Origin of the sequence: Loigolactobacillus iwatensis (assembly GCF_003950295.1) — a bacterium.
GTDB lineage: Bacteria > Bacillota > Bacilli > Lactobacillales > Lactobacillaceae > Loigolactobacillus > Loigolactobacillus iwatensis.
Genome location: NZ_RHNP01000016.1, coordinates 1 through 57,671, shown reverse-complemented (window position 1 = coordinate 57,671; position 57,671 = coordinate 1). Strand labels below are relative to the sequence as shown.

General features: G+C 40.3%; 53 protein-coding genes and 1 pseudogene (1 of these 54 running past the window's edge). 47 read left to right on the top strand and 7 right to left on the bottom strand.

Annotated elements, in window-relative coordinates:
- From EKM98_RS05720 to EKM98_RS05695, 6 genes are all read left to right on the top strand, one after another.
- On the top strand, positions 1–60 hold the final stretch of the coding sequence (locus EKM98_RS05720; protein ID WP_125981204.1) for a hypothetical protein. Its footprint begins 285 nt before the window's first position; only the last 60 of its 345 coding nucleotides appear in the window; its start codon lies beyond the left edge, outside the window; the stop codon is at positions 58–60.
- A 103-nt stretch (positions 61–163) separates the two neighbouring features.
- On the top strand, positions 164–2,401 hold the full coding sequence (locus EKM98_RS05715) for a RelA/SpoT family protein (protein ID WP_125981202.1): 2,238 nt from the start codon (positions 164–166) through the stop codon (positions 2,399–2,401).
- Positions 2,402–2,638: 237 nt separating this feature from the next.
- Entirely contained in the window at positions 2,639–3,082 is a 444-nt protein-coding gene (gene dtd, locus EKM98_RS05710; protein ID WP_125981200.1) for a D-aminoacyl-tRNA deacylase, read from the top strand.
- Between the two features lie 211 nt (positions 3,083–3,293).
- Entirely contained in the window at positions 3,294–3,917 is a 624-nt protein-coding gene (locus tag EKM98_RS05705; RefSeq protein ID WP_125981198.1) for an HAD-IA family hydrolase, read from the top strand.
- A gap of 81 nt (positions 3,918–3,998) precedes the next feature.
- Positions 3,999–4,790, top strand: coding sequence for an AzlC family ABC transporter permease (locus EKM98_RS05700; protein WP_125981196.1), 792 nt, complete (start codon positions 3,999–4,001; stop codon positions 4,788–4,790).
- Entirely contained in the window at positions 4,780–5,106 is a 327-nt protein-coding gene (locus tag EKM98_RS05695) for an AzlD domain-containing protein (RefSeq protein WP_125981194.1), read from the top strand. Before EKM98_RS05700 ends, EKM98_RS05695 begins: the two co-directional genes overlap by 11 nt.
- 88 nt (positions 5,107–5,194) lie before the next feature.
- Here EKM98_RS05695 and EKM98_RS05690 read toward each other — a convergent pair whose 3' ends face one another.
- Positions 5,195–6,460, bottom strand: a complete 1,266-nt coding sequence (locus EKM98_RS05690) for an N-acetylmuramoyl-L-alanine amidase (RefSeq protein ID WP_125981193.1) — start codon at positions 6,458–6,460, stop codon at positions 5,195–5,197.
- 628 nt (positions 6,461–7,088) lie between these two features.
- On the opposite strand from EKM98_RS05690, the gene hisS reads away from it, so the two are divergent.
- The 5 genes from hisS (at position 7,089) to EKM98_RS05665 (ending at position 12,493) form a co-directional block, all read left to right on the top strand.
- Positions 7,089–8,378 (top strand): histidine--tRNA ligase, encoded by a 1,290-nt coding sequence (hisS, locus tag EKM98_RS05685; RefSeq protein ID WP_125981191.1) that lies wholly within the window; start codon positions 7,089–7,091, stop codon positions 8,376–8,378.
- A 16-nt stretch (positions 8,379–8,394) separates the two neighbouring features.
- Positions 8,395–10,173, top strand: coding sequence for an aspartate--tRNA ligase (gene aspS / locus EKM98_RS05680; RefSeq protein WP_125981189.1), 1,779 nt, complete (start codon positions 8,395–8,397; stop codon positions 10,171–10,173).
- A 221-nt stretch (positions 10,174–10,394) separates the two neighbouring features.
- On the top strand, positions 10,395–10,847 hold the full coding sequence (msrB, locus tag EKM98_RS05675; RefSeq protein ID WP_125981187.1) for a peptide-methionine (R)-S-oxide reductase MsrB: 453 nt from the start codon (positions 10,395–10,397) through the stop codon (positions 10,845–10,847).
- Positions 10,848–11,363 carry a peptide-methionine (S)-S-oxide reductase MsrA gene (msrA, locus tag EKM98_RS05670; protein ID WP_125981185.1) on the top strand — a complete coding sequence of 172 codons (516 nt, stop codon included), beginning with the start codon at positions 10,848–10,850 and terminating at the stop codon, positions 11,361–11,363.
- A 254-nt stretch (positions 11,364–11,617) separates the two neighbouring features.
- A complete protein-coding gene (locus tag EKM98_RS05665) occupies positions 11,618–12,493 on the top strand; it encodes a YitT family protein (protein ID WP_068224510.1) in 876 nt (291 codons plus the stop codon).
- Positions 12,494–12,621: 128 nt separating this feature from the next.
- On the opposite strand, the gene brnQ is transcribed toward EKM98_RS05665, so the two are convergent.
- Positions 12,622–13,974 carry a branched-chain amino acid transport system II carrier protein gene (gene brnQ, locus EKM98_RS05660; RefSeq protein ID WP_125981183.1) on the bottom strand — a complete coding sequence of 451 codons (1,353 nt, stop codon included), beginning with the start codon at positions 13,972–13,974 and terminating at the stop codon, positions 12,622–12,624.
- Positions 13,974–14,744 (bottom strand): nitroreductase family protein, encoded by a 771-nt coding sequence (locus EKM98_RS05655; protein ID WP_125981181.1) that lies wholly within the window; start codon positions 14,742–14,744, stop codon positions 13,974–13,976. The genes brnQ and EKM98_RS05655 overlap by 1 nt, the downstream gene beginning before the upstream one ends.
- 90 nt (positions 14,745–14,834) lie before the next feature.
- On the opposite strand from EKM98_RS05655, the gene EKM98_RS05650 reads away from it, so the two are divergent.
- Positions 14,835–15,737 (top strand): deoxyribonuclease IV, encoded by a 903-nt coding sequence (locus EKM98_RS05650; protein ID WP_125981179.1) that lies wholly within the window; start codon positions 14,835–14,837, stop codon positions 15,735–15,737.
- Positions 15,738–15,740: 3 nt separating this feature from the next.
- On the opposite strand, the gene EKM98_RS05645 is transcribed toward EKM98_RS05650, so the two are convergent.
- Positions 15,741–16,574 (bottom strand): pyruvate, water dikinase regulatory protein, encoded by an 834-nt coding sequence (locus EKM98_RS05645; protein ID WP_125981178.1) that lies wholly within the window; start codon positions 16,572–16,574, stop codon positions 15,741–15,743.
- A 250-nt stretch (positions 16,575–16,824) separates the two neighbouring features.
- Here EKM98_RS05645 and rpsU point away from each other — a divergent pair, with 250 nt between their 5' ends.
- The 15 genes from rpsU (at position 16,825) to clpB (ending at position 34,201) form a co-directional block, all read left to right on the top strand.
- Positions 16,825–17,001, top strand: coding sequence for a 30S ribosomal protein S21 (gene rpsU / locus EKM98_RS05640; RefSeq protein WP_068224497.1), 177 nt, complete (start codon positions 16,825–16,827; stop codon positions 16,999–17,001).
- Positions 17,002–17,037: 36 nt separating this feature from the next.
- Positions 17,038–17,484, top strand: a complete 447-nt coding sequence (locus EKM98_RS05635) for a GatB/YqeY domain-containing protein (RefSeq protein ID WP_125981176.1) — start codon at positions 17,038–17,040, stop codon at positions 17,482–17,484.
- A 121-nt stretch (positions 17,485–17,605) separates the two neighbouring features.
- Entirely contained in the window at positions 17,606–18,580 is a 975-nt protein-coding gene (locus EKM98_RS05630; RefSeq protein ID WP_125981174.1) for a PhoH family protein, read from the top strand.
- A 36-nt stretch (positions 18,581–18,616) separates the two neighbouring features.
- The gene (ybeY, locus tag EKM98_RS05625) at positions 18,617–19,093 is read left to right on the top strand and encodes an rRNA maturation RNase YbeY (protein WP_125981172.1); all 477 of its coding nucleotides are present in this window, start codon (positions 18,617–18,619) and stop codon (positions 19,091–19,093) included.
- Positions 19,071–19,472, top strand: coding sequence for a diacylglycerol kinase family protein (locus EKM98_RS05620; RefSeq protein ID WP_191983369.1), 402 nt, complete (start codon positions 19,071–19,073; stop codon positions 19,470–19,472). The genes ybeY and EKM98_RS05620 overlap by 23 nt, the downstream gene beginning before the upstream one ends.
- A 33-nt stretch (positions 19,473–19,505) precedes the next feature.
- Positions 19,506–20,414, top strand: coding sequence for a GTPase Era (gene era / locus EKM98_RS05615; protein ID WP_125981169.1), 909 nt, complete (start codon positions 19,506–19,508; stop codon positions 20,412–20,414).
- A gap of 63 nt (positions 20,415–20,477) precedes the next feature.
- The gene (gene recO, locus EKM98_RS05610; protein ID WP_125981167.1) at positions 20,478–21,251 is read left to right on the top strand and encodes a DNA repair protein RecO; all 774 of its coding nucleotides are present in this window, start codon (positions 20,478–20,480) and stop codon (positions 21,249–21,251) included.
- A 350-nt stretch (positions 21,252–21,601) separates the two neighbouring features.
- Positions 21,602–22,507: a glycine--tRNA ligase subunit alpha gene (glyQ, locus tag EKM98_RS05605; protein WP_125981165.1), complete on the top strand. Its 906-nt coding sequence runs from the start codon at positions 21,602–21,604 to the stop codon at positions 22,505–22,507.
- A gap of 1 nt (position 22,508) precedes the next feature.
- Positions 22,509–24,590, top strand: coding sequence for a glycine--tRNA ligase subunit beta (glyS, locus tag EKM98_RS05600; protein WP_125981163.1), 2,082 nt, complete (start codon positions 22,509–22,511; stop codon positions 24,588–24,590).
- Positions 24,591–24,827: 237 nt separating this feature from the next.
- The gene (dnaG, locus tag EKM98_RS05595) at positions 24,828–26,681 is read left to right on the top strand and encodes a DNA primase (RefSeq protein WP_125981162.1); all 1,854 of its coding nucleotides are present in this window, start codon (positions 24,828–24,830) and stop codon (positions 26,679–26,681) included.
- A 12-nt stretch (positions 26,682–26,693) separates the two neighbouring features.
- Entirely contained in the window at positions 26,694–27,809 is a 1,116-nt protein-coding gene (gene rpoD, locus EKM98_RS05590) for an RNA polymerase sigma factor RpoD (RefSeq protein WP_068280748.1), read from the top strand.
- Positions 27,810–28,204: 395 nt separating this feature from the next.
- Complete coding sequence (locus tag EKM98_RS05585) at positions 28,205–28,903, top strand: tRNA (adenine(22)-N(1))-methyltransferase (RefSeq protein ID WP_125981160.1); 699 nt, start codon at positions 28,205–28,207, stop codon at positions 28,901–28,903.
- A complete protein-coding gene (locus EKM98_RS05580) occupies positions 28,900–30,027 on the top strand; it encodes a Nif3-like dinuclear metal center hexameric protein (protein ID WP_125981158.1) in 1,128 nt (375 codons plus the stop codon). The genes EKM98_RS05585 and EKM98_RS05580 overlap by 4 nt, the downstream gene beginning before the upstream one ends.
- Before the next feature lie 166 nt (positions 30,028–30,193).
- Entirely contained in the window at positions 30,194–31,429 is a 1,236-nt protein-coding gene (gene pepT, locus EKM98_RS05575) for a peptidase T (protein ID WP_125981156.1), read from the top strand.
- 159 nt (positions 31,430–31,588) lie between these two features.
- Positions 31,589–34,201 (top strand): ATP-dependent chaperone ClpB, encoded by a 2,613-nt coding sequence (gene clpB, locus EKM98_RS05570; protein ID WP_125981154.1) that lies wholly within the window; start codon positions 31,589–31,591, stop codon positions 34,199–34,201.
- Between the two features lie 77 nt (positions 34,202–34,278).
- Here clpB and EKM98_RS05565 read toward each other — a convergent pair whose 3' ends face one another.
- Positions 34,279–34,467: a YjzD family protein gene (locus EKM98_RS05565; protein ID WP_125981153.1), complete on the bottom strand. Its 189-nt coding sequence runs from the start codon at positions 34,465–34,467 to the stop codon at positions 34,279–34,281.
- Positions 34,468–34,577: 110 nt separating this feature from the next.
- Here EKM98_RS05565 and dnaE point away from each other — a divergent pair, with 110 nt between their 5' ends.
- From dnaE to EKM98_RS05510, 11 genes are all read left to right on the top strand, one after another.
- Positions 34,578–37,925 carry a DNA polymerase III subunit alpha gene (gene dnaE / locus EKM98_RS05560; protein WP_125981151.1) on the top strand — a complete coding sequence of 1,116 codons (3,348 nt, stop codon included), beginning with the start codon at positions 34,578–34,580 and terminating at the stop codon, positions 37,923–37,925.
- Between the two features lie 129 nt (positions 37,926–38,054).
- Positions 38,055–39,014 carry a 6-phosphofructokinase gene (gene pfkA, locus EKM98_RS05555; RefSeq protein ID WP_068280734.1) on the top strand — a complete coding sequence of 320 codons (960 nt, stop codon included), beginning with the start codon at positions 38,055–38,057 and terminating at the stop codon, positions 39,012–39,014.
- A 201-nt stretch (positions 39,015–39,215) separates the two neighbouring features.
- Positions 39,216–40,976 (top strand): pyruvate kinase, encoded by a 1,761-nt coding sequence (gene pyk, locus EKM98_RS05550; protein WP_125981149.1) that lies wholly within the window; start codon positions 39,216–39,218, stop codon positions 40,974–40,976.
- Between the two features lie 291 nt (positions 40,977–41,267).
- A complete protein-coding gene (locus EKM98_RS05545; RefSeq protein ID WP_068224441.1) occupies positions 41,268–41,732 on the top strand; it encodes a DUF441 domain-containing protein in 465 nt (154 codons plus the stop codon).
- Positions 41,733–41,743: 11 nt separating this feature from the next.
- Positions 41,744–42,634, top strand: a complete 891-nt coding sequence (locus EKM98_RS05540; protein ID WP_125981148.1) for a CvfB family protein — start codon at positions 41,744–41,746, stop codon at positions 42,632–42,634.
- Between the two features lie 567 nt (positions 42,635–43,201).
- Positions 43,202–43,675, top strand: a complete 474-nt coding sequence (gene fur / locus EKM98_RS05535; protein WP_125981146.1) for a ferric iron uptake transcriptional regulator — start codon at positions 43,202–43,204, stop codon at positions 43,673–43,675.
- A gap of 84 nt (positions 43,676–43,759) precedes the next feature.
- Positions 43,760–44,647 (top strand): site-specific tyrosine recombinase XerD, encoded by an 888-nt coding sequence (xerD, locus tag EKM98_RS05530; RefSeq protein ID WP_125981145.1) that lies wholly within the window; start codon positions 43,760–43,762, stop codon positions 44,645–44,647.
- A gap of 81 nt (positions 44,648–44,728) precedes the next feature.
- Positions 44,729–45,082, top strand: coding sequence for an N-acetyltransferase (locus EKM98_RS05525; protein WP_125981143.1), 354 nt, complete (start codon positions 44,729–44,731; stop codon positions 45,080–45,082).
- Between the two features lie 12 nt (positions 45,083–45,094).
- Positions 45,095–45,835 carry a segregation and condensation protein A gene (locus EKM98_RS05520; protein ID WP_125981141.1) on the top strand — a complete coding sequence of 247 codons (741 nt, stop codon included), beginning with the start codon at positions 45,095–45,097 and terminating at the stop codon, positions 45,833–45,835.
- Positions 45,832–46,428 (top strand): SMC-Scp complex subunit ScpB, encoded by a 597-nt coding sequence (scpB, locus tag EKM98_RS05515; RefSeq protein ID WP_125981139.1) that lies wholly within the window; start codon positions 45,832–45,834, stop codon positions 46,426–46,428. The genes EKM98_RS05520 and scpB overlap by 4 nt, the downstream gene beginning before the upstream one ends.
- Positions 46,428–47,159: a pseudouridine synthase gene (locus EKM98_RS05510; protein WP_125981138.1), complete on the top strand. Its 732-nt coding sequence runs from the start codon at positions 46,428–46,430 to the stop codon at positions 47,157–47,159. Before scpB ends, EKM98_RS05510 begins: the two co-directional genes overlap by 1 nt.
- A gap of 196 nt (positions 47,160–47,355) precedes the next feature.
- On the opposite strand, the gene EKM98_RS05505 is transcribed toward EKM98_RS05510, so the two are convergent.
- The gene (locus EKM98_RS05505; protein WP_125981136.1) at positions 47,356–47,589 is read right to left on the bottom strand and encodes a ferredoxin; all 234 of its coding nucleotides are present in this window, start codon (positions 47,587–47,589) and stop codon (positions 47,356–47,358) included.
- A gap of 27 nt (positions 47,590–47,616) precedes the next feature.
- On the opposite strand from EKM98_RS05505, the gene EKM98_RS05500 reads away from it, so the two are divergent.
- The 8 genes from EKM98_RS05500 (at position 47,617) to EKM98_RS05465 (ending at position 56,232) form a co-directional block, all read left to right on the top strand.
- Positions 47,617–48,678, top strand: a complete 1,062-nt coding sequence (locus EKM98_RS05500; RefSeq protein WP_125981134.1) for a helix-turn-helix domain-containing protein — start codon at positions 47,617–47,619, stop codon at positions 48,676–48,678.
- The gene (locus tag EKM98_RS05495) at positions 48,644–50,095 is read left to right on the top strand and encodes a RecQ family ATP-dependent DNA helicase (RefSeq protein WP_125981133.1); all 1,452 of its coding nucleotides are present in this window, start codon (positions 48,644–48,646) and stop codon (positions 50,093–50,095) included. The genes EKM98_RS05500 and EKM98_RS05495 overlap by 35 nt, the downstream gene beginning before the upstream one ends.
- Before the next feature lie 118 nt (positions 50,096–50,213).
- On the top strand, positions 50,214–50,855 hold the full coding sequence (locus EKM98_RS05490) for a LysM peptidoglycan-binding domain-containing protein (RefSeq protein ID WP_125981131.1): 642 nt from the start codon (positions 50,214–50,216) through the stop codon (positions 50,853–50,855).
- A 67-nt stretch (positions 50,856–50,922) separates the two neighbouring features.
- Entirely contained in the window at positions 50,923–51,612 is a 690-nt protein-coding gene (gene cmk, locus EKM98_RS05485) for a (d)CMP kinase (protein ID WP_404802939.1), read from the top strand.
- 79 nt (positions 51,613–51,691) lie between these two features.
- A complete protein-coding gene (gene rpsA / locus EKM98_RS05480; RefSeq protein ID WP_068224406.1) occupies positions 51,692–52,933 on the top strand; it encodes a 30S ribosomal protein S1 in 1,242 nt (413 codons plus the stop codon).
- Positions 52,934–53,022: 89 nt separating this feature from the next.
- Positions 53,023–54,333, top strand: a complete 1,311-nt coding sequence (der, locus tag EKM98_RS05475; protein ID WP_125981127.1) for a ribosome biogenesis GTPase Der — start codon at positions 53,023–53,025, stop codon at positions 54,331–54,333.
- Between the two features lie 241 nt (positions 54,334–54,574).
- Complete coding sequence (locus EKM98_RS05470; protein WP_068224403.1) at positions 54,575–54,850, top strand: HU family DNA-binding protein; 276 nt, start codon at positions 54,575–54,577, stop codon at positions 54,848–54,850.
- A gap of 119 nt (positions 54,851–54,969) precedes the next feature.
- Positions 54,970–56,232: a tetratricopeptide repeat protein gene (locus EKM98_RS05465; protein WP_125981125.1), complete on the top strand. Its 1,263-nt coding sequence runs from the start codon at positions 54,970–54,972 to the stop codon at positions 56,230–56,232.
- 67 nt (positions 56,233–56,299) lie between these two features.
- Here EKM98_RS05465 and EKM98_RS05460 read toward each other — a convergent pair whose 3' ends face one another.
- Positions 56,300–57,115 (bottom strand): site-specific integrase, encoded by an 816-nt coding sequence (locus tag EKM98_RS05460; RefSeq protein WP_125981123.1) that lies wholly within the window; start codon positions 57,113–57,115, stop codon positions 56,300–56,302.
- 341 nt (positions 57,116–57,456) lie between these two features.
- On the opposite strand from EKM98_RS05460, the pseudogene EKM98_RS12160 reads away from it, so the two are divergent.
- Positions 57,457–57,591 (top strand): annotated as a pseudogene (locus EKM98_RS12160) (Ldh family oxidoreductase); the annotation flags it as partial.
- Positions 57,592–57,671: the final 80 nt, after the last annotated feature.

The window sequence follows — 57,671 nt, the reverse complement described above, 5'->3', positions numbered from 1 at the left end:
TATCTCTGTCTTAGTTATTTGAGTTATGGGTTAAAAAAACCAATCTCAGTTGCAAAATGAATGACCTTAGGTATAATTTAGGTGATTACTGAAAATAATGAGCACGTTGCGTTTTCACGTTACCGTGCTATTTTTGTATCAAAGTAAAAGGGGTGTGGCGGCTATGCCAAAAGATAAAGAATACTCTGCCGATGATATTATGGCGTTGGTTAAGACCTATATGAACTCAGAGCATGTCGCTTTCGTTAAACGGGCGCTTGACTTTGCTACCTACGTCCATCAAGAACAATTTCGCCAGTCTGGGGAGCCCTATATTATCCACCCAATTCAGGTTGCGGCTATTTTGGCTGAGCTTGAGATGGATCCGGCAACCGTTGCCTCTGGTTTTTTACATGATGTTGTTGAGGACACAAACGTTACACTAGGCGATATTAAGGAGTTATTTGGTACTGATGTTGCTATTATTGTTGATGGTGTAACAAAATTAAGTAAAATCCAGTACGTTGCTCATAAGGATGCCCTAGCGGAAAATCACCGTAAAATGATTTTAGCGATGGCCAAAGATTTACGGGTGGTCATGGTTAAGTTGGCCGATCGGCTGCATAATATGCGAACATTGCAGCATTTGCGACCGGATAAACAGCGCCGGATTGCCAATGAAACGTTAGAGATTTATGCACCCTTAGCCGATCGCTTAGGGATTAGTCAATTTAAGTGGGAATTAGAAGATATTTCATTGCGTTACCTTAATCCACAACAGTATTACCGGATTGTTCATTTGATGAACTCTAAGCGAACACAACGGCAAGCTTACATCAACGAGGCCATTACGGAAATCAAGTCATCAATGACTGAATTCAGTATCAAATACCAAATTTACGGACGGCCAAAACACATTTATTCGATCTATAAAAAAATGCGTGACAAGCACAAACAATTTGAAGAAATCTATGACTTACAGGCAATCCGGGTTATTGTTGATTCGATTAAAGATTGTTATGCCGTTTTAGGTGCTATTCACACCAAATGGAAGCCAATGCCTGGTCGTTTTAAGGACTATATTGCCATGCCTAAGGCCAATATGTACCAATCCATTCACACGACCGTTATTGGGCCCAAAGGTAAGCCGTTGGAAATTCAAATTCGAACAGAAGAAATGCACCAAGTTGCCGAATATGGTGTTGCAGCACACTGGGCCTATAAGGAAGGCCAACAAGACGAAGTTAAATATGATTCAAATGGTAAGCGAATCGACATGTTCCGGGAGATTTTAGAGCTCGGAGATGAAACGTCTGATGCTGCCGATTTTATGGAGAGTGTTAAGGGTGATATTTTCTCCGATCGGGTTTATGTGTTCACACCCAAGGGCGATGTTTACGAACTATCTAAGGGTTCTGGCCCGTTAGATTTTGCCTATACCATTCATACAGAAGTGGGTAATAAAACGATTGGCGCAAAGGTAAATGGTAAAATTGTGCCGCTTAATTACCAACTTAAAAATGGTGATATTGTTGATATTTTAACTTCGCCTAATTCTACGCCCAGCCGTGATTGGATTAATTTGGTTAACACCAGCAAGGCTAGAAACAAGATTAAACGCTTCTTCAAGCAAGCAGATAAGTCCGAAAATGTTGAAAAGGGCCGGGATATGCTGGAAAAGCAATTGGCTGAAATGGATTTTTTGCCAAAAGATTTCTTAAATCGCGAGACACTTAGTCAGATCTTAGATCGATTTAATTTTAGTACGGAAGAGGAGCTATTAGCCGCCGTTGGTTACGGTGAGCTTTCACCATTGGCGGTCAGTAACCGTTTGACCGAAAAGGCACGTAAGGCACGAGAAAAAGTAGCCCAGGATCAGCAGGCTAAGGCTGTTTTGAATTCAGACGCTAAACCGGCTAATCAGCAGGCCAAAACTAAAACTAAAGAACAACCCCTAAAGATCAAGCATGAAGGTGGCGTCGTTATTCAAGGCGTCGATAATTTATTGGTTCACTTGAGTAAGTGTTGCAATCCTGTTCCTGGCGATCCAATTGTGGGGTACGTGACCAAGGGACGTGGGGTTTCAATTCACCGAACTGATTGTCCGAATGTGCAAAATGCCCAAGATGCTGAAAATCGTTTAATTGAGGTTGAGTGGGAAGATACAGGGGCCAAGGGCGTTAGTTATGATACTAATTTGGAAATTTACGGTTATAATCGTTCAGGCTTACTCAACGATGTTTTACAGAATTTAAATTCACAGACTAAGAATCTAACTTCTGTTAGTGGCAAGGTTGATCATGATAATATGGCAACCATCCACGTGACCGTTGCGATTACAAATTTGGCACATTTAACCCGGCTTATTGATAGTATCAAAAATATTCCTGATGTTTATAGTGTCAGACGGGCTAGTGAATAGAAATAGTAACGAAACAAGTGGCAGTGCCCTGAAAAGACGAGTACGTTCAATTGATAAAAAACAAAGTATTTAGTTTTGGAATAACCACAATAGAATAGGATTTAAACAGAGCTTTTTAAAAGTGATCCGTAAACGTAACTGATTTTCTCGTTAGAATTTGGTACGATGAAGGAGTGCTTTTGAAATAGCTCTTTTTTAGTGGCTCAAATTTAAGAAACTTAGCAGGGGGAATTCTTGATGCGTGTCGTTTTACAGCGCGTTCGTTCGGCACAGGTGACAATTGAACAGCAGGTCGTTGGGTCCATCAAACGTGGCTATTTAGTATTAGTTGCTTTTTCCGATGCAGATCAGCAGGCCGATCTAGATTATTTAGTTCATAAAATTATTAAATTACGTGTTTTTGAAGATGAACAGGGTAAAATGAATTGTTCACTAGAACAGATTGGCGGCGCAATTTTGTCTGTTTCGCAATTTACCCTTTATGCGGATACCAAAAAGGGTAATCGGCCAGGATTTCAAGGTGCAGGTGATCCAGCACGTTCGAAGGTGCTGTACCAAAAATTCAATCAGGCCCTAGCGCAATCAGTTCCGGTTGAAACGGGAGAGTTTGGTGCTGATATGCAAGTCGAATTGGTTAATGATGGCCCGGTGACTATTTTATTTGATACTGCGAATAAATGAGTTGTGGTGGTTAAAGTGTATTTTTTAACTCATCCAGCGTAAACGCTTTTGGAAAGGCGTATTTCTAAAAACGATTTTTGGGTATTCTTTCAAATATTCTAAAAAAAGGGCTTAATTGGTTAATTTTACCGTTATAGAATCAAAAAGATATTTACAGAAAATTTAAAAAACGTTATGCTAGTTCTAGACTTTTGAAGGAGTGGTTCAACTGATGTTAGATTCTGTCATTTGGGACTTTGATGGTACTTTATACGATACATACCCAATTATTTTAAAATCATTACAAAAAACACTTCAGGAATTTAATATTCAGGTTGAAGATAGCGAACTTTATCGTTTAATCAAAGTTCGTTCGGTTCACTATGCAATTCAACATTTTAGTGAATTAAAAGGTCTACCTAATGAGCAAGTTAAGGCACGTTATCATGAAATTGAGGAAGACCGGCAACTTGAGCCCAGACCACTTAAGGGGGCACTGGAGACCTGTCAGGCAGTGATTGATAAGGGCGGTCGTAATTTTTTGTTAACACACCGTGATCGCGGAGCAATTCGTTTTCTGGAACATGATGGTCTGGCTGAATTATTTACTGATTTTGTGACAAGTGATCAACATTTTAAGCGTAAGCCGGATCCAGAGTCATTAATATATTTAATTAGTCGTTATCAATTAAAGGCGGCAAACACGATTATGGTGGGTGATCGACCATTAGATGTTGAGGCCGGTTTAAATGCTGGCGCTAAGGCCTGCTTTTATGATATTGATGGTTTTCATGGTGTCAGTAACGCAACGATTACAATTGACCAACTGACTGATTTGATACCTTACATTGGTTAAATGGTTAATTAAGACTACAAATTGGCAAAAGGGATATGTTATAATCACCTAGGTTTATTGCATGAATCTGGAGGCAGACTTTTGAATGAAGTAGATGAAGAAAATCAGGGTTGGTTGGCAGTTTTTAAGATTGCGTTACCACTTTGTTTAAGCTATATTCCGATCGGGTTAGCGTGTGGTATTTTACTACATTCTTCCGGTTTCAATATTCTTTTGACTGGGCTTGCTTCAATTCTCGTTTTTTCAGGGGGTGCCCAGTTTTTAATCGCCTCAATGTTGGCGATTCACGCACCTTTATTACAAGTACTTTTAATGTTACTCTTTCTGGAACTTCGTTACGCCTTACTTTCGGCTAGTTTATCGCCCTTTATGAAAAAAGAATCACTGGGTTTCTTGGTGTACTTTGCAAGTTCAATGAATGATGAAAATTATGCGATTAATTACCTTAAGTTTGCGACTGATAAGAACTGGAATGGCCATAAGGCAGTAATGGTTAATCACTATTCAATGCTTTTTTGGACCGTTAGTAATATGATCGGTTCGACAATTGGTAATTTAATTCACTTTGACGTTAATATTGTTAATTTTACTTTAACTGCGCTATTTGGTTACATGATGGTTATGCAAGTTAAAAACTGGCTATCAATTGGTGTTGCTGCTTTATCAGGCGTACTCTCAGTTTGGTTGATGATTGTCCTTAAAAGTACGATGGGCTTGGTAATTGCAACCTTAATTGCCTCTTTTGTTGGTTTTCTGATTGAACATAGTTTAGAGGGCCATAAGCACGCCTTTTTATTGCGTGGACTGCATCTTCACCGCAGAAAGGGTCAATTTACGGATGTAAAGGAGACGAGCGACAACCATGAGGACTAACGGTGACTATTTATTACTGATCATTTTAGCGGCGATTGTTGCTTTTATTCCGCGAGTTGTACCATTACTTTACTTTACTAAACGTAAAATTCCGGCCTGGTTTGATGAATGGATGAAGTACATTCCAGTTGCCTTATTTACTGCTTTAATAGCAAAGGATGTGTTTGTTACTTCTACATACACGTTTAACGTTGATAGTTCGGCAGAGATTATTTCAACTTTGTTAGTTTTCTTGATTGCGGCACGAACGAAATCAATGGGCGTTACAGTTGTTGCTGGGCTGATTTCAATTCTGATTTTTTCGTATATTTTGTAGTGTGACTGTAAAATTATGAAGTATTCATTTAATCTAATTTAGCAAAAAAGAGTTGGAAAATTTTCCAACTCTTTTTTGCTAAATTTATTTATTGTTTGAAATAATGACTAAGGCCTTGATAAACATCAGTTGCTACCTGCTTTTGGTAGGCCTTTTCTTGAATTTCACGATAATCATGTTTGCTATTGATGTAGCCAAGCTCTAGTAAGACAGCGGGGCGGGTATTATCCCGTAAGACGAGAAAATTGCCAAAGTCGATACCGCGACTGTTAAGTGGTAGTTGTTTTAATTGCTGATTGAGTGTCTTGGCAAGCGCCAAATCTTTTTTCTTTTTGTAATAGTAAGTTGTTGTACCGCTACCAGTATTCGCGGTTTCGCTGGAATCAAAGTGAATACTAATAAAGGCGTCAGCGTGCACCCGCTTGGCAATTGCAGGGCGGGGGGATAAGCCAACGTACTTATCTTTGTTTCTGGTTAAGATAACGCGGGCCCCGGCCGATCTTAGCCGAGTCGCAATTGCCTTAGCCGTAGCCAAAGTAAATGTTTTTTCATAGGTCTTTTTTAAAGAGATGGCGCCGGAGTCATGGCCACCATGCCCTGGATCGAGAACAATCGTTGCCTCAGATAGATTTGTGGCATTATTAGGGGTTGTGCTATTAAGATTAACTAACCAATTTGCGATGTAACCTATTTTCCCGGTTGTTGTTTTGACCTTGTACCAATCGCCATCCGTTGCAATATAAGTTAAATTGGTTTGTTTTTTAAGAGTTGCTATGATGTGATGATTAATTGCGGGGCCGGTTCGCAACTTTGCCTGATCAGAACGAACTGTCATCGTTTTAATTGTTGGATCGACGGTTTTGGTTTGTTGGTTGTTTTGTTGGGTGATAGTGTGGCTCGGTAACCAAGCAACCGTATTTTTAAAAATGATCTGGGACCAAGCGCCTTGTTGGTAAATAATTGTGACGGGAGTATTAGCTGTCATCGTACCTAATATTTGACTTGAACTATCAGGATGCTCACGGGCATAGATTGTTTCGTTCATTGTGCCTTTTTGATTAGCGGCCGAGCTTACTTCACTGTTATTGACCAACCAACTTGCTACCCAACCAATCTTGTCACTTGCTAGGCGAACCTGGTACCAACCGTTTTTAGTTGTTATAATATGGATTGTGGCACCGTGTTTTAATTGAGTCATGGTATCATAAGCTAGGCCCGGTCCCATACGGACATTAACCCGGCTTGCCTGAATGGTTATCGTCTTACTTGCGGCAGATACTGACTGATTAACTAGCAAGGTTAAGGTGACACAGGCTAATAGTAGAATTATGCAATGTACGAATCGTCTTAGCATTCTTGTGTCACCTTCCGAATTGATTTATAGCCATTATAACAAATAAATATCATAATGGGTTATGACTTAAATTTACCGGTAACAAATGCTGAAAACAAACTTGACTTTCAAAACAATATTCGGTAACGTAAAAACTGAATTATAAAGGCCAATGAGGAAGATAGATTTGTTCAGAACTTTTTACAGAAAAGTGGGTTTGCTGAAAGCCACTAAAAGTTAGAACTGATTTGACACTTCTTAGGTTAGACGTCAGTCTCGCGACCCAGCGATATGGGGTAAGTTATATTTAAGGTGGTACCGTGCTAATTCAGCGCCCTTGTCAAAGCGACAGGGGTGTTTTTCGTTTTCACAGGGAAGATTGCCTGAATATTGTTAAGCGCGCACAGTGAGGGCGATATCGAATTTGAGCGTTACGTGAAGAGTGGATGATAGATTAGGCGTGAGACAAAAGTTGGTTTTGGCGCACGTTTGCGAGTAATGCTCGGAAATAGTGAGCGGTCAGGACTTTTTGTTTCAGCCGCAAAATTTCCTAACTAAATAGTTTGGGATTCACGCTAAACACTGAAACAAATGGATTAACGGATCTGTACGCACATAAAGTAAAAATTATAAGGAGGAATTCGAAAAAATGGCATACCAACGACCAAAGGGAACTGCCGATATTTTACCAGGCGAGTCCGAAAAATGGCAGTACGTTGAACAAACGGCGCGGGATGTTTTTAAGGCCTACCAATTTAAAGAAATTCGAACGCCAATGTTTGAAAATTTTGATGTTTTTTCCCGTTCCGTCGGTGATACTTCAGATATTGTCACAAAAGAAATGTATGATTTCTTTGACAAAGGTGATCGCCACATTGTTTTACGACCAGAGGGAACAGCAGGTGTTGTTCGTGCTTACGTTGAAAATAAGCTTTATGGACCTGAGCATCAAAAGCCGGTTAAAGTTTACTATATGGGACCCATGTTTCGTTATGAACGGCCGCAATCTGGACGTATGCGTGAATTTCATCAGCTTGGTGTTGAAGCCTTTGGAAGTGAAAGCCCAGCCATTGATGTTGAAACAATTGCCATGGCGCTACAATTACTGAAACAATTTGGTTTAAAGAATTTAAAGCTAGTGATCAATACTTTAGGGGATTTGGAAACCAGACAGGCATACCGGCAGGCATTAATTGACTTTTTGGAACCACATTTTGCCGAGCTTAGTGCCGATTCAAAAGAACGGCTACACAAGAATCCACTGCGTGTTTTAGACAGTAAAGACAAGCATGATCAAGAAATCGTCAAGGATGCCCCCTCTATTTTGGATTACCTTGATGAGGCTTCAACCGCTCATTTTACTACCGTTAAACAAATGTTGGAGTCACTTGGCATTGACTATGAAATTGATGCAAATATGGTGCGTGGGCTTGATTATTATAACCATACAATCTTTGAAATTATGTCGAATTCTAAGGCCTTTGGTGGTAATTACATGACAGTTTGTGCAGGCGGTCGCTACAATGGCCTAGTGAGTGAATTAGGTGGTCCAGATGCCCCAGGTTTTGGTTTTGGTTTAGGTGTTGAACGTTTGCTGTTAATTATGGCGGCTGATGAGGTGCCATTACCAGTTGATGACCAATTAGATGTTTACTTAGTTGGAATTGGTGCCGCAGCGGCTCCAGCTACCTTGAAGTTAATTCAGGCAATTCGTGGCGCAGGTTTCTCTGCCGAACGTGATTATTTAGACCGTAAACCCAAGGCTCAGTTTAAAACGGCCAACCGCTTAAACGCCAAGGTTGTTATTACGATTGGTGACAGCGAGTTAGCGGCAAAGGCTGCCAACTTAAAAAACATGGCAACAGGTGAAGAAACCACCGTACCATTTACAAAGATTGAATCAGATTTTAAAGCTATTTTTAAGACCGCAGTTAAATAAGGGGAGTGAATTGGTAGTGGATAAACGAACAACGTACGCTGGTTTAGTTGATGAGGCCTTTGTTGGTCAGGAAGTTACCTTAATGGGTTGGGTTCAAAAGCGCCGTAATCTCGGTAACTTGATTTTTATTGATTTGCGTGACCGTGAAGGAATCGTGCAGTTAGTCTATAGTCAGGAATTTGATCATGATGCGTGGGCAGTAGCTGATAGTATGCGCTCTGAATACGTTATTGAGGCCAAGGGTAAGGTTGTTAAACGTTCTGATGACGCAATCAATCCTTCTATGAAAACCGGGAAGGTCGAAGTTGAAATTCATGATACAGAAATTCTGAACAAGGCTAAAACCCCACCATTTTATATTGAGGACAATATTAACGTTTCGGCTGATTTACGTTTGCAGTACCGGTACCTGGATTTACGCCGACCAGAAATGCAAAAGGGTTTGCGGATTCGAAATAGTATCACTAAGGCGGCCCATCGTTATTTAGACAATAATGGGTTCTTAGATATTGAAACACCTGATTTAACTAAATCAACGCCTGAAGGGGCCCGGGATTATTTGGTGCCTTCACGTGTTTATCCTGGTCATTTTTACGCCTTACCACAGTCACCGCAATTATTTAAACAGTTGTTAATGGGTGCTGGTTTTGATCGTTATTATCAGTTGGCCCGGTGCTTCCGGGATGAGGATTTACGTGGTGATCGGCAACCAGAATTCACGCAAATTGATATGGAAACTAGCTTTTTAAGTGCGGAAGAAATTCAAAGTTTAACTGAAGGCTTGTTGAAGGAAGTTATGCAAGAAACAAAGGGTATTGAGATTAAAACGCCAATTCCCCGGATTACTTGGAATGAGGCTCAAGCCCGCTTTGGTTCAGACAAACCTGATATGCGTTTTGGGATGGAATTACAGGATTTATCAGATTTGATGAAGAATACTGATTTTAAAGTTTTCAGTAACGCAATTGCAGCTGGTGGTCAGGTTAAGGCAATTTGCGTCCCTGGTGCAGCCGAAAAATATTCACGTAAGGATATTGATAAGATTCAGGATTACGTTAAGCGGTTTGGTGCTCAGGGATTAGCTTGGGTAAAAGTAACTGAAGATAGCTACAGTGGCCCAATTGCAAAATTCTTTAAAGAACAAGCAACTGAAATTAATGAGCGGCTGGGTGCTAAAACAGGAGACCTAATTTTATTTGCGGCCGATCGTAAAAAAGTTGTTGCGGACACGTTAGGTTATTTGCGGACATTCTTTGCGCATGAGCTTGATATGATTGATGAATCGAAATACGCCTTTATCTGGGTGGTTGATTGGCCATTGTTTGAATATGATGAAGGAATTCACCGTTGGACGGCTGCCCATCATCCATTCACCATGCCAAATGAAGAGGATATTCATTATTTAAACGAAGGTGAAGACCCGCATCAGGCCCACGCCCAGAGCTATGATATCGTCTTAAATGGCTATGAACTTGGTGGTGGCTCAATTCGTATTCATAACCGCGATCTTCAGGAAAAGATGTTGCGCGCGTTGAACTTCACTAAAGAACAGGCACAAGAACGTTTTGGCTTCTTGCTAAATGCCTTAGAATACGGTTTTCCACCGCATGGCGGCTTAGCTATTGGCCTGGATCGTTTTGCAATGTTGCTGTCAGGCCGCGATAATATTCGGGATGTCATTGCTTTTCCTAAGAATTCTAAGGCCGGGGATCCATTAACTAACGCGCCGGGCAAGGTTTCAACTAAGCAATTATTAGATCTTGATCTTAGTGTTTATGATCAAAATAAAGAATAAAAGATACACAGGCTTACAAGTATTTAAAAAGCAGAGAATTTATTCTCAAAATTACGTTTACTCTGGATTTGGTTAAAAATAAGGACAGCCTACAATTATCGTTAAAAAGATATTGTGGGCTGTTTTTATGATCTGCATCAAAAGAATACTTAATCAATAAACAGATTGCGTGCAACTTAATTATAAATCAGTATAATTACGTAATGAAAGGGATGATTGGAATGGCCGAGAACAATGAAAATAATGATTTGAAAAAGCGTTTAACACCACTACAGTATGATGTAACGCAACATGCGGCAACTGAGCGGCCTTTTACGGGTAAGTACGATCAATTTGATGAAGAGGGGATCTACGTTGATGTCGTTAGCGGGGAGCCCTTATTCAGCTCATTAGACAAATATGATGCTGGCTGTGGGTGGCCATCTTTTACAAAACCAATCAAGACTGAACAACTCAAACAAAATACCGACTCCTCTCACGGGATGATTCGTTCTGAAGTTCGGAGTAAAGTGGCCGAATCACATTTAGGTCACGTTTTTCCTGATGGACCACAGGCTGAAAGTGGGTTGCGTTATTGTATTAATTCCGCTGCACTACGTTTTATTCCGGTGGCGTACTTAGATCAGGCCGGTTATTCGAAATATAAAAATCTTTTCACGAAGGGGGACGCTTAAATGAGTGAAGAAACAGCAATTTTTGCTGGCGGGTGTTTCTGGTGTATGGTGAAACCTTTTGATACGCAGCCCGGAATTAAAAAAGTAGTCTCTGGTTATACCGGTGGCGATGTTGCTAATCCAACTTATGAACAAGTTATTAGTCACACAACAGGTCACACTGAGGCCGTTAAAATTACGTTTGACCCAGCCATTATCTCTTACAAACAATTGGTACAGATATATTGGCAGGTGACCGATCCGACTGATGCAATGGGACAGTTCCAAGATCGTGGTGCTAGTTATCGTCCCGTAATTTTTGTGGAAAATGAGCAGCAAAAAAAGATCGCTGAAGAATCGCGAAATGAATTAGCAACTAGTGGTAAATTTACCCAGCCAATTGTCACTAACATTGAGTCGGCTAAACCATTTTATCCGGCAGAAGAGGCACACCAAGATTTTTATAAAAAAGATCCGTTTCGCTATCAAATTGAAGAAATGGGTGGTCGGAAAGCCTTTATTAAAAAACACTGGTAGAAAAAGCAAACAAAGAAGTACTGCGCACATACTGCTGAAATTAGGTTTGGAAAATCAAAAAAATTAATGTTATAAATGTAGTTCACAACAATTCATGATTTTTCAAAGTAAGTAACGTTAAATGTGTAATGGGCAATTAACTCATTTTTAAAAGGCTGTACTTTAAATGAGGATTCAGCGTATTTTGTTCAAGCCGGTAAGTGAGTATGGTATAATTCAGTCATTCTAAAACAAAGAGGCTAACTAACGATATAATGGATGATTTACAGCGTATTCTAAAAAAACATCAATATGCCGCACGGGCATCAACAGCTTTTATCTACTCAATTTGTGTTTCAGTGGCAATGAACTTTTTCTGGCAACCGGGTAAGATTTATGCTTCCGGAATTACGGGTTTTGCTCAATTACTGGCAACGCTCTCTAAACGTGTTCTACCATTTTCATTATCAGTTCCGCTCTTGCTGTTTTTGCTTAATTTACCACTATTTGTATTAGCCTGGCGCCAAATTGGCCGCCGTTTTACCATCTTTACCGTTATGGCGGTTGTTTTTTCGAGTATTATGATGAAGCTAGTTCCGATTACGGAACTAACTTTTGACCCGATTATTTGTGCCATTTTTGGTGGTGCAGTAAATGGTTTTGGTACGGGCCTAGCGCTAAAAAATGGGATTTCAACTGGTGGCCTAGATATCATTGGTTTGGTTTTACGTAAAAAAACTGGTCGGAGTATTGGGACCATTAATATTACTTTTAATGCATTTATTATTTTGGCGGCTGGCTTTATTTTTGGTTGGCCGTACGCATTTTATAGTGCGTTAAGTATTTTCGTTAACGGTAAGGTAATGGACATGGTCTATACGCGGCAGCAAAAAATGCAAGTTATGATTGTGACTGATAAACCAAAGCGGGTGATTGATCACATTCAAAATCGCATGCGCCGTGGTATTACCATTGTGCATGATGCTGAAGGGGCTTACCAACATGACGAAAAGACCATTTTATTTACCGTTATTTCCCGTTATGAAATGCACGATCTTGAGGTTGCAATGCGTGAATCTGACCCTAGGGCCTTCGTTAGTATTTCGGATTCCGTTAAAATTTTAGGGCACTTTTACGAACCAACAGTTTGATCACTGAGCACCAGAAAAGGGATCAGTTTCTGAGCCGAGCGTTAAGACCTGAATTATAGGCTAAGATCGTAAAAAAATATGAATAAAAAAAGGCTGGGACGTTTTCGTCTCAGCCTTATTAGGTGTGTTTAAGCGGGTAATTTAATTTGTTTAGGCCAAAAATGACTTAAGAGTAAACCAATCAGAAAGCCAATTATTGCCGGTAGTAGCCAATCCAGGCCAATGCTGAAAAGTGGTAGGTAATGCTGGGCTAAATTTAAGCAAGCCTGGCTAAAAGCTAATTGACGTAGGCCTGCTGGTGCAACGTTAAGTCCGTCAATAATAGCCACCAAGAAAGTAAGACTTGTCGTTGTGAGGTAAACGATTTGGCGATGATGAAATAACGGCGACAGAATTCCCAGCAGCATTAAAGTTACTGCTAAAGGATAAATGAAATACAAAACTGGGGTTGAGTAAGCGATGATCTTGGTTAAACCCACGTTAGCAAAAAGGCAGGCCAAGCCACTGGCTAAACTGATCCAAACAAAATAGCTTACTTTAGGAAATAAACGGTGAAATGATTCACCAAACGCTGATATTAAACCAATGGCTGTTTTTAAACAGGCAATGATCACAATCAAGGCCAAAAGTGTGCTACCAAGGCCACCAAAATAGTAATTGGCGATTTGTGCCAGTGCAATACCGCCATTTGCAGACGGCTTAAAGTGGCCAGCACTCATTGTTCCCATTATTGCTAGTAAGGCATAAATGATTGCCATTAGGCTCATACTGATTAATCCAGCACGAACCGTATCACGAGCAATAGCGGTTGGCCGTGTAACTCCCAACCCAATAATAGTATCCGTAACGACAACACCAAAGGCAAGTGCCGCTAATGCATCCATTGTGTTATAGCCAGCAGTGAAACCAGTAAAAAAGGCGTGATTTTGATAGTCTGCCAACGCTGGTACTTGGGAAATATTGCCTAATGGTTTGATTAAAGCAATCAACAAAAGGCTACCAAGTAAGATGAGAAAAATCGGATTTAGGTATTTACCAATAATCTCGATCAGCTTAGATGGTTTTCGTGCAAACCACCAAGCTAATAGGAAAAAGCCAAGTGAGAAAAGCACGAGTAGCCACTGGTGTTGTCCAGTGAATGGCACGATGCCAATTTGAAAAGAAGTTGTTGCAAGCCGTGGTAATGCAAAAAAGGGTCCGATTGTTAGGTAGAGTAAAATGGTAAACAAGTAGGCATAAGGCCGACTGATTCGGTTAGCGAGCTCAAAGCTACCGCGACTGCGGGTTAGACCTAGCGCAACCACGCCAAGCAGCGGTAAACCGACCCCAGTTAAAAGGAAGCCAAGGATAGCCGGCCCAACATTCTGACCACTGTGTTGACCAAAAAAAACGGGAAAAATTAAGTTACCGGCACCAAAAAATAGGCCAAAAAGTAATGAACCAACGTATAGAGATTGGCGACGACTGAGACGTTCCATAATTAATGCTCCTCCTGATCGGTTTTAAAGTCCAGTAAGAAGCCTTGTGTCTGAATAACTGCTGCCAAATCTGCCTGTTTACCTAATTCTTGGCTGATACTTTGGGCAATATGCTGTTGATAATTCGTGGTGCGCGGTGTTTGCAGACGATTTTGGTAATAATCTTGAACTTGTTGGTTGTAGTCAGTAAGTGCAAACGGTTTACGGGGATAGCGGTTCGTAAAGTGAACAGCTGGTTCAGGTAAACGAGGCTTTTCGCTAGGATTTTGTTCAGGATAACCGAGAGCCAAACCTAATAATGGGAAGGTTAATGGTGGCAGTTCTAGTAGCTGAATCATTTGCTTTGCATCATTTAAAATACTACCTAAAATAACACTACCAACGCCGATACTTTCTGCGGCAACAACCAAGGATTGTGTCACTAGCACAGTATCGAAGACCGCCGCCAAGAATTTATCGGTACTGTGTAATTGTTTATCTGATTTCTGCTCAGCTAAGGCCAGTTGCTGATTTCGTTGTTGATCGGCAACCATGATCAGTAGGTGTCCGTTACTGGCGACGTAATTCTGACCAGAAATCGCCGCAATGGCCCGTTTTTTTGCCGGATCAGTAACGCTGATGATTGAATAGCTCTGACAGAAATTACTTGTTGCTGTGTGTTGGGCGGTGGTGATTAATTTTTCAATGACATCGGTGGCTATTGGTTGTGGTTTAAATTGGCGAATTGTTTTATGATGAATAAGTAATGCCAGTGTTGCGTTTAGGTCAGACATGTTGAACTTCCTTTCTAAAACTCAGACTAAAAACAGTACTAGGCTAACTTTACAGGAATTTATTTGAAATGAAAAGAAGCGGGGTAAAAAATGACATTAATTGGGTCCCACGTTAGTATGCATGGTAAAGAAATGTTCCTAGGTTCGGCTAAGGAAGCGGCCAGTTATCATGCAACTACTTTTAGCATCTATACTGGTGCGCCACAAAATACGCGGCGCAAACCAATTGCTGAGTTAAACATTGCGGCCGGCAAGGCTTACATGCAAGAACATGGCCTACAAAGCATGGTGATTCACGCACCTTACATTATTAATTTAGCAAACACTAAAAAATTAGATCATTTTAGTTTTGCGGTGGATTTTTTGCAAAAAGAAGTTGTTCGGGCGGAGGCTATCGGTGCTAAGCAAATCGTGTTACACCCAGGTTCACACGTTGGTGCGGGTTCTGCGGCCGGAATTGCCAATATTATCAAGGGACTGAATGAAGTATTACGGAGTGATCAAACAACCCAGATTGCTTTAGAAACGATGGCCGGTAAGGGCACTGAAGTTGGTCGGACGTTTGAAGAGCTTGCCAAAATTATTGCGGGAGTCACTTTGAACGATAAATTAAGTGTTTGTTTTGATACTTGTCACACAAGTGATGCCGGTTACGCCATTAAGACGGATTTTGATGGTGTCATGACTGGATTTGACCGCGTAATTGGTTTAGATCGCTTAAAGGTGATCCATTTAAATGACTCAAAAAATCCGCAAGGCAGTCATAAAGACCGGCATGCGGATATTGGATTGGGTTATATCGGTTTTGAACGGCTTAATCAAATTGTCCACGACAAGCGTTTTGACGATGTTCCCAAAATTATGGAGACACCATGGGTTAAAGGCGCGGGCAAGGATAAATTTGCTCCCTATGGTTACGAGATTGCAATGTTTGATCGGCAGCAATTTAATCCAAATCTAGAAGCAGATATTTTAGCACAAAAGCGATTTTAGATTTTATGGTTTAGGACTACCGTAATTATCTAAATCTAAGTGCTCCAAAATAAGTGTTGCCGTTTCCTCAATTGAACGGTGGGCGGTATTAACGACGTAACAGCCAATTTTTTTGTATAACTGACTCGCATAATTAAGTTCTTCAGTAATCTGGTTTGTATCAGAGTACGCCGTATTGGGATTAAGTCCGTAAGCAATCATTCGTTCACGGCGGAAATTATTGAGGACTGCAATATCCGTTGTTAGGCCAATGATTTTCTTAGGATCAACTTTCCAAAGTTGCCCGGGAATGTGTGCCGAGGGGACGAGTGGTAAATTTGCGACTTTTAAATTACGGTTAGCTAGAAATAAAGATAGTGGGGTTTTCGATGTTCGGGAAACACCGAGTAAAACGATATCGGCTTCTAAGAACCCCTGTGGATCCTTGCCATCATCGTACATAACAGCAAATTCCATAGCAGAAATCCGGTCAAAATAACGATCATTAAGCCGATGAATGGCCCCAGCTTCACCTCGTGGCTGTTCACCAGAACGTTTAACAATTTCGGACATAATTGGATTTAATAAGTCATAGCAAACTAACTCATTTTCTTTGGCAAATTGATTAATTTTATGGGAGAGCCCTGCGGTAACTAGTGTGTGAATAATAATTGGTTGTTTTTCTTTTGCTTGCTTCAAAACAACATCAAGTCGTTCTTCAGTTTTAGTGAAGGGAAAACGAAAGTAAACGGGTGAAACGTCTGTAAATTGGGCCAATGCAGCTTTGGCAATATTAAGGGCAGTTTCGCCAACGGAATCAGAAATAATAAAAAATTTGATTTCTTGTTTTGCGACCATTTAAAAGACTCCTTTAAAATTAAAAAATTTATTTGTGTATCGGCAAATAAGTCATTTCTTATTGTAATTGCTTTCATCATAGCATAATTATCCAGTCCAAGGCGACGAAAAAACATAAATTTAATCACGACAATCGTGTCTAGTTATTGACGTGATACGATTACATCTGTATAATGAAAGCCGAATCAGTTTTTGAAAGAGAAATCTTGCAAGACGATTCCATTCTTGAGCTCGGAGGGAGGGATATCATATGGCAAAGACAGTCGTTCGCAAAAACGAATCTCTTGATGATGCTCTTCGGCGTTTCCGACGCACTGTGTCCAAAAATGGTACATTGCAAGAATACCGTAAACGTGAATTTTACGAAAAGCCAAGTGTTAAACGGAAATTAAAATCAGAAGCAGCAAGAAAGCGTAAGAAATTCTAACACTTTTTTGGTGTGAATGAAGGAAATGATCATCAGATGGCTCTGATTGATACGTTAAATGCAGACTTAAAGACGGCAATGAAAGCGCGGGACAAAGAGACATTAGCCACTGTTCGGATGTTAAAAGCTGCCGTTGTTAATGAGCAAGTTAAGCTAGGGCACGATTTAAACGACCAAGAAGGATTGGCTATTTTAGCGACAGAACTTAAGCAACGAAAAGAATCGTTGACTGAGTTTAAAAAGGCTAATCGTGAAGATTTGGTCACGCCGTTATTACAAGAAATCAAAATTGTGGAACATTATTTACCACAACCATTATCTGAAGAAGAAGTTAGTCAACTTGTCCAACAAGTAATTGAACAAGTTGGTGCAACTTCAACTAAAGATTTTGGTAAAGTGATGAAAGTTTTGATGCCACAAGTTAAGGGTCGCGCGGATGGCGCTGTTGTGAACAAGCTAGTTAAAGCTGCTTTAACAAAATAGAAAAAAAGGTTGTGCTTAGGCACAGCCTTTTTTCTTTGTTCATTTGCAGTTGTGGTGCTTTTCTGGCCGCTTTGTGCTATCATTTTTATTGTTAAAGAATACACTAAAGGGAGTCTCTTATTTGACTGAAGGACAAGTAACGAAAATATTTCGCGTCACCAACCCGGATGAGGCTGTCAGTTTAATGGGCACACAGGATAAATTTCTAAAGATCCTAGAAGAAGGGCTGCACGTCACGTTGGCCGCTTTTGGTAATGAAATTAAAATTACCGGCATTTCCAGTGATGCAAGTAAAACTTATGCAGTTTTGGCTAATCTTTTACAATTATATACGCAAGGAATTAAAATCAGTAGTGCTGATGTGGTCAGTGCGATGAAGATGGCCCAGCGGGATACGCTGGATCACTTTCAGGAACTGTATAAAACCGAATTAATTAAGGACCGGCGGGGTAAACCAATTCGGGTGAAGAATTTTGGTCAACGGCAATACGTTACGACGGTTCGCCAAAATGATATTACCTTTGGTGTTGGGCCGGCCGGAACAGGCAAAACTTTTTTGGCTGTTGTCATGGCGGTTGCGGCGTTAAAAAATGGAGAAGTAGAAAAGATTATTTTAACGCGTCCGGCCGTTGAAGCAGGTGAGAGCTTAGGCTTTTTACCTGGTGATTTAAAGGAAAAGGTCGATCCATATTTGCGGCCAATCTATGATGCTTTGTATGAAGTCTTAGGTGCTGAACATACGACACGCCTGATGGATCGCGGGGTTATTGAAATTGCACCACTGGCCTATATGCGTGGTCGAACGTTGGACAATGCTTTTGTTATCTTAGATGAGGCACAGAATACAACAACGGCCCAAATGAAAATGTTCTTAACCCGCCTTGGTTTTGGTTCTAAAATGATTGTTAATGGTGACATTACGCAAATTGATTTACCGCGCAATGCTAATAGTGGCTTGATACAGGCACAGCATGTCTTAAAGGGAATTAGTCATATTGCATTTGTTGAATTCTCGGCAAACGATGTGGTTCGACACCCTGTTGTGGCAAGTATCATTGAGGCTTATGAACGCCAGGAAAAGGCGCCGAAAAATTAATACTAGGTCATTAATCTTTGATGGAGGAATTACTAAGTGGATTTAGAAATTTATGATAATACAAAGACTGTAACGCAGGCACACTTGGATTTAATTAACAAGATTACCGAGTTTGCCGGTAACTACATGAAGTTACCAGAAGATACAGAAATGTCGGTCACATTGATGCATAATGATGAGATTCACCAAATCAATAAAGAATATCGCGATACTGACCGTGCGACGGATGTCATTAGTTTTGCAATTGAAGAAGATCCCGATGATCAAGATGTCATTATTATGGATCCGGAGATGCAAATTCCCCGTAATATTGGTGATTTGATGATTTCGGTAGATAAGGTTGCTGAACAAGCAAATGATTACGGTCATTCTTTTGAACGGGAGTTAGGTTACACGGTCGTACATGGCTTTCTTCATTTGAATGGCTATGATCACATGCGTTCGGCGGAAGATGAAAAAGTAATGTTTGCCCTGCAGCGTAAAATTTTGGATGCTTATGGGCTTAAAAGATAAGCGGCAAGTTGAAAAAAATCATAGCTTTTGGCAGAGTTTACGCCATGCGTTGATGGGTATTTATCAAGTATTTGTTGAAGAGCGCAACATGCGTTTTCATTTTGTCACGAGTATTTTGGTGTTGGGACTTGGTTTCTTATTTAAGTTGCACCGTTTTGAGTGGCTATGGTTATTACTTGCAATTTTTTTAGTGATGTTAAGTGAGCTAGTCAACACAGTGGTAGAAAATTTAGTTGATTTATTAACGCAACATCACTATGAATTAGCGGCCAAAAACGCAAAAGATATGGCGGCAACGGCCGTTTTATTAGCGGCTTGTTTTGCAATTATTATTGGAATTATTATTTTTATGCCCCATTTATGGCCGCTAATTAACTAGCAGGTTTTTCGAACCAAATAAGGAGGATACATTGTGAGTGAACAGGCAGATTTTCATTCTGGCTTTGTCGCGATTGTTGGACGTCCTAATGTTGGCAAATCAACTTTTTTGAACCGCGTTGTCGGCGAAAAGGTTGCTATTATGTCAAATAAGGCACAAACAACTCGTAATAAAATTCAGGGAATATATACAACTAAAACGGCCCAGATTGTTTTTATTGATACACCTGGGATTCATAAACCAGATAATAAATTAGATGAGTTTATGCTCAGGTCGGCAACTTCTTCACTTAATGAAGTGGATGCCGTCCTATTTATGGTCAGTGCCAAAGATAAAAAGGGTTCTGGTGACACGTTTATTATCGATCAATTAAAACGGGTGAAGCAGCCCGTGTACTTAATTGTTAATAAAATAGATACAGTGCACCCGAATGATTTGGCGCCGTTTGTTGAAAGTTATCAAAAAGATATGGCGTTCAAACAAGTATTTCCAATTTCAGCACTGCAAGGTAACAATGTGACGGAATTATTGGCAGAACTTGAACATGAATTACCGGTGGGACCGCAATATTATCCAGATGATCAAATTACCGATCATCCGGAATACTTCGTTGTTTCTGAGCTAATTCGTGAGAAAATTTTAGAATTAACCCGCGAAGAAGTCCCCCATTCAGTTGCAGTTCAGGTTGAAAAAATGCGCCATAATGATAACGAAAAAATGAAAATTGACGCAACCATTGTTGTCGAGCGTCCAGGTCAAAAGGGAATTATTATTGGTCAAGGCGGCAAAATGTTGAAGGAAATTGGGACGCGGGCAAGAAGAGATATTGAACGTTTACTAGGTGAAAAAGTCTATTTACAATTATGGGTTAAGGTTGATAAGGGTTGGCGCGATAATCAGCAGTACCTAGATGAATTAGGTTACCGTAAGAAAGATTATTAAACAGCGAGATAATGAACTTAGGCCGTGTTTGAATGAAGGTCAAGCTTTGAAGGAGGGTTGCATTTGGCACAACGACAAATAACTGACTTTAATGGCCTAGTGATGTTTCGCCGGGATTACCGGGAGCGCGATATGTTAGTTAAATTTTTTACTGATCAATTTGGTAAGAAAATGTTCTTTATTCGTGGTGCACGCAAACGCGGCTTTAAATTAGCGGCTGCATTACTGCCTTTTACGCAAGGAACCTACGTTGGAAACATTCACGAAGAAGGATTGTCATTTATTAACGCGGCCAAAGAGTACCATCAATTTCAAAGCATCTCGACTGATATTGGTTTAAATGCGTATGCAACCTACATCTTAAATTTGATTGATGTTGCTTTTACGGATAACCAACCGTTACCGCGCTGGTATCAGCAGGCTGTTTTATCGGTGCAATTAATTGACGATGGATTTGATCCAGAGATTATCACGAATATTAATGAAATTCAGTTGTTGGCGGCTTTCGGAGTGGCACCTTACTTAGAAAGCTGTGTCATTTGTCACCGAAGTGATCTTCCCCTAGACTATTCTGAAAGTTATGGCGGCCTGTTGTGTCAGAAGCACTTTCATTTGGATCCTTATCGTTTCCACGCAAGTGCGCGGGCAATTTATTTATTGCGCCAATTTTCGGTGCTTAATTTAAATAAGTTAACGTCAATTTCGGTGAAGCAAGCTACTAAGGATGAATTGCGGCGAATAATTGACCGCATTTATAGTGATACGGTGGGTCTAGCATTAAAAAGTAAACATTTTATTGATGATATGAAGAATTGGGATCACTTGTTGAAACCGTAATTGACAAGTTAAATGAAAATCGGTAGAATTTAGTTTAGATGAACGATGACGGAAAGAAACAGGTAATGATTTATCAGCGAATTCGGAAATAGTGAAAGCCGAACTAAATTATGACTGCGGGGCATTCCTGAGTGATTAGGTTAATATTAAAGTGTTAGTGAATAAATCACTAGAACTAGGGTGGAACCGCGAGTAATCGTCCCTATGTAGATTGTTAATCTGCATAGGGGCTTTTTTATTTAAATTTGTAGAAAAGCCTACTAGTATAACCTATTCAAAACAAGTCGATTGGCTTAAGCAGTACTTTTACAAGTGGTGTTTTGGCCTTAAATGTGAAGGGAGTTTCACTTATGGATCAAAAATTAAATATTCAAGATATGATTTTAACTTTACAGCATTATTGGGGTAAGCAAGGTTGTATGTTAATGGAGGCCTACGACACTGAAAAAGGTGCCGGGACGATGAGTCCGTATACTTTTTTACGGGCAATTGGACCCGAACCATGGAATGCAGCTTACGTTGAGCCCTCAAGACGGCCGGCTGATGGGCGGTATGGTGAAAATCCTAATCGATTGTACCAACATCACCAATTTCAAGTTGTCATGAAGCCTTCGCCAGCAAATATTCAGGAACTTTATCTGGATAGTTTGCGGGCATTAGGCATCGATCCCTTGGCCCACGATATTCGGTTTGTTGAAGATAATTGGGAAAATCCTTCAATGGGCTGTGCCGGTGTTGGTTGGGAAGTTTGGCTTGATGGGATGGAAGTCTCACAATTCACTTATTTCCAAGTTGTCGGTGGTTTGAACGTTAAGCCAGTTACTTCGGAGATTACATACGGGATTGAACGATTAGCTTCTTATATTCAGGATGTTAATTCTGTTTTTGATCTTGAATGGGGCGATGGCGTTAAGTACGGTGATATCTTTAAGGAACCTGAGTTTGAACATTCAAAATATTCTTTTGAAGAAAGTAATCAAGATATGTTGCTGCAATTATTTGATATGTACGAAAATGAAGCAAAAAAACAGATTGATAATGGCTTAGTTCATCCTGCCTATGATTATATTTTAAAATGTAGCCATACTTTTAACTTATTGGATGCACGTGGTGCGGTCAGCGTTACAGAGCGTGCTGGCTATCTTTCTCGGATTAGAAATATGGCCCGGGCGGTTGCACGAGCATTTGTGGCTGAACGTGAAAAGCTTGGTTTCCCGTTGCTAAAACAAGATACCGAAAAAAAGGAGGAGAACTAAAATGACACATACATTTTTAATGGAAATTGGGTTGGAAGAAATGCCAGCACATGTTGTTACGCCTAGTCGCCAACAATTGGTTAAGCGAACGCAAGAATTTTTACAAAAAAATCGCTTGAGTTACGGCAAAGTTTCTTCATTTTCTACTCCGAGGCGTTTGACGGTAATGGTCGAAGAGCTTGCTGCTAAGCAGACTGATGTTAAGAAGGAAGTCCGTGGACCAGCCAAGAAAATTGCTCAGGATGCGGATGGTAATTGGACTAAGGCAGCTCAAGGTTTCGTTCGGGGTCAAAAAATGACGACGGATGATATTATTTTTAAAGAACAAAAGGGCGAAGAGTACGTCTTTTTAGATAAATTTATTCCCGGAGAACCTGCTAAAGAAGTTCTAATGGGGATGAAAGACGTTGTCACGGCCATGACTTTCTCTACTAATATGCATTGGGGTGATCATGATTTCGAATATATTCGTCCAATTCACTGGATCGTTGCACTGTTAGATCAAGTTATTGTGCCATTCCAGGTTCTGAATATTAAATCTGGTCGAAAAACGCAAGGACACCGTTTCTTAGGCAAGGCGATTGAATTGCATCAGGCAAGCGATTATTTGACGGTTTTGGAAGGTCAATTTGTTATTGCTGATCCGGCCAAACGGCAAACAATGATTGAAGCGCAAATTCAAAAATTAGTTAAGGCCAATAAATGGACGATTGAGCTTGATCCTGACTTACTAGAAGAAGTGGTTAATTTAGTGGAATATCCGACCGCGTTTAGCGGTACTTTTGCGGCCAAGTACTTGAATATGCCAGATGAGGTTTTGATTACATCGATGAAAGACCACCAACGTTATTTCTATGTTCGTGATCAAGCAGGTAAGTTATTACCAAACTTTATTTCTGTTCGGAATGGTAATGCTGAACATTTGGACAACGTTATTAGTGGGAATGAGAAGGTTTTGGCGGCTCGTTTGGAAGATGCCGAATTTTTCTACACTGAAGATCAAAAACAAACAATTGCGGACTACGTTGCACGTTTGAAATCAGTTTCCTTCCACGACAAGATTGGTACAATGTACGAAAAAATGCAGCGTGTTCAGTTGATTGCCCAGGCCTTAGGTGAGAAGGCTGGTCTAACTGCTGAGGAGTTAACTGATTTAAAGCGTGCTAGTGAGATTTATAAATTTGATTTAGTTACCGGAATGGTTGGTGAATTTCCTGAGTTACAAGGTGTGATGGGCGAGAAATATGCCTTATTGCAGGGGGAACGGCCAGCTGTTGCTCAAGCAATTCGTGAACATTATTTACCAATCTCTGCTGATGGGGTCCTACCACAAAGTAAAGTAGGCGCCGTTTTAGCACTAGCCGATAAATTTGATAGTATTTCTAGTTTCTTCGCGGTTGGTATGATTCCAAATGGTTCCAATGACCCTTACGCTTTAAGACGACAAGCATTTGGTATTGTCCGTGTTCTTCATGATCGGCAGTGGCATTTGAGTGTGACTAATTTTGAACAACAAATGGCACAATTACTGGAGAAGCATCAGGTGACCTTTAATCTAGATTACGGTAAGAATATTCAACCAATTAAACAATTCATGGATGATCGGATGCGGCAATGGTTCGGTAATCATCAAGTTAATTATGACATTGTTGATGCCGTGCTGGGTGGTCATAATAATGATTTAATGTCGATGTTTGACGCAGCCCAAGTACTGGGTGAACAACGCCAGGACGCAAACTTTAAAGAATCGATTGAAGCATTGACCCGGGTGTTACGCCTGGCAGATAAGGCCGATTTCGGTGATCAAGAGACCTTGAATGTTGATCCAGCACTTTTTGAAAATGATGCTGAAAAGAATTTGTATGCAGCCGTTAAAAAAGTTCAAGAGGCAACACCAAATCGTTCAGTTGCCGAAAACTTTGCTGCACTTCGTGATTTGCGACCACTAATTGAGGCTTATTTTGATGCAACGATGGTAATGGTCGATGATGAAAAGCTTCGCAAAAATCGATTGACGCAATTAGCAATTTTAGCGCGTTTAATTTTTACCGTCGCTAATCTAAATGAATTAATTGTTAAATAGGGCTACTAAGTCGTATTTGCAAACGAGGTCTCTTAGCAAGCAGCATTAAGTAGCCATCATGCTCTTGCTAAGACGTTAGTAATTAATCGAAATTTTATGGAGCAAATTAGTTGTTGCTAGTGACCGGTTGTGCTATCATAAATAATGTATTTTTGCGCTTGATAATCCAGTAGAAGTCGCACTTTTTCCAGAAGAGTGCGACTTTTAAAGCTTTTAAAGTATTTGTGAGGTGAGGGTTTGGCCGGTAGAATTCCAGAAGAAGTAGTTGAAGAAGTTCGTACTTCCGTTAATATTACCGATATTATCGGGCAGTACGTCCAATTAAAAAAGTCTGGGAAAAATTTATTTGGTCTTTGTCCATTTCACGAGGAACGGACACCATCTTTTTCAGTAACGGAAGATAAGCAAATATTTCATTGCTTTAGTTGTGGTCGTGGTGGTAACGTTTTTAAGTTTATTATGGAGATTGAGAATTTAGATTTTCCAGCTGCAGTAACTAAAGTTGCTGAACTGGGGAACGTCTCAGTTGATTTAAGTACCTATCAGGGAAAGCCACAGCGACCAGTTGATCCAAAACGGGAAAAATTGTTTGCGTTGTATCGTGACGCAACGGCGTTATACCACCATATTTTGGTGAATACAAACACCGGTGAGGCAGCGTTAGCATACGCAACACAGCGTAATTTAAATGCAACGTTGTTAGATACTTTTCAAATTGGATTTGCTCCGCAGCAACGTGATTTACTGATAACTTTTTTTAAAGAAAAACAAACCGATTTTCAATTATTACGGCAATCTGGGCTTTTTATCGAAAATGATGATGGCACCTTACGTGATCGTTTTGTTGGCCGGTTGATGTTTCCAATTCGTGATGAGCAGGGCCGAGTAATTGCCTTCTCAGGTCGAATTTTACAAGTAACTGATAATCAGCCAAAGTATTTAAATAGTCCTGAAACTGATTTATTTAACAAGCGCGATGTCCTGTTTAACTTTGACTTAGCGAAAAGTGAAATTCGAAAAGCTAAGCGAGTTATTTTATTTGAAGGTTTTATGGATGTAATTGCTGCTTTTCAGGCCGGAGTTAAAAATGGTGTTGCTTCAATGGGAACGAGTTTAACCAATGAACAACTTTATCACTTACGCCGGGCAACTGATCAATTGGTTGTGTGCTACGATGGTGATGCTCCTGGCATGAAGGCAACTAACCGAGTTATTGAATTATTAAAAGACGATCAACGATTTAATTTAAGCATTGTGACGTTACCCGAGCAACTTGATCCTGACGAGTACGTTAAAAAGTACGGTAGTGAGCAGTTTCAAAATGAGGTCACTAATTCTTTAGAAACGGCGCCAGCTTTTCGACTGCATTTTTTAAAGCAAAATCGCAATTTAGATAATGAACAAGATAAGATTGCTTACATTAATGATGCATTACAAGAGCTAGTTTTGGTCTCTTCAGCAGTTGAACGTGATGTTTACTTGAATCAACTTAGTGAAGATTTACATGTTTCTTATACAGCATTAGTTCAGCAGTTACAGCAATTATTAGAAAAGACAACGGCTGAACATGATCGTGTACGGGCACAGCAACAACCAAAAAAAGAAGTGGTGCCCGTTTACCAGCAACAGGTGCATAAGTTAGATCGTGTTGAGTTGGCCGAACGCGAATTATTACGGCTGTACTTTCATGATCCAACCGTGCGAACGCGGCTACGTAATCGCGCAGACTTTAGTTTTATTCACGATAATTATCAGTTGTTGTATACTTTTGGTGAAGGCTATTTTGAAAAACACGATTCATTTTTGATTGCGGAATTTATGGATTATTTACCCAGCACGGATGATCGTTTGCAACGATTGGTCAGCGCGGTTGAGCAAATGTCTGTGCCACCGACTACCAGTGATGAACAAGTAACGGACTATTTGATTGCAATGCGTCGTTCAGTCTTTGAAAAACAATTGCAAAAAGCGCAGAATGACTTACGCGATGCAACGCGAACTGGTGATGACAAACAGGCGGTTCAGCTATTGCAACAGATTATTGATTTAAAGCGTCAGATACAAGAAGTAGCGACACAACAAATGATATAGGAGGCCGATCGAATGGCAAATAAAACTGTAAAAAGTGACGATAAAAAGTATACGGCCGCAGTTAAAGCAATAATTAAAGAATTTAAGCCTAAAAAGCAGGTTACTGAGGATGCTTTAACCGACAAGATCGTAACACCTTTTCACCTTGATGCTGATGCGATTGATAAGCTTTTTCTGAAAATAGAAGATCAAGGGATCAGTGTTGTTGATGAAAAAGGTGAGCCTTCCGTACGAAGTTTGAAGAAAGAAAAAAACGTTAAGAAAAAGGACCTTCAAAATATGTCCGCACCAGCTGGTGTTAAAATCAATGACCCAGTTCGGATGTATTTAAAAGAAATTGGTCGAGTATCATTGTTAACGGCCGATGAAGAAGTTGCCTTGGCACTTAAAATTGAGCAAGGTGACGAAGAGGCCAAACAGCGCCTTGCCGAGGCCAATTTAAGGTTGGTTGTTTCAATTGCCAAACGTTACGTTGGGCGTGGTATGCAATTTCTTGATTTAATTCAAGAAGGTAATATGGGCCTAATGAAGGCCGTTGAAAAGTTTGATTACCGTAAGGGATTTAAGTTCTCCACATATGCAACCTGGTGGATTCGTCAGGCAATTACCCGTGCAATCGCTGATCAGGCGCGAACAATTCGGATTCCAGTGCATATGGTTGAAACGATCAATAAGTTAATTCGAATTCAACGACAGCTTCTACAGGATTTAGGTCGTGAACCCACACCAGAAGAAATTGGTGCTGAGATGGATATGCCAACGGAGAAGGTTCGCGAGATCTTAAAGATCGCCCAAGAGCCAGTTTCGTTGGAAACACCAATTGGTGAAGAGGATGATTCCCATTTAGGTGATTTCATTGAAGATCAAGATGCTACTAGTCCGGCCGATCACGCTGCTTATGAATTATTAAAAGAGCAATTAGAGAGCGTTTTGGACACATTGACGGACCGTGAAGAGAATGTGCTGCGTTTACGTTTTGGACTTGATGATGGTCGAACACGAACGCTTGAAGAGGTTGGTAAGGTCTTCGGTGTTACGCGGGAACGAATTCGGCAGATTGAGGCAAAGGCGTTACGAAAATTACGGCACCCAAGTCGTTCAAAACAGCTAAAGGATTTCTTGGAATAACCTTAATGAGAGTGTGATCCAAAAAGAAAATGTTTGAAAAGACATTTAGATTGCGGACACATTTATACTAATTTTATAGCGGCTTTTGCAACCGTAATTTCTGGAGACTTTCTTTAGTGATAAAAAATAGGATCAAGCCAAAATTCATTTTTGGCTTGATCCTATTTTTGTGTTTCAAGCACATTTACACTAAATTAGTGAGATAAATACTACATAAATGTATTTTCCAAACACGGCCTAAATTAATCAAGTAAATGGTAAGTCCCTGTAAAAGTATTTTTCTGATCTGTTTAGTGTAGAAAGTTGGGAAAAGCAGTTTTAATTAATTTTCGTTTACAAGTGCTTATTGCTTGGTACAATGAATTTAGAAACTTTTAAAGGTGAGGATGAAAAACGTGAATAAAGTACATTTGAGTAAGCGACTGACAGCAGTTGCCGATTTTGTACCAGAAAATGGGCGGGTAGCTGATATTGGTTCGGATCACGCGTTGGTACCAATCAGTTTAGTTGCCAGTGGAAAGATCACTTTTGCGATTGCCGGTGAGGCTATTGCAGGGCCATTTCATCGCGCCCAAAACGCGATTGCTGCAGCAGGCCTAACGCCTAACATTCAGACACGCTTAGCAGATGGATTAGCTGCTATTCAAACGACGGATCAAATTGATACCGTTGTGATCGCTGGAATGGGTGGTCAACTGATAAGCGATATTCTAACTCGCGGTGAAGAAGTATTAAAAACGGTTAAAACTTTAGTTCTAGAGGCCAACATTCAGGAAGTTTTAGTTCGCGAATGGTTGATGCAGCATAATTATCAAATTGTCGCGGAGATGATTTTGGCTGAGGATAATCATATTTACGAAGTTATTAAGGCAACTAAAGTTACCGTGGCACCCGATTATACGCAGCAACAACTGATTTTTGGGCCGTTATTAATGCAACAACAATCGGCCGTTTTTAAACAAAAGTGGCAACACCGTGCTTTAACAAATCAACGTATTATTGCCAATTTAAAAGCAAATGCACATTCTGATAAATCGGCAAAATTACGATCGTTAGAACTTGAGAATCAACAGATTAAGGAGGTTTTAGCATGAGTCTTTTAGTTCAAGATTTTATTAATCGATTTGAACGTTTTGCACCGCAATACCTGGCGGAACCTGGTGATCCAACTGGCATGCAGCTTGGATCAACGAAGCAGCCGATTCACCGAGTAATGGTTACTTTGGATGTTCGACCAGAAGTGGTTCAAGAAGCAATTGAACGACGGGTTGATTTTATTTTTGCACATCATCCAGTTGTTTTTCATCCAGCCAAAAATTTAATTACCGATAATCCGCAAAACGCAATGTACGCCGAATTATTGGCGCACCATATTGCAGTGTATTCGGCACATACAAACCTTGATTCCGCTAATGGTGGAATGAACGATTGGTTGGCCGAACGATTACAGTTACAGCAAATTAGCTTGTTACAGCCTAGTTATCAACGAAAAATGAAAAAGCTAGCGGTTTTTGTTCCGCAAAAACAGGCAACTGTATTGCGCCAGGCCTTGGTTCAGGCTGGAGCCGGTCAAGTTGGTAATTATCACGGGGCCAGTTACAGCCTGGCCGGTACAGGTCGGTTCACGCCAGAACAAGGCGCTCAACCGGCAATTGGTCATGTTGGTCAAGAAGAGACAGTTGCTGAGGAAAAAATCGAGGTTATTTTTCCAGAGACGTTAACCCAGCCGGTATTAGCAGCGATGTACCGAGTTCATCCCTATGAGGAACCAGCGTATGATTTATATACGTTGGATAATCCTGGTGAAAAGTTTGGTATTGGTCGAATTGGCGAATTGGCCCAACCAATGACGGTTCAGGCCTATGCTCAACAGGTTCGGCAAGCATTTGACTTAACTGGGCTACGCTTGGTCACACCTGATCCTGCTAGGCGGATTAAGCGGGTGGCAGTTATTGGTGGTGATGGTGGTAAATTTTACCCGGCTGTTTTAAAGCAGCAAGCAGATGTCTTTGTTACCGGGGATGTGTATTACCACACAGCCCATGATATGTTGGCCGCTGGTTTGTCCGTCATCGATCCAGGGCATCATATTGAAAGTATCGTGAAGGAAAAGGCGGTTCCGTTATTCCAAGGCTGGGCCAAGGAAGAAAATTGGGCCGACGTTAGTTTCTTTGCTTCTAAGTTGAATACTGACCCGTTTAGATTTATTTCTAAGTAAATCTAGGAGTGTTTGGAAAAACGCCAGGGCTTGATTTTTCAAACACATTTATACCAAACTAGTTAGGAAAACGGAAAATACTAATTAAAGATGCTTTCTGAAAACGGTCCAGGCTAAATTTGGTGGGAAAAAATGGTTTTAAATCGAAATAAAGGAGACCTTTAAAATGGCAATTTATGAAGACTTAGTACCACGTTTTTTACGTTACGTTAAAATCAACACCCGTTCGGATCCGGATTCCAATACAATTCCGTCAACGCCTAGGCTGACGTCTTTTGCAAAAAAATTAGCCGAAGAAATGCGAGTAATTGGCTTAAAGAATGTTCATTATTTAGACAAGAATGGTTACGTTGTTGGGACCTTACCAAGTAATCAAGAAAAAAAGGTACCAGTGATTGGTTTTATGGGGCATATGGATACCGCGGAGTTTAATTCAGAAAATATTAATCCCCAGCTTGTGTCTAATTATGATGGTCAATCGACAATTAAACTTGATCAGGCTGGTAAGTTCACTTTGAATCTGACTGATTTTCCATTTTTGGCCAATTATAAAGGTCACGATTTGATTACAACCGATGGCTCAACTTTATTAGGTGGTGATGACAAGGCTGGGGTTGCCGAGATTATGACAGCAATGGCTTATTTAGTTAAGCATCCAGAAATTAAACACGGTGAAATTCGGGTTGGTTTTAGTCCCGACGAAGAAATTGGCACTGGGGCAGATCATTTTGACGTTGCTGATTTTAATGCCGCCTTTGCCTACACTGTTGATGGCGGATCTGAAGGCCAGCTGGAATACGAAACGTTTAATGCCGCGGAGATGAAAGTTCATATTCAGGGTAAAAATGTTCATACAGCCACTGCCAATGGTGTTATGGTTAATGCTTTACAACTAGCCACTGATTTTCAAAATGGCCTTCCCCAAAAAGAAGTGCCTGAAAAAACCAGTGGGACGGCGGGCTTTTTTCATTTGTATCAATTAAAAGGAACTGTCGAAGAGGCCGACATGACTTACATTATTCGTGATTTTGAGCGTTCTGGTTTGCAGGCGCGTAAGGAAGTGGCACAAAAAGTTGCTGCAACGATTAATGCACGCTTTCCTGAGGAACGGATTAGCTTAACTATTTTTGATCAATACTATAATATGCGTGAGGTCTTGGAAAAGGATATGCGCAGTGTTGAATTGGCAAAAAAAGCAATGGAAGAAGTTGGTGTGAAGCCCTTGATTGATCCTGTCCGCGGTGGTACCGATGGTTCAAAGATCTCCTTCATGGGGTTACCAACCCCAAATTTGTTTGCCGGGCCAGAAAATATGCATGGTCGCTATGAATTTGTTTCTGAACAGGTAATGGCAAAGGCTACGGATGTTATTTTGCAAATCATTAAATTAAACAGCCAGTAGCTGAATAAAGTTAAGCAAATTAGTTGCCGCGAATGTATGTTCGCGTTAAACTGTAGTTGTTGGAAATAAGTAGTTTTGATCGGCAGGAAACTCTGCCGTTTTTTTGACACTAAATTTTAAAATTTAACTTTGAAAATATTTAGTTTGGGAGTTGATCAAATGAATCCAGAAAAAATGACGCAGGCAGTTCAAGATGCAATTGCGGAAGCACAAAACATCACGGTAACACGGCACCAACAGGAAATTGATATTCCCCAGCTTTTTAAGTTTTTAATACAACCTCAGCAATTAGGACGAAAGATTTACGAAAAGGCCGGTCTCGAAATACCAACTTTAGAGGCCGAAATCGATCGTTTATTGGATGCTATTCCTACTGTTGAAGGCAATGTGGCCTATGGTCAGAACATGAGCCAAAATCTCTATCGATTGCTTCAAGCTGCGGATAAGATTAGTCAAGATCTCGGGGACGAATACGTGGCAACAGAAAGTATTCTTTTGGCGTTGATGACTTTGAAGGATCAATCATTGACTCAATATTTGACCAAATCAGGTTTAACGACTACTAAATTAAAGGCCGTAATTACTGAGATGCGTGGTGGTGATCGAGTGACCTCGAAAAACCAGGAGGAACAGTATCAGGCTTTAGAAAAATACGGAACTGATTTAGTGAAAGCAGTTCGGACTGGCGATCAAGATCCGATTATTGGTCGTGATGAAGAAATTCGTGATGTTATTCGGATTTTGTCGCGGAAAACAAAAAATAATCCCGTTTTAATTGGTGAACCTGGTGTTGGAAAAACGGCGATTGTTGAAGGCTTGGCTCAACGGATTGTTAATAAAGACGTTCCAGATAATTTGAAGGATAAAACTATTTTTAGTCTGGATATGGGATCGTTGATTGCTGGTGCAAAGTACCGCGGAGAATTTGAAGAACGATTGAAAGGTGTTTTGAAGGCCGTTCGTAAAAGTGAAGGCCAAATTATTTTATTCATTGATGAAATTCATAACATCGTGGGCGCTGGTAAGACTGAAGGCAGTATGGATGCTGGTAACTTGTTAAAGCCAATGTTGGCCCGAGGCGAATTACACTTGATTGGGGCAACGACGTTAGACGAATACCGACAGTATATGGAAAAAGATAAAGCGCTAGAACGGCGTTTCCAACGAATCGTCATTCAGGAACCAACAGTCCAAGATACAATTAGTATTTTACGTGGTTTAAAAGAACGTTTTGAGATTTATCATGGCGTTCGTATTCATGATAACGCTTTGGTTGCCGCCGCAACACTTTCTGATCGCTACATTACAGATCGGTTTTTACCCGATAAGGCGATTGATTTAGTTGATGAGGCCAGCGCTAATATTAACGTAGAAATGAATTCAATGCCCACCGAGCTTGATCAGGTCACTCGGCGTTTAATGCAGATGGAGATTGAAGAGGCCGCTTTGAAAAAGGAAACGGATTCGGTTTCGAAAAAGCGATTGGCCGAATTACAATCAGAATTAAGTAATTTGCGTGAAGAAGCCAATAGCATGAAAATGCGGTGGGAATCAGAAAAAGAAGATATTTCTAAAGTTAACAAAAAGAAATCCGAAATTGATCAGGCTAAACGGCAGTTAAAAGATGCGCAATCTAGTTATGATTTGGAGACGGCGGCACGCCTGCAACACGGCACAATCCCTGAATTGGAAAAAGAATTGGCCACAATGGAAAAGCAGGATCGTCCTGAAAATTGGATGGTTCAAGAATCTGTCACTGAAAACGAAATTGCGGACGTTGTTAGCCGCGAGACTGGCATTCCAGTGACTAAGTTAGTTCAGGGTGAGCGAACTAAATTACTGAAGCTTGGTGAAAGCTTGCATAAGCGTGTGGTTGGCCAAAACGAGGCCGTTGATGCTGTCACTGACGCTGTATTGCGGTCCCGTGCCGGATTGCAGGATCCCAATCGGCCACTAGGATCCTTCCTATTCTTAGGGCCAACTGGTGTTGGTAAAACGGAATTGGCCAAGGCTCTTGCCGAGAATCTATTTGATTCGGAAGACCATATGGTACGAATCGATATGAGCGAATATATGGAAAAAGAGTCAGTTTCGCGATTAGTCGGCGCCGCACCTGGCTACGTTGGGTATGAAGAAGGCGGGCAATTGACCGAAGCAGTTCGGCGGAACCCATATTCAATTGTCTTATTGGATGAGGTTGAAAAGGCCCATCCAGACGTTTTTAATATTTTATTACAAGTGTTGGATGACGGTCGTCTAACGGATGGCCAGGGGCGGACGGTTGATTTTAAAAATACAATTATTATTATGACGTCCAATCTTGGGTCTGAAATTTTACTAAATGGCGTGAATGAGCAAGGTGAAATCACTAAGTCCAGTCAAGAGCAGGTTCAGCAACTAATTCAAACCCACTTCAAGCCTGAATTTTTAAACCGAATTGATGACATTATTATGTTCACACCGTTAAGCCTTAACGATATCCAGGAGATAGTGGTTAAGTTACTGGCACAACTTTCGCACCGTGTGGCTGATCAGGAAATTAACCTAACCATTACGGATAGTGCTAAAAAATGGCTTGCCCAACAAGGGTATGATCCGGCCTTTGGTGCGCGACCGCTGCGGCGTTTTATTACCCGTGAGGTGGAGACACCGCTGGCCAAGGAAATTATTTCTGGTCGGGTAGCGCCACACACAACCGTAAAAATTAATTTACTCGATAATCATTTAGTCTTTGAAAATCAGGTTGCGGATAAAACGATGACCACGAAGTAAAAGTGATTAATCAGTTAATATTTAGCAAATTTTTAAAAAGGTCAACAAAAAAAGACTGGTTTTAACCAGTCCTTTTTTTATTGATTACTATGATTTGTTTGTTTATCAGACATTAATCCAGGTAAGAACATGAGGATAATTGCAAAGATAATCGAGACAACTGCCATTGAGCCAACGCTATAAGGCCGACTGGTGACCGCTGAGCCAATGTAACCAATTAATTGTCCTAAAATTAGCGCCCAAATCAGTACAATAATCTGTTTCATAGCGCACCTTCTTTCAATACAGATGTATTTTAGCATACTCTTTTTGAAAGCAAAAGAACTATTTGTGTAACTAGAGTTTGTTATAATCAATTATGAAGGGATGTGGCAAGTTGGCTTTTGTACAATTACAAGTGATGAGTTCGTATAGCTTGCTGGAAAGTCCCACGACAATCAAGGGACTTGTGGCAGCCGCTAAAAAACGTGGCTATTCAGCACTGGCACTAACTGACCAACAAGTACTTTATGCAAGTGTTGATTTCTATAAAGCTTGTATTGCGGCCAAGATCAAACCAATTTTAGGTTTGAAGTTGTCAGTTCAGGGGTTGTTAGATTCTGAAAAGCAGTACCCATTAGTGATTTTGGCCAAAGATAAAGTCGGCTACCAGCACTTGTTAAAGCTATCAACGGCCGTTATGACGGCTGAAAAGCCATTAGCGTTGGCGGATCTTGGCCATTTGTTAAGCCATGTTTTTGTAATTACGCCTGCCTATACCAGTGAGTTGGCCACGTTGGCGGCACATGATTTAGAGCAGGCTCAAACGTATTTAACTGAACTTGCAAAACTGACTTCCGATCTGCGGATTGGCGTTAGTCTACAAAAACAAGGAATTGCGCTAAAGGAACCCTTAAAACAATTAAGTGATACTACACACATTCCGTTAGTTGCTTTAGAGGATGTTCGCTACTTAGAACCAGATGATGCCTTTAGCACAACAATTTTACGCTCGATAAAGGCAGGGACAACTCTAAATGCCGAACAACAGGCAATTGCGGCCCAAGATGGTGAAAATTTTTTGGCACCAGCAACGCAAGTCTTTGAACGTTACCAGGCTAACAATTTGGCAGCAGCGGCCTTAGAGACGGAGAAGATAGCTCAGGCTTGTCAGGTCAAGCTTACTTTTCATGAGCCATTGTTGCCTAAATATCCAGTACCTACTCACAAAACGGCCGCCGACTACTTGCGCCAAATGGCAACTACTGGTTTAAAAGAACGTTTTGCTGATAAAGTTATTCCAAAGGCTTATCAAACCAGATTGGATCATGAATTAAAAGTAATTAACAAAATGGGATTTAACGATTATTTCTTGATTATTTGGGATGTTATGCATTATGCACACCAGGTAAATATTATGACTGGTCCTGGACGGGGTTCAGCCGCCGGCGCCTTGGTTTCCTATGCACTAGCCATTACCGAAGTTGATCCATTAAAATATAATTTACTGTTTGAACGTTTCTTGAATCAAGAGCGGCATAACATGCCAGATATTGATTTGGATATTCCGGATAATCGCCGGGAAGATCTTTTGCAGTACGTGCATCAGAAATACGGTCACACCCATATGGCGCAGATTATCACTTTTGGCACTCTTGCTGCCAAACAGGCATTGCGCGATGTTGGTCGTGTCCTGGGGCTAACTCAGTTTGAAATGGCCGATTGGTCAAAAGCCGTTCCAAATATTTTACACATTAATTTAACGGATGCCTACGAGCAATCGTTGCGGTTGCGCAATTTAGTCAGTGATAGCAAACGAAATCAATTAGTATACAAAACGGCGCTCCGGTTAGAGGGATTGCCCCGGCATTATTCCACACATGCGGCAGGAATTGTGCTGGCCGACCAAGACTTAACCGATTATTTACCCTTACAAACGGGTAGTGAAGGTATTTTACTAACGCAATTGCCAATGGGAAACGTTGAAGAACTTGGTTTATTGAAAATGGATTTTCTAGGTTTGCGAAATCTCAGTATTTTGGCGAATACTTTGCAATTGGTGAAGCAGCAAACAGGAGAAAAGCTACCAATCAATCAGATTCCATTAGATGACCCGGAAACTTTAAAACTTTTTCAAGCGGGCGACACAAATGGTGTTTTTCAATTTGAATCAAGTGGCATCAAGAATGTCCTTCGAGAATTAAGACCAACTAGCTTTGAAGATATTGTTGCGGTTAACGCCTTATACCGCCCCGGGCCAATGGAAAACATTGCAACTTTTATACAACGAAAACACGCCAACACTAAGCCGGAGTTTCCAAATGAAACGATTGCTGGTATTTTAGGGCCCACGTATGGCATTTTAGTTTATCAGGAGCAGGTCATGCAGGTTGCGGCTGCGATGGGTGGTTTTAGTTTAGGTGAGGCCGATATTTTACGCCGGGCAATGAGCAAGAAGAAAAAGGCCGTTATTGACGAGAAAAAAACTGAGTTTATAAATGGGGCCGTAAAAAAAGGTTACCAGAAACAAGCGGCAGTTCAAATGTATGAATACATTGAACGTTTTGCTAATTACGGGTTTAATCGTTCCCACGCGGTTGCTTACAGTATGATTGCTTTTCAACTGGCCTATTTAAAGGCCCATTATTCAGCTGCCTTTTTTGCCGCCTTATTAAATTCGGCAATTAATAACCCAGCTAAGACCAAAAGCTATTTGCAAGAAGCCAAACTGCGAAAAATTCAAATTTTACCGCCCGACATTAACCAAAGTCAGCTATATTATCGCCTTAAGCAGCAGGCAATTCTGTTCGGTTTACTTTGTATAAAGGGCCTAAGACGGGAATTTGTATTGCAAATTTTAGCAAATCGAAAAAAGCACGGTCAGTTTAAGTCGTTACAAGATTTCTTACAACGAATTGATGCTAAGTGGCTAAAAATGGATTATTTGGCACCATTGGTTTACACCGAGGCCTTTACGCAATTTAACACCAATCGAGCGGAATTAATGCAGGCCTTACCGGAATTAATTGAAGCACTAAATTTAAGTGGTGCGAACGTCTCACTATTTGAAACGCTAGCACCTAAGAAAAAAGAAGTACCAGATCTGAGCTTAGCTGAGAAACTTGAAGTTGAAGATCGCTATTTAGGGGCGTATTTATCTGGTCATCCAGTTGAAAAATACACTAACCTATTAACCAAGCAGCCAATTACCCAAGTTAGCGCTTTAGTTGTCGGAAAGCGAAGTAGCGTGTTACTCTTTGTTAAGAAAATAAAGGTAATTCGGACTAAACGCGGAGAACAGATGGCTTTTCTCAGCACCAGTGATGCTACCGCTGATTTGGACGTCACTGTGTTTCCGCGTGTTTACCGACAAATTAGTCAATGGTTGGCCAACGATCAAGTGTTATTGGTTCAGGGGAAGGTATCTGATGATCGTGGTGAACTTCAATTATTGGCCGAACAGATTCAATTAGCCGATAATTTAGTTCCAAAGAAAACAACGCAAACGCTTTTTTTGCGAGTAACTGAGCAAGCGGCGGCTAATTTAGAATTACCACAAAGATTAAAAAAATCTAATGGACCAATCCCAGTTATTTTGTTTGATCCCACCACTAAGAATAAAATATTATTGCACCGCGATTATTGGGTCACGCTTACAACTGCACTAACTCAAGATTTGCAAAAATTGCTTGGTAAAGCTAATGTTGCAGTGACAAATCAAGAGCTTTCTCATAATAAAAGTTAAATTGGATTTCTTGTGAAAAAAAGCGAGAATGAGCAGACATGTTTTCAGAAAAGTGTTAGAATATTGATTGGGTTTGAGTGCAGAAGAGCTGTACTTTAACAAATTATTAAAAATGCCTGAGGTGAAGAAATGAAACGCATTGGGATTTTGACAAGTGGTGGCGATGCGCCGGGTATGAACGCGGCAATTCGTGCAGTCACTCGAAAAGCTATCCATGAAGGACTAGAAGTATACGGAATTAACTACGGTTACGCTGGACTTGTTGCGGGTGATATCTTTAAGATGGACGAAGCAACTGTTGGTGATATCATTCAGCGTGGTGGGACATTCTTGTATTCTGCTAGATATCCAGAGTTTGCTCAAGAAGAAGGGCAATTGAAGGGTATTGAACAATTAAACAAGTTTGGAATTGAAGCATTAGTTGTTATTGGTGGTGATGGTTCTTATCATGGTGCTTTACGTTTGACTGAGCACGGTTATAATGCCATCGGTTTGCCAGGAACAATTGATAATGATATTCCTTACACTGATTTCACAATTGGTTTTGACACATCAGTTAATACCGTTTTGGAATCAATCGACCGTATTCGTGATACTGCAACTAGTCATGAACGAACTTTTGTTATTGAAGTTATGGGTCGTGGTGCTGGTGATATCGCGCTTTGGTCTGGTGTTGCTGGTGGTGCTGAAGCAATTATCATTCCTGAAAAGGAATTTGATATGAAGCAAGTTGCCAACAAGATTCGTGCCGGTCGTAATCGTGGTAAGAAGCACACCTTGATTGTTTTGGCTGAAGGTGTGATGCACGCTGACGAATTTGCTGAAGAGCTTGGCAAATTTGGCGACTTCCACACACGGGTTACGGTTTTAGGACACGTTCAACGTGGTGGTTCACCAACCGCCCGTGATCGTGTTATGGCTTCACAAATGGGCTCTTACGCTGTTGAATTATTAATGCAAGGTAAGGGCGGTTTGGCCATTGGTATTGAAAATAATAAGGTCGTTTCACACGATATCTTAGACTTATTTGATGCCAAACACCATTCAGAGATATCTTTGTATGATTTAAACAATGATATTTCTTATTAGTTTTTAAAGAGTATTTTGAAAATTATTTTTGGCGACTATTTTGTAGCAGAAGTGGGTTAAACGTCAGAACCTTGTGTTTGGTAATTTAGGCCAATGCTCAGAATCCAAGCGCCTTTTGGGATGCTCTTAGTTCTACTATTAATTCTGTTAAAATTGGCGTAAAGCCATTTTATAAAAAATGTAAAGGGAGAGATTCTACTTATGAAGAAAACCAAGATCGTAAGTACACTTGGTCCTGCTAGTAACGATGAAGCAACAATTCAAAAATTAATTGAATCTGGTGCTAATGTATTCCGTTTCAACTTCTCACATGGTGATCATGAAGAACATGCTGCACGTATGCAAATGGCCTTAGATGCCGAAAAGGCTACGGGCAAAATGGTTGCTTTCATGCTTGATACTAAGGGTGCAGAAATCCGTACCACAGTTGAAAAAGAAGGCAAAATCGAATTTAAGACTGGCGATGTAGTCCGTATTTCAATGGATGAATCACTTGAAGGCACCCATGAAAAGATTGCGGTTACTTATCCTGGTCTTTTTGATGACGTTCATATTGGCGGTCATGTACTGTTCGACGATGGCTTAATCGATATGAAGATTACCGAAAAGGATGACGCACATAAAGAACTGATTACAGAAGTTCAAAATGATGGTCTCTTAGGCTCCCGTAAAGGTGTTAACGCTCCTGGCGTTGCCATCCATTTACCAGGTATTACTGAAAAAGATGCTAGCGATATTCGTTTTGGTTTAGACCATGATATTGACTACATTGCTGCTAGTTTTGTTCGTAAAGCACAAGATGTTCTTGATATTCGCGAATTATTAGAAGAAAAGCACATGGAACACGTTCAAATCTTCCCTAAGATCGAATCTCAAGAAGGTATCGATAATATGGATGAAATCTTGAAGGTTTCTGATGGTTTGATGGTTGCTCGTGGTGACATGGGTGTTGAAATTCCTGTTGAAAACGTTCCGATTATTCAAAAACGTTTGATCAAGAAGTGCAATGCTATTGGTAAACCAGTTATCACTGCAACTCAAATGTTAGATTCAATGCAAGAAAATCCTCGTCCTACACGTGCTGAAGCTACTGACGTTGCCAATGCCATCTTTGATGGTACTGACGCAACAATGCTTTCAGGCGAAAGTGCTAATGGTAAGTACCCAGTAGAATCTGTTGCTACAATGGCACGGATTGCTGAACGTGCTGAAAAAGCTATGGTCGATGCTGATTCATTTGCTTTGAAGGAATTCGGTAAGACAGATGTTACTGAAGCTATTGGCCAATCTGTTGCTCATACGGCACGGAACCTTGGTATCCGTACAATTGTTGCAGCTACCGAATCTGGTTTCACAGCTCGCATGATTTCTAAGTACCGGCCAAAATCTGATATCTTAGCAATCACTTTTGACGAACGTACTCGTCGTGGCTTAGCAATTAACTGGGGTGTTTTCCCAATTGTTGCTGAAAAACCAGCATCAACTGATGATATGTTCACGTTAGCTTCTCAAAAAGCCCAAGACCTTGGTTTTGCTAAGGAAGGCGATTTGATCTTGATCACTGCTGGTGTGCCAGTTGGTGAACGTGGCACAACAAATGTCATGAAGATTCAGTTAATTGGTTCTAAACTTGTTGAAGGCCAAGGTGTTGGCGACCAAACCGTTATTGGTAAGGCTGTTATCGCATCTAACGCTCAAGAAGCTAACCAAAAGGCTGTTGAAGGTGGCGTCCTCATCGTTAAGACAACTGATAAAGATTACTTACCAGCAATCGAAAAATCTAGTGCCTTAGTTGTTGAAGCAGGCGGCTTAACAAGTCATGCTGCTGTTGTTGGTATCGCAATGGGAATTCCTGTTGTTGTTGGTGCCAAGGACGCAACTAGCCTTGTATCTGATGATGAAGTTATTACGGTTGATTCTCGTCGTGGTATTGTTTATCGCGGTGCTTCAAACGCAATGTAATCCATTAGTTATTCTAAAATCCATCATGCGTTTGCATGATGGATTTTTTTGCTTTTTTAGTGTTTACTTAAGAAGAGGCCTAATAACGATTCAAACTTCACTCTGCGAGCATGATTAGTTATTTGCTGTGGAACCTATTAACTTGGTTACTAACCTGTGTGATCGGGATGATTTGGTGGATGGCGATTTTTTTTAAATACGTTAATACTGAATAAATTAGGAACTGCCATTAAAAAAGTTTAAAATTACTCTGTAAGAAGGAAAATTTATTTAAATAGACAGGAGGACCTGATGGAAAGTTGGTTATTTTTAGGAGTTATTTTGTTAATTGCTTATTTGGCAAAAAACCAATCATTATTAATTGCGTCGGCAATTGTTTTAGTGATTAAACTAATTCCGCACACACAAAAACTATTAACAACGATTCAAGCAAAAGGAATCAATTGGGGTGTTACAATTATTTCGGTGGCCATTTTAGTTCCCATTGCTACCGGTCAAATTGGTTATAAGGATCTAATTAACGCGTTTAAATCACCAGTGGGGTATGTTGCCGTATTCTGTGGTGTTTTAGTTGCCATATTGTCAGGTAAGGGTGTCGGACTATTGGCCCAAAGTCCTGAAATTACGGTTGCCCTTGTTTTTGGTACAATTATGGGGGTTGTTTTTTTTCGAGGTATTGCTGCTGGACCAGTTATTGCCTCTGGAATGACGTACGTTATTCTACAATTGTTACATGTTAGTCCAATTTTAAAGTGAGGTGTTTTTGAATGGAAACAACAGATTATATGGGTCAAATTATTTCGGTTACGGTAACCGATGAAAATGAACAAGATTATTTTGCACAAAAAGATGGCGTAACTTTTCGAATTGAAAAAAGTGAATTTGATAAACCTCACCAGGTTACGGATGCCATCACGGGGTTTGCTTACGAAAACGAAGAGCATGAACTACAGTTAACAACTAAATTACCCACCGTCAAAATCGGACACTTTGCCTGGGCAACGGTTGTTGCTTCAAGGCGTGATCTTGGTGTCTTTGTTGATATTGGTTTACCAAATAAGGATATCGTCGTTTCTAGCGATTTATTACCGACAATTCATCATTTATGGCCGGCTAAAGGTGATCAACTCTTGGTCAGTCTTATTGTGGATAAGAAGGGCCGGCTTTGGGGTCAATTGGCCGATGAAGATATTTTTCAAGAAATGTCTAAGAAGGCAACCCAGCAACAAAATAATTCTGATGTGCAAGGCGTCATTTATCGTTTAAAAATTGTGGGCAGTTTCTTACTGACAGATGAGAAGTACATTGGCTTCATTCACCCAAGTGAACGTGATGCCGAGCCACGAATTGGTCAAAAACTAAAGGCACGAGTGATTGGTGTTCGGCCAGATGGCGTTTTAAATCTTTCTTTGCGCCCGCGTGCTTATGAAGCTATTAGTGATGATTCGGCGATGATTTTGGCCGTACTCAAACATCAGCCAGGTAACGTTATGGCCTATACGGATAAGAGTGATCCGGAAGCAATTCGTGAATTTTTTGGTATTAGTAAGGGACAATTTAAGCGGGCGCTGGGTCATTTAATGAAACTGCATTTAGTGGAACAATCTGATGGTAAGACACATCTTCTCGGGGATCCTGATCAACCGGAACATGCTTAGAATTGTTTTGTGATCGCGAAGCAATGGTTAAATTGTTATCAGTTAAAGTGGCAGTAGGAGTGGGCCAAAACGCTTGAACCTGTGTCGATCTCGACTAATCTGGTTTAAATGTGTTTGAACAAGCAGATTCATACGGTTGCTATGTTTCAAATTGGTGGTTTTCGCTGTGCTAGTTCTTGCGATGACCGAGGCAAACTTAGTCGCGAGCAGTTATGGACTTTATAACTGTGTTCCTTATTTTTGCCACCAGAATAGCTAATATTCGAAGCATCCTAAGTTATTTGCGATTTTTGTAAATAACTCACCGTAATCGCGAAGTAGTAGTTGAATGGACAACGGATGAAGCATCAAAATTATTAGCGTACTTAGACTTGGCTGCGACTCGGGCTTTGGATTACCTTCGTCTGATTGACATCGTCAGCGAAGCCAGTAATAATTCTCAATTGCGGAATGGTAGCTACAACGGCCAAATTCGCAGAATATAACCACTTTTTAGACCAATTGCAATTGGTCCAAAATTATTATAGAATTTAGTCATTGGTACGCAATCGGATGAGGGGCGTTTAGATGGTTGATGATAAATACGTCAAAAAAATCAAACAACAGCTACGCGAGGCGGGATTTAAATTAACCCCACAACGTGAAGCAACCGTTGTTTCGTTACTTGAGAACGAGGCAGGACATTTGAGTGCCGAAGAAATTTATTTGCGAGTTAAGCAAACAACTCCCGATATTGGCCTAGCTACTGTTTACCGAACGCTGGATATTTTAAGTGAGCTCAGAATTGTCAATAAAGTGAGTTTTACGGATGGTTTAGTTCGCTATGATTTGCGGCGTGAAGGTGCCCAGCAACATTTTCATCACCACTTATTATGTGTTCAGTGTGGTAAGATTGAAGAAATTCATGAGGACTTACTGGCTGATGTTGAGCAGGTTGTTGCTTCACGGTATCATTTCCAAGTCACGGACCATAAGCTCACTTTTCAGGGTTTATGTGCGGACTGTCAGCGTAAAAATAAGAACCAAATGGCGAAGGATTGAATCGGTTGAGTGGAATAAATTAGTTTGGTACTATTACTAACTTTTTAATTTCGCTCTCTTTTTATAGGCGTTTAGGAGAAATTAATGGACGAATTAATAGCTGATTTTAAACATTACCTAATAGTGGAAAAAGGACTAGCAGCTAATACTGTTTCTAGTTATTGCCGTGATTTGGAGCGGTTTATGACTTATTTAAAGGCCCAAAAATTAACTAGTTTTGATCAGGATCGATTTGTCATCCTGAATTTTTTAGGTGAGCTGAACGATGAAAAACTGGCAACCAATAGTATCATCCGCATGGTCTCAAGTTTACGTAAGTTTTACCGCTTTTTGCTTGAAACGACGCAAATGACAACTGATCCAATGCTCCAAATTGATTCACCAAAAAAGCAACAACATTTGCCCCAGGTATTATCGCAAAATGAGATTGTCAGTTTGTTGAAAGCACCTGATACAACAACGGCCATTGGTATTCGTGATCGTGCAATTTTAGAAGTTATGTACGCAACTGGATTGCGGGTTAGCGAACTCACTCACCTAAAGATGAGCGAATTACATTTAAGCTTGGGTTTAATTCAAACAATTGGTAAGGGTGATAAAGAACGGATTATTCCAATTGGGGATGTTGCAATTGATTGGATTCAGCGGTATTTGGAAGCGGCGCGCCCGCAGTTCTTAAAAGCTGGTCAGCATAGTGATACTTTATTTGTTAATCATTATGGCCGGCCATTCACTCGCCAAGGTATTTGGAAGAATTTGAAGGGCTTAGTTAAAAAAACAGGAATAAAAAAAGACGTTACACCACATACACTACGGCACTCATTTGCAACGCACCTACTTGAAAATGGTGCCGACTTACGAGTTGTTCAGGAATTGTTGGGCCATGCAGACATTTCAACGACACAAATTTATACCCACGTTAGTCAGAAGCGGATCCGGGAAGTTTATAATAAGTACCACCCGCGGGCCTGATAGCGAATTGTATTTCATTTTTTTGTGTGTTATGGTTATTAGTACTTATAGTTAAACAGGTTTTAACCTTGGAGGTTTATAGTGCTGTTTAAATACAAAACAGATTACGAAAAGATTGCAATGGGCTTACTGTCTTTTATTCCTGATTTGGACGAAGTAAGTCATTTGAAGGAAGAATTAACTTGGTACCAAACTGAGACCAGTCGGCAATTATACTTGTGGAAGAATTCAAGTGGTAATTTTGCCGGGGTTATTGGTGTTGAATTGAATAAAGATTATGTTATTATACGACACCTTGCGCTAAGTCCTTCCGATCGAAATGAAGGAAATAGTTTTACGATGTTGACGGAATTGGCTGAATTATACCCAGATAACAAATTAATGGGAACTATTAGCACATCGCCATTAATTGCAAAGTGGGAACAGACACACTAAAGGATGATTGATTTGGCCTTAACCGTAAAATTACCGGAGTTTGAAGGTCCTTTAGATCTATTACTTCATTTAATTAAGAAATCAGAAATGAATATTTACGACATACCAATCGTCGCCATCACTTCCCAATACTTGGAGTATTTGCACCATATGCAGGCTTCAAGATTAGAAGTGGCCGGCGATTATTTTGTGATGGCGGCAACTTTAATGCGTATTAAGAGTCAAACTTTACTCCCGCGCCAACCAACTGTTGAATTAACTGAGGATGAGGATATCACTGTTGATCCACGGGATGAATTGGTCAATCAGTTGCTCGTTTACCAAACTTACAAAAAGGCTGCAACTGATTTACAGCAAAGGGAATCGGCCCGTAAGACACATTTTAGTAAGGCGCCTAGCTTAACCACTAGCGCCGAGCCCTTACCAATGCCGAGGAAACATTTGCGGATCGATGAGGTAACGGCCGCCTTGGTTAATTTACTGCAGGGTAAGGTCGTCAAGCCAGTTACAGTACGAAATGTGGTTCGAGAAACGATTACAATTAAGGATAAAGTTCAAGCAATCATAAAACAATTACACCGAAATAAACGTGGGATAGTCGATTTTGGCGATTTGTTAAGTAATTCAAGCGTCGAAGAGACAGTGACCACCTTTATGTCGGTTTTAGAATTAATGAAAAATGGTCAGGTATCTTGTTACCAAGAAGCTGTTTTGACGCCAATTACGGTTGCTTTAAAGGAGTCAAAAGTATGAATTTAACGGCAACTTTGGAAAGTTTGCTCTTTGTTGCTGGTGATGAAGGGATTACATTAGACCAGTTAGATGAATTATTGACAGAGGGACGCACAACGATTATGCGCGCACTTCAACAGTTTGAGAGTGATCTAAAGGCAGATCGTCACCGGGGATTAACGCTTTTTCAGTTTGGCGATCACTACAAATTAGTGACTAAAAAGGCTTACGCTGAGATTATCAAACACTACTATGAAATACCACTAACGACTAATCTTAGTCAGGCCTCATTAGAGACCTTAGCAATTATTGCCTATAAACAACCGATTACACGGGTTGAAATTGATGAAATTCGTGGTGTCCAAAGTAGCGGGGCACTGCAACGTTTATCTTTACGTCAGTTAATCGAAGAAAAAGGCCGTAAAAATGCACCTGGACGACCAATTTTGTACGTAACCAGTCCTTTTTTTCTTGATTATTTTGGTTTAAAGCAATTGAATGAATTACCGCCTTTGACCCAAGAAAAGACGACCACTACTGAATTAGAAACGGCCGATACAGCTGATCTATTTAAGGCCTTTGAGGCGCAATTAAAAGATAAGGAAGAAAAATAATGGAAAGATTACAAAAGGTTATTGCAGCAGCAGGGGTTGCTTCCCGTCGAAAAGCCGAGACCTTAATTAGTGACGGTCGAGTTACCGTTAACGGTGAAACGGTTACGGAAATGGGTGTTAAAGTTGGCGATCGAGATCAGATTGAGGTTAACGGTGTTCCGTTAGAACAAGAAAAAAAGCGTTATTTCTTGTTTTATAAACCTCGTCAGGTTATCTCAGCAGCCAGTGATGATAAGGGGCGTAAGACCGTCGTTGATTTTTTTCCGGAAGTTAACGAACGAATTTACCCAATTGGTCGTTTGGACTACAACACATCAGGACTGATTATCTTAACTAATGATGGTGAATTGGCCAATTTATTAACGCACCCGCGCTACCAAATTGAAAAATCGTACATCGCTAAAGTAACGGGAATTCCCACTAGTGAGGCCCAGAAAACGTTACGGACAGGCGTTCGGTTAGAGAAACGACGAACCGCCGCCGCTAAAATCAAGTTACTTTCCAGCGATAAAGTGCACCGTACCGCGCAAATTAGTGTCACAATTCATGAAGGAATGAACCATGAAGTTCGCGACATGTTAACGGCGGTTGGTTATCCGGTTGAAAAGTTACGGCGGGAACGGTATGCTTTTTTAACTGCTGATGGTTTAGTTTCTGGTGACTCACGGCCACTTCAAGCTCAAGAAGTAGCGGCCCTTAAAAAATTGGCTAGAACTGGTAAAATTCATTAGCCGAGAAGATTTGACGAAAACAGACAGCGATATGCTAAAATTGAGGCCGAGACGAAACATTGTCTCGGCCCCTTTTTAATAAACGCGTGATCCAAGTACTTGATGAGCGTAATGAAAGCTTTATGCTGTAGGTAAACGTTCATTGTACGTCTAATTACTTTAAGCGCATTTATTTTTACAGTTTAAAGCCACTTTTTTAAGTGCGCTTTATATTAAATGGAATATTTTGACGGATGATTGCGTGGGTTGGACAGTTTTGGTAGGCCTTTTTGAAGTTTGCTAACTGGTCGGCAGCGATTGGGGTTTTTCCTAAATTGTTGTCGGGTTTAAAGTAGGCAATACCGTTTGTTTGGTAATCAAAAAGTTGAGGTGCATTGATTTGACATAGACCACAGGCAATGCACTGCTCTTGCTGGACTTTACTGTACATAAATTTGGCCTCCAAGAAGGGATTCTCATGGAACAAGAAGATTATTTATTACTATTATTTGATCGGGTACAGTGGCGGCGATCACGAGCAATTTTGAATTTGCTCAAGGGAAAACGGACAGTGTCCAATTTATACGCCGGATTGACCTATCAACTACTTCCATTATACCAGCTTCTGCCCCACTTAAATGATGTGAAATTTCAGCGTGGCCTTGATCGACTAAAACAACGTGGTCTACTGGAGTTAGGAGAAAAACGTTACCGTTTAACTGAAGCAGGTCTCAAATCTCAACGGGCCTTTATATTGGTGCATTTTGTTCCCCGGTGGTTCAATGGCTTCAGGCAGCCTAATTTACAGCATTTTATGGCACGATTATTTTTGGCCACGCAAGTGACGTCCGAGTATACTCGCCATAATGCACGTTACTATCCACTGGAAATATCTGAAGTTGATCAGCAGGCCGTAAAAGTCTGGTTTACACAGTATAAATCACCGCAATTAGGTCGTAATTTATTAAAGGAATGGCGGCAATTTTTGCAACAGTTACCCCAGCATGATGCTGATATTTACAGTCAATTTTTAGTTGGGTACAAGATTACGCGCTATGCGGTGCCACAAGTTGCACAATTGTTTAAATTAATGCCAATTGAGGTTGCTCTGTATCAAATTGATATTACGGCTCATTTAATTAACTTGGTGCAAAGGACACCGGTGGATTTCCCGCTACTGGCCGAGCTTTGGCAACCACTTGCACAAGGTGTACTTAGTCAGAGTAGCGCACTGACTTATCGTCTGGCGCTTCAGGGCACTGACCTAACTAAAATTGCACAAATGCGGCGTTTAAGACCGGGCACAATTACTGAGCATCTATTAGAGGCGGCCATCTTAACACCGAATTTTCCATATGCCGCATACCTAACAACAACGCAACGGCAGAAATTGGCGGCGACTTTTTCCGAAACGGTTATTGATGACTGGCAATATGATCTAGTAGCGGCGCAGGATATTTCATTTTTCACATTTCGTTTATATCAAATTGAATGGAGGAAAAGCCATGAATACGGTGGAATTGACAAAAATCTTAACTAAACGTTTTGGTTATACAACTTTCAAACCAGGCCAATTGGACGTTATTCAGGCGGTTTTAGCAGGTCAAGATACTTTTGCAGTTTTGCCTACCGGGACTGGTAAATCACTCTGTTATCAATTACCAGGTTATGCGGCCAGTGGAAGTGTTGTTATTGTTTCACCGTTGTTATCCTTGATGCAAGATCAAGTAGCACGGTTACACTATTTAGGTGAAAAAAAAGTTGTGGCCTTAACTTCAAACCTGACAGCAATGGAGAAGAATGGCGTATTACAACAGCTGTGGCAGTACCGCTTTATCTTTTTATCACCGGAAATGGCCAATCAACCGCGCGTTCGTACTGCGTTGAGCCGGCTAAAGATTTCACTATTAGCGATTGATGAGGCACATTGTATTTCACAGTGGGGGACGGATTTTCGGCCTGATTATCTTGAATTGGCTTCTTTGCGTGAGCAGTTACAACCACGCGCAACGCTTGCAATGACAGCCACGGCCACTAAACGTGTGCAGGCCGATATTCTAGTCAAGCTAGGTTTAACGGATACAACTAAAAAAGTTATTTATTCTGTTGACCGACCTAATATTTATTTAGATGTTCAACAATACGCAAATGAATCTGGAAAAGAGCAGGCCTTGATTCAATTATGTCGGCAACTAAAAAAACCAGGAATTGTTTATTTTTCTAGCAAACAAAAGTCTGAAGAAATGGCCTATAAAATTCAAAAAGAAACGGGTATAAAAACTAGCTTTTATCATGGAGACCTACCTAGTCAAGATCGGTACGCAATTCAGCAACAATTTATGGAAGGTGATCTAGCAATTATTTGCGCAACTACTGCCTTTGGAATGGGGATCAATAAGGCCAACATTCGATTTGTTTTGCATTATCATTTAGCCTCTAATCTAGAAAGCTATTTACAAGAAATTGGCCGGGCAGGGCGTGATGGGCAGCAAAGTGTTGCCATCTTACTTTTTCAGCCTAGTGATATTCGAATTCAGGCCAATTTATTGGCGAGTGGTATTCCTGATAAGGGGCTTATTAAGCAATATTTTAAAAATCCGAATAACTTTAAAGCAATGCACTTTCCTGAGGTTGATCTCCTTCGCTTTTATCAACAGCACGGTTATTCTGCTTCGGCCATCCAACAGCTTTTACAAAAACGTCAAGAAGAAAAGCGCCTAGCACTAGGCGGTATGCTAAGCTACATAACGACGCCGAATTGTAAACGGCAATTTATCTTAACTTATTTTTCGGACCATAAATCAATTACTTGCGATAACTATTGTTGCTGCCATAATCAAGCGGCGGATTACCTTGAACAATTAGATTTGATTACAAATACAGGTAAACAAAAAGAGGCTGTTAGCTATGTTGATTGGCAAAGCCGCTTAAAGCAACTTTTCTTTACGGAATATTAAAGAATTTGAAAGTGGTTTATGTTACAATAATTCCTAGAAGTTCGACCTAAGAATATGATTGGTCCGCTAACGAAACCAGGCATTATTAATGGTATTTCGTGAATGAGGGGGAGCGTCAATGAATAAGAATGAGGAACCAAACAAAAAAACTGCTGCTCACGAAGAACGTCCTTGGGCCAAACAGTTTGATAATGCTCGCGATGATCGTGGCAACGTTTCACGTGCCGCAACTCGTAAGAAGGACCGGGGTAATGCGACTTTTGTGACAATTCTGACGATTGCTTTGTTGGCCTTAGCCGCACTACCGATTGGTGCTTGGATGATTTTTCAAAATCAGATGAATAAGCCAGTGACACCGCATAACACGACTGCAATTGTGAGTTCTTCTAAAAAGAAGGTAGCTACTAGTAAAAAAACGCAGTCAAAAAAAAATGCACAAGCAAGCAGTCGTAAGAAAGTAACGACAAGTAACGCGCAAAAGACGAGTTCAGTTGCCACAACAGAAACAAGTACTGCTCAGGCGGCTTCTTCTTCTGAACAAGTGGCTGCTGCCAGTTCTAGTAGTTCAAGCGCGACGTCGTCCAGCAGTAGTGCTGCTTCTGCCAGTAGCAGCAGTGGGAGCTACGTAACCGTTGCGGCGGGGCAAGGTGTTTACCGGGTAGCGGCTAATAACGGTTTAAGTGTTCAAGAACTTTTAAAATTAAACGGGTTAACAAGTGCAGCTACGATTAAGCCAGGTCAGCAATTACGAGTTAAATAAAATATTAAAAGTTAACTACTGGGGTCTGTGGCTGACCTCAATTTTTTTGTGGAAAAAGGGGTTTTAAATAATGGCAGTAGGTCTAAAGATCGCAATTGATGGTCCAGCATCGGCCGGGAAAAGTACGGTAGCAAAATTGGTTGCTAAGCAATTACATTATACTTACTGTGATACTGGCGCGATGTATCGTTCGATTACTTGGGCAGCGATGCAACGTGGCTTAAAGCTAACCGATGAAGTAGCGGTTGTTGCCTTATTGGATAAAAGTATGATTCGGTTTGAACCTGGAAAAGTTGAGCAGCGGGTTTTCTTTAATGAAACTGAAGTTACAGCGGCCATTCGGCAACCTGATGTGACCAATAATGTTTCAACAATTGCTGCTTTAGGCGGTGTGCGGCAGAAGTTAGTCCAATTACAACATCAAATTGCAGCGGCGGGAAATATCGTGATGGATGGTCGTGATATTGGAACGGCCGTGTTGCCTAACGCTGAAGTTAAAATTTTTTTGGTGGCCAGTGTTTCTGAACGAGCTACGAGACGGTATAAAGAAAACTTAACGAAGGGGATTAATACGCCCCTTGCCGTTTTAAAGCAAGAAATTGAGTTGCGGGATAAAAAGGATTCTACGCGCAAAATTTCCCCGTTAGTCCAAGCAAAAGATGCGATATTAGTTGATACGACATCATTAAATATTGATCAAGTTGTTGCGCGAATTATTAGAATTGTCCAAGAAAAAGAGAAAGATCATAATAAATAATAGCTTTTCCTAGCATTTCGTCTGCTTTTACTATAAAATAGACACTGTAGTTTCAAGCTGTTTAAGGAGGATTTTTGGCATGAGTGAAAATAATAATACAAATGAAAATAAAAATGCCATGGCGGATGCTTTAAATAGCGTCCACGATGTGAAGATCGGTGACATTGTGAAAGGTGAAGTACTCGCAATTGATGACGATAAGCAATTAATCGTTGGTATTCAGGGTACTGGGGTTGAAGGTGTTGTTCCGCTTAAGGAATTAGCCAGTCAACCAGTTGATGACATTAAGGATATTGCCAAAGTTGGTGATGTACTTGATTTAGTTGTTATTTCAACTATTGGTAAGGATAAAGAGAACGGTAGTTACTTACTTTCTAAACGTCGGTTAGAAGCACGCAAGGTCTGGGCCGATATCCAGAAGGAATTTGAAGCTGGCAATACGCTTACCGCAACCGTTACTGAAGTTGTCAAGGGTGGCTTGGTAGTTGACGCTGGTGTTCGTGGCTTTATTCCAGCATCTATGATTTCTGATCATTTTGTTGATGATTTATCACAATATAAAGGTCAAGAATTAGAACTTAAGATTATCGAAATCGAACCAAGTGAGAACCGGTTAATCTTATCGCACCGTGCGATTGTTGAAGCTCAAAAGGCTGAACAACGTGAAAAGATTTTAGCAACAATTAAGGCCGGCGATACTGTTGAAGGTACTGTTGCGCGTTTGACTAATTTTGGTGCCTTTGTAGATCTTGGTGGCATTGATGGATTAGTTCACGTTTCAGAAATTTCTTATGAACGTGTTGCTAAGCCTTCAGATGTTCTTAAAGTAGGTCAACAACTTAAAGTTAAGGTATTAGCAGTTGACCCTGAAAAGAACCGGATTTCACTTTCACTTAAAGCTTTACTTCCTGAACCTTGGGATGGTATTGAGGATAAGGCACCAGCTGGTACCGTCCTTGAAGGTACAGTTAAACGTTTAACAACTTTTGGTGCCTTTGTTGAAGTATTCCCTGGTGTTGAAGGCTTAGTTCATATTTCTCAGATTTCACATGAACATATCGCGACACCAAACGAAGTACTTTCTGAAGGCGAGACAATCAAGGTTAAAGTCTTAGAAGTTAAACCTGAGGCGCATCGTTTGGCACTTTCGATTAAAGCTTTAACACCAAAACCAAATACTGATGATAAAACAAATACGGCCTCACCTGCTGAAACCAGCAATTATCAAAGTAATGATGATGAAGGTGGCTTCACATTAGGCGATCTTATTGGCAATGAATTAAAAAAGAGTACGTCTAATAACGATGATGATAAGAACTAAATCAGTTTTATAACAATTTGGAGATTGGCCCAATACCAATCTCTTTTTTGTTTGAAGTTGTGAATTTTAAATGAAAGTGAGGGATTGTAATGACAAAACCTGTAGTGGCAATTGTAGGTCGGCCTAATGTCGGTAAATCAACTGTATTTAACCGGATTGCTGGCGAACGAATTTCCATTGTTGATGACGCGCCAGGTGTGACGCGTGATCGGATTTATGCGCCGGCAGAATGGCTGGGCCATGAGTTTAATTTAATTGATACCGGCGGAATCGACATTGGTGATGAACCATTTCTAGAACAAATTAAAGAACAAGCCGAAGTTGCAATTGATGAAGCTGATGTTATTGTGTTTTTGACCAGTGTTCGTGAAGGTCTAACTGATGCTGATGAGAAAGTTGCTAGATTACTTTATCGATCGGATAAGCCAGTTGTTTTGGCAGTTAATAAGGTTGATAACCAAGAATTAAGGCAAGATATTTATGATTATTATGCTTTAGGATTTGGGGATCCAGTTGGTGTTTCTGGCGTTCACGGTATTGGAATGGGTGATTTGCTTGATGAGATTGTTAAGCATTTTCCAGAAGAAATTGATGAAGTTGATGATGACCGGATTCATTTTAGCCTGATTGGACGACCTAACGTTGGTAAATCATCATTAGTTAATGCTATCTTAGGCGAGAATCGGGTCATTGTTTCTAGTATTGCTGGGACAACGCGAGATGCCGTTGACACGCAGTTTATTGCCGCCGATGACTCAGAGTTTACGATGATTGATACGGCTGGTTTACGTAAGCGGGGTAAGGCCTACGAAAACGCTGAAAAATACAGTGTTTTACGGGCAATGGCTGCAATTGATCGTTCCGACGTTGTCTTAGTCACGTTAAACGCTGAAGAAGGTATTCGGGAACAGGACAAGCGAATTGCGGGTTACGCGCATGAGGCCGGGCGAGGAATTATTATAACGGTTAATAAATGGGATACCCTTAAAAAGGATAACCATACGTTAAGTGATTTTGAGAACGCCATTCGGGCTAATTTTGCTTACTTAGATTACGCGCCAATTGTTTTTGTTTCGGCAAAAACTAAGCAACGTCTTGATCAGCTACCAAAAATGATTCAAGAAGTAAGCACAAATCAAAATCGTCGAATTAAATCTTCTGTTTTGAATGATGTGTTGATGGATGCAATTGCAACTAACCCAACGCCGTCGACTAATGGTAAAAAATTACGAGTTTATTACGCAACGCAAGTGGCCATTAAGCCGCCAACGTTTGTTATTTTTGTGAATGATCCTGATTTGATGCACTTTTCTTACGAACGTTTTATTGAAAATCAGATTCGGGCAGCCTTCGAATTTTCAGGAACACCAATTCACATTATTACTCGCCGCCGAAAGTAGTTAGAGCTTGCTGTAACGCAAATTTAGCCAGATTAATGCCAGATTCACTAATTTTGGCTATTTTAATAAAAAATACGTGATAAATCACGAAAAAACCTTGCTATCAAGGCATTCCTATGATATCTTTGATTCAGAAATGATGATTTTGTTTCATTATTTCGTCACTTTCTATTTTTAATAGAAATGGCAAATCTGATATTAGACGATGAGTCTAATATTTTGATGCGGAGGTGAATTCACTATGGCAAATAAAGCTGAATTAATCGAAAATGTTGCAAGTCAAACTGGTTTAACCAAAAAGGACGCAACTGCTGCTGTTGATGCTGTTTTTGGTTCAATCCAAGATACATTAGCAAAAGGCGAAAAAGTTCAATTGATTGGTTTTGGTAACTTCGAAGTTCGTGACCGTGCTGCTCGTAAGGGTCGTAACCCACAAACTGGCGCTGAAATTCAAATTCCAGCAAGCAAGGTACCAGCATTTAAACCTGGTAAGGCATTGAAAGATGCTGTTAAATAAGTAATGAAGGACTAGCAATTTAGATTGCTAGTTTTTTTGTTGTCAATTTTGAGCAAGTTAGGTACTTTTATGCTAAACTAAAATGTATTTGACAACAAAATGAAGAAGGGTGTTTTTAGATGAGTTATTCAGAACAAATGTTAACAAAACTCTCTAGTGGCCAACTTGATGCGGCCAATAAGGCATTTATTCAGGCATTACGGCGTGATGATGACGAAACCCTATTTAGTTTAGCCGAGAATCTATACGCTTTAGGATTTTTAAAACAAGCCAAACGCACGTATTTAAAGCTATTAAAAAAGTATCCTGATGAAGATGAAATTCGAACTACTTTGGCCGATATTGCGATTAGCGATGGCAATAACGATGAGGCGCTGACCTATTTAGATGCGATCAAACCAGATTCACCCGCTTATGCGGAAAGTCTGCTGGTTGCGGCTGATATGTACCAACAACAGGGTCTCTATGAGGTCAGTGAGCAAAAGTTACTAACTGCCCGTCGTTTATTTCCAGATGAATCAGTTATTACGTTTGCGTTAGCTGAATTTTATTTTGATAGCGGGGAATTCCATAAGGCGGTTATTTATTACGAAACATTAGTAGATGCTGGAATTACTGAACTTTCTAAGGTTAATATAATTCAGCGCCTAGGTGTTGCTTACGCCAATACGGGTGAGTTTGAGCGGGCGTTAGAATATTTAAAACAAATTCCGACTGAGGAATTGGATCCTGACGCCGCCTTTCAGTACGGTTTTGTTGAATTACAGTTAAAAGATTACAAAAAGGCAATTGAAGTTTTATCAAGTTTGCGTGATCAAGATCCGCAGTACACATCACTTTATCCCTATTTGGCGGAGGCTCTGGAGGCCGATCAACAATTAGAAGAAGCTATGCGGGTTTTGCAGGAAGGTATTGGCAAGGATCAATACAACGAGGTTCTCTATAATGAGGCGGCTCACGTTGCTTTGCGTTTGGATGACAGTAAGGCTGGAGAAAAATATTTAATTCAGTTATTGAAAATTGATCCGGATAATATGGCCGCAAAAATCGAGCTCAGTAATTTATACGTTAAGCAGCAACGTGATACTGATAACGTTGAATTGTTGGCTGAGGCGGTTGATCAGGGCGATGTGGATCCGCAGGCCTATTGGAATTTAGGCGTCTCATACGAGCGTTTAGAAGCCTATGAAAAGGCCAAGGAGAACTATTTATTAGCCTATTCAACCTTCAAAAATGAACCTAATTTCTTACGACAAATCATTAATTTCTTTCGTGAAGAAGGCTTACGTGATGAAACGTTGGCGGCCTTGCAGCGTTACGTTAAGTTAGTCCCCACCGACGATGATATGGCATTGCTGTTAGAAGAATACCAACAAGAATAAAATTGATTGGATTATTTATAAAAACGGGCCAATAAAGTTGTGAATGCAACTTTGTTGGCCCGTTTTGTTAGGGCAAGTTCTTTTTATAGTATGCCAATGAAGCGGGATCAAGGCGTAAGGCCGTCATTAATTCTTGGTCGGATAATTCTTGATGATTGATAATGTAGTGGATTAGGTAACCTTGGTGCAGTTTACTAGGTAATAAGGTCATTTTTAGAATATGGCCATCACGTTTCAGATATTTGTGTAAACCAGGTAAGGTTAACTGCGGGTTGTTGGTATCCCGCCGCGCTTTAAGAAATAAATCTTGGCTGGTTTGTAATGTGGCAAATGGTTGACGGTAAGTCTGAAATTCAGACCAAAATTGGCGTTCGCTAGGTGTCAATTTTGATAGATCAAATTGTTGGTAAAAACCAGGGCTAAGAAACTCTTTGACCGTGAATCCCTTTGCTAATAATAAAAGGGCCGCCCGCGTATAAAAAGTTAATTGCTCGTTTTGTAGTAGTTTAGGTAATTTTTGTAACCAATCAGTTTGAAAGGCCGTGGTCAAACGTTCCTTTGGCAAACCCTTTAGGCCAATCGTTGGATAATTGGTAATCAGTTCGTGAGTAAAAAGAAATTTAAAGTAATTATTTAAGTGGGACATAATCTTGTTATAGGTATCATTTTTTAAAGCCCGCCGATTCAGTAACATGGTGAGGTAATCGCGGATATCATTCTCCAAAATATTATTTAAATCGGGGTCACTTTGATAGGCCCAATTAAATTGCCGCAGGTAGTCAAAAAAATCAGTTAAGGTGTGCTGGTATTCCGAAATTGTGACGGGAGCCAATTCTTTATCCTGTAAATATTTATTGAAACTCTTTTGGTAGGGAAAGGCCATAGCGCATCACTTTCTTTCTTAATAATTGACTAAAGTATAACATAAAAAAGTTACTTTAACTTAGTTTGAATAAAAAATAGCGCTGCAAGCAGCGCAAAACCAATATTAAACCAACAGTAACCAAATTCAAATTAGGGATAGAACTCAGTGAGCGTAATTTTAATACATCTAGAAAATTTCAGATTATGAATAATTAATTAAAATATAGATGACATTATTGTAAAATGATTTGTTTTTGATTAAAAATAAAGTTGACAAATAACATTATTTTAACTAGCATAAATAACATAACTTAAATCGTACAACGATTATTTAAGAATCTAAAGAGTGTGGTGACTGGTGTGGTAAAAAGATACAATAGTGATAAAATGAAACAACTAGTTTTTAAGATTTATCAGGGTTATGGGTTTTCTGCCGAACAAAGTGAACAATTGGCCGAAATGCTTATTTATACTGATTTACATGGCATTGAGTCTGGTCCCCTGTCAATAAAATAGACAATTTAAATAGAGACTTTTTTGTCCTATGCCACGACTAAATTTTGAATTTGAGTTTG

What these genes read in the sequence shown, in the direction of transcription:
- EKM98_RS05715 (WP_125981202.1), top strand. Translation starts at nt 164, where the DNA reads ATGCCAAAAGATAAAGAATACTCTGCCGATGATATTATGGCGTTGGTT.
- dtd (WP_125981200.1), top strand. Translation starts at nt 2,639, where the DNA reads ATGCGTGTCGTTTTACAGCGCGTTCGTTCGGCACAGGTGACAATTGAA.
- EKM98_RS05705 (WP_125981198.1), top strand. Translation starts at nt 3,294, where the DNA reads ATGTTAGATTCTGTCATTTGGGACTTTGATGGTACTTTATACGATACA.
- EKM98_RS05695 (WP_125981194.1), top strand. Translation starts at nt 4,780, where the DNA reads ATGAGGACTAACGGTGACTATTTATTACTGATCATTTTAGCGGCGATT.
- EKM98_RS05690 (WP_125981193.1), bottom strand. Translation starts at nt 6,460, where the DNA reads ATGCTAAGACGATTCGTACATTGCATAATTCTACTATTAGCCTGTGTC.
- hisS (WP_125981191.1), top strand. Translation starts at nt 7,089, where the DNA reads ATGGCATACCAACGACCAAAGGGAACTGCCGATATTTTACCAGGCGAG.
- msrB (WP_125981187.1), top strand. Translation starts at nt 10,395, where the DNA reads ATGGCCGAGAACAATGAAAATAATGATTTGAAAAAGCGTTTAACACCA.
- msrA (WP_125981185.1), top strand. Translation starts at nt 10,848, where the DNA reads ATGAGTGAAGAAACAGCAATTTTTGCTGGCGGGTGTTTCTGGTGTATG.
- EKM98_RS05665 (WP_068224510.1), top strand. Translation starts at nt 11,618, where the DNA reads ATGGATGATTTACAGCGTATTCTAAAAAAACATCAATATGCCGCACGG.
- EKM98_RS05655 (WP_125981181.1), bottom strand. Translation starts at nt 14,744, where the DNA reads ATGTCTGACCTAAACGCAACACTGGCATTACTTATTCATCATAAAACA.
- EKM98_RS05650 (WP_125981179.1), top strand. Translation starts at nt 14,835, where the DNA reads ATGACATTAATTGGGTCCCACGTTAGTATGCATGGTAAAGAAATGTTC.
- EKM98_RS05645 (WP_125981178.1), bottom strand. Translation starts at nt 16,574, where the DNA reads ATGGTCGCAAAACAAGAAATCAAATTTTTTATTATTTCTGATTCCGTT.
- rpsU (WP_068224497.1), top strand. Translation starts at nt 16,825, where the DNA reads ATGGCAAAGACAGTCGTTCGCAAAAACGAATCTCTTGATGATGCTCTT.
- EKM98_RS05635 (WP_125981176.1), top strand. Translation starts at nt 17,038, where the DNA reads ATGGCTCTGATTGATACGTTAAATGCAGACTTAAAGACGGCAATGAAA.
- EKM98_RS05620 (WP_191983369.1), top strand. Translation starts at nt 19,071, where the DNA reads ATGCTTATGGGCTTAAAAGATAAGCGGCAAGTTGAAAAAAATCATAGC.
- glyQ (WP_125981165.1), top strand. Translation starts at nt 21,602, where the DNA reads ATGGATCAAAAATTAAATATTCAAGATATGATTTTAACTTTACAGCAT.
- glyS (WP_125981163.1), top strand. Translation starts at nt 22,509, where the DNA reads ATGACACATACATTTTTAATGGAAATTGGGTTGGAAGAAATGCCAGCA.
- rpoD (WP_068280748.1), top strand. Translation starts at nt 26,694, where the DNA reads ATGGCAAATAAAACTGTAAAAAGTGACGATAAAAAGTATACGGCCGCA.
- EKM98_RS05580 (WP_125981158.1), top strand. Translation starts at nt 28,900, where the DNA reads ATGAGTCTTTTAGTTCAAGATTTTATTAATCGATTTGAACGTTTTGCA.
- pepT (WP_125981156.1), top strand. Translation starts at nt 30,194, where the DNA reads ATGGCAATTTATGAAGACTTAGTACCACGTTTTTTACGTTACGTTAAA.
- clpB (WP_125981154.1), top strand. Translation starts at nt 31,589, where the DNA reads ATGAATCCAGAAAAAATGACGCAGGCAGTTCAAGATGCAATTGCGGAA.
- EKM98_RS05565 (WP_125981153.1), bottom strand. Translation starts at nt 34,467, where the DNA reads ATGAAACAGATTATTGTACTGATTTGGGCGCTAATTTTAGGACAATTA.
- pfkA (WP_068280734.1), top strand. Translation starts at nt 38,055, where the DNA reads ATGAAACGCATTGGGATTTTGACAAGTGGTGGCGATGCGCCGGGTATG.
- pyk (WP_125981149.1), top strand. Translation starts at nt 39,216, where the DNA reads ATGAAGAAAACCAAGATCGTAAGTACACTTGGTCCTGCTAGTAACGAT.
- EKM98_RS05545 (WP_068224441.1), top strand. Translation starts at nt 41,268, where the DNA reads ATGGAAAGTTGGTTATTTTTAGGAGTTATTTTGTTAATTGCTTATTTG.
- EKM98_RS05540 (WP_125981148.1), top strand. Translation starts at nt 41,744, where the DNA reads ATGGAAACAACAGATTATATGGGTCAAATTATTTCGGTTACGGTAACC.
- fur (WP_125981146.1), top strand. Translation starts at nt 43,202, where the DNA reads ATGGTTGATGATAAATACGTCAAAAAAATCAAACAACAGCTACGCGAG.
- xerD (WP_125981145.1), top strand. Translation starts at nt 43,760, where the DNA reads ATGGACGAATTAATAGCTGATTTTAAACATTACCTAATAGTGGAAAAA.
- scpB (WP_125981139.1), top strand. Translation starts at nt 45,832, where the DNA reads ATGAATTTAACGGCAACTTTGGAAAGTTTGCTCTTTGTTGCTGGTGAT.
- EKM98_RS05510 (WP_125981138.1), top strand. Translation starts at nt 46,428, where the DNA reads ATGGAAAGATTACAAAAGGTTATTGCAGCAGCAGGGGTTGCTTCCCGT.
- EKM98_RS05505 (WP_125981136.1), bottom strand. Translation starts at nt 47,589, where the DNA reads ATGTACAGTAAAGTCCAGCAAGAGCAGTGCATTGCCTGTGGTCTATGT.
- EKM98_RS05500 (WP_125981134.1), top strand. Translation starts at nt 47,617, where the DNA reads ATGGAACAAGAAGATTATTTATTACTATTATTTGATCGGGTACAGTGG.
- EKM98_RS05495 (WP_125981133.1), top strand. Translation starts at nt 48,644, where the DNA reads ATGAATACGGTGGAATTGACAAAAATCTTAACTAAACGTTTTGGTTAT.
- EKM98_RS05490 (WP_125981131.1), top strand. Translation starts at nt 50,214, where the DNA reads ATGAATAAGAATGAGGAACCAAACAAAAAAACTGCTGCTCACGAAGAA.
- rpsA (WP_068224406.1), top strand. Translation starts at nt 51,692, where the DNA reads ATGAGTGAAAATAATAATACAAATGAAAATAAAAATGCCATGGCGGAT.
- der (WP_125981127.1), top strand. Translation starts at nt 53,023, where the DNA reads ATGACAAAACCTGTAGTGGCAATTGTAGGTCGGCCTAATGTCGGTAAA.
- EKM98_RS05470 (WP_068224403.1), top strand. Translation starts at nt 54,575, where the DNA reads ATGGCAAATAAAGCTGAATTAATCGAAAATGTTGCAAGTCAAACTGGT.
- EKM98_RS05465 (WP_125981125.1), top strand. Translation starts at nt 54,970, where the DNA reads ATGAGTTATTCAGAACAAATGTTAACAAAACTCTCTAGTGGCCAACTT.
- EKM98_RS05460 (WP_125981123.1), bottom strand. Translation starts at nt 57,115, where the DNA reads ATGGCCTTTCCCTACCAAAAGAGTTTCAATAAATATTTACAGGATAAA.